Raw genomic sequence first — 57,671 nt, forward strand, 5'->3', positions numbered from 1 at the left:
ACCCGGCGGCGCAGCGCCAGGCGGTCGGAGGCGGGAAGGCCCAAAAGCTCGGTGACGCGCCAGACGGTGTTGTCCTCGAACTCGTGAACTTCACCATCCGCGAACACCATTTCCCACATCATCTCCACCACCTTGCGGCGGCCGTCGATGTCGAGACGGCGTTTCAGCACGCTGGTGAAACCGTAGAGATCCACCGCTTCCTTGTTTCGCTTGCCGGCTTCCTCGATGAGCTCGGACGTACTCTGTTCGTCCAGATCGTAGCTGCTTTGAAGGACCTGACGGAGCTTCTTGCGCTCGGAATCATCCACCACACCGTCGACGGAGATGATGTGCACCATCAAGGCCGCCGCGCAAAGGCGGTGATCATCGGCGTCGAATGCCTTGTCCTCGTCTTCGCCGACTGTCACGTCGTGAAGAAATTTCTTCAGTTTTTTCAGCATGTCCGCTGCCATCTCGCATGAGCCGATCATTATTGTAGTGAATGGAAGGATTAAGGCAACGCGCCTTTCCGAATGCTGAATGAACGTCTGTGAAAACCGCAGGTTCCACATGCTCTTAATTAATTATAGTAAATGTTTCTATCGAACAGAATAGTTTCCTCTTAAATCGGTGTAATTTATCGGAACCGGAAGAATATTCACATTCGTACCCAGAATTGGCTGTTCTTTTTCAGTTTTTAGTCGTTCTAAATTGAGCTTTGCATTCAAGTTTTTATTGACACCCACGTGACCATAGGCAATGTAGGCAAGGCTGAAGGCCCTTGGGTCAATCGGTATTCGTCCTTTAATGGCGGGGCCTTGAACCCGGTCGATTGGGGGTAGAGATGTTTGACGTGATCCATTTGCATGGCGCAACGCGCCGTGCCTGTTTAACTCGGCTTTACTGTTCGGTTTCGGACGGTGGCGTCACTTTCTTGTGTCCGGTCGATATTCCCGGGCGAGGGTAGCGGCGTGGCAAACGGCATCCATTCGTCCTCCACCGCAAGGAACGGCTATCTCGACCGCCTGCCTGAGCGGCTCGTGGTGGAGGGGTTCCGCCGCTGGATGGCGGGGTATGACACGGGCGATATCCAGTGCTGGGAAATGGCGTGGAACCTCTATGCCAAGGCGCTGGGGCCCAAGCAGGCCCGTTCCGCAATGGCCGAGCTGTCGTGCTGGGTGCGTGCCATCCGTTCGAATTCCGCACGTTCCGTTTGTCTTTTCCCCTACGGCTGCCGAAAGCTGTGTCGGGACGAGTGCATGGCGGTGTCCATGGTTGCCTGTGTACAGCACCGCGATAACGACGCGCTGGAAGCTGCGGCGACGCAACTGATCGGCTGCGAGCATATCGCGGAAGCCGTCGAGACGGCACGAAGCTTCGGCGAGATGCTCGACAGCATCGGCCAGCACCTGATCCCGGTACCCAGGCCGGTGATCGAGGATATCGCGCTGCGGCCGGGGCGGCAGCATTTCCATTGAATTGAAAATCCGGAATTTGTCCGGCGGCGCACTGCGCGCCGAGGGCCATTCGGGAACCCGTCCAGAGCATCAAAAAGGGGAGACATGCTGGTGAAATTCATGAGGACAACGACGGCGGCCGCGGTATTGGCGTTGAGTGCCACAGCCGCGCTCGCGGAGACAAAACCGTCAGAGGTCATCTCGACCTATGCCGATATCGCGCTTGCCGGCTACGAGGATTCTCTGACGACGGCGAAGGAGCTTGATGCCGCGATCGAAAAGCTGGTCGCCGCGCCGAGCGACGCCAGTCTCAAAGCGGCACGCGAAGCCTGGCTCGCCGCCCGCATACCTTATCAGCAGACCGAGGCCTATCGTTTCGGCAACGCCATCGTCGATGATTGGGAGGGGCGGGTGAACGCCTGGCCGCTCGACGAGGGCCTGATTGACTACGTCGATGCGTCTTCCTATGGCGCGGAATCTGATGAAAACGAGCTCTATACGGCCAACGTGATCGCCAACAAGACGATCACGATCAATGGCGAGGAGGTCGATGCCTCCACGATCACGCCGGAATTTCTGGCAGGTACGTTGCAGGAAGCCGGCGATGTCGAAGCCAACGTGGCCACTGGCTATCACGCCATCGAGTTCCTGCTGTGGGGGCAGGATCTGAACGGCACAAATGCCGGTGCCGGCGCGCGTCCGGCAACCGACTTCGATCCTGCCAATTGCACGGGCGGAAATTGCGAGCGCCGCGCCGCATATCTGTCTTCGGCGTCCGATCTGTTGCTGACCGATCTTGAAGAGATGGTCGGCAATTGGAAGGACGGCGGCGCGGCGCGCACGGCGCTGATGGAAAACGGCGAAGCCGGAGCGCTTCGCACGATCCTGACAGGCATGGGCTCGCTGTCCTACGGCGAACTGGCGGGCGAGCGCATGAAGCTCGGTCTGCTGCTCCACGATCCGGAAGAAGAGCACGACTGCTTCTCCGACAACACCTTCAACTCGCACTACTACGACGCGCTTGGCATCAAGAACGTCTATGAGGGCCGCTACCAGCGTGTGGACGGGTCTATCGTGGAGGGGCCGAGTGTCGCCGATCTCGTCGGGGACGCCGATGCCGGGGTTGCCGAAGAGCTGGGCACCAAGCTTGAAGCCACGCATGCGGCCTTCACCGAGATGAAGAAACGCGGTGAAACGGTCGAGGCCTACGACCAGATGATCGGCGAGGGCAATGACGCGGGAAACGCCGTCGTTCAGGCCGCGATCAATGCGCTGATCGATCAGACCCGGTCAATCGAGCGTGCCGTGGCGGTTCTCGATCTGGAAGCGCTGGAAGTTGAGGGCTCCGATAGCCTAGACAACCCGGACGCCGTTTTTCAATAGGACTGAATTAAGGGACGCGGGCGGTGCCGTTGTGCCGCCCGTCTTCCGTCCGTGAACCTTCGTCACGTCCGCCCGTCGCCGGGCAGCGCCACGAGGGGGTGCGGGCTGTTGCGCGTTTTCAGGGGAGGAGACCTTGTCGGCGCGCTTGTGACCACAGGACCAAGACAAGGAAGCCGACCCACATGATCCCGTTCCGGTCATGCCCAGCCGATCGCTTGTTGCGGGTTGCTCCCGTTCTTGCCGCCACGCTGACCGTCATCGCCTGTGCCGCTCTTGCCGTTTCGTGGCAGCCCGTGCGCGCTGACGGCGTTCTTTCCTGGCGCACCGATCTCACGCCGAAAGACCGTGCGCGCGTCGCCAAAGTGGTCAAGACGACCGGCGACTTTTCAAAGCCCGAACGCTTCGAGACGATGCAGGGCGGGGCAGCGACCTCGCGCAAGCTCGTCAACCGGGATGCCTTTTCCCAGTTTTCAGCCAATCTGACCTTCAAGCAGGAGCGCGACTTCAAGCTCGGCAATGCGCTTTTCCGCAAGCTTTGGGTTTCCTCGCCCTCCTCCACCAAGGCGTCCGACGGTCTCGGCCCTCTCTACAATTCAAGGGCCTGCCAGAACTGTCATCTGAAGGATGGACGCGGTCGTCCGCCGGGAGCCGACGAGATCGCCTCGTCCATGTTCCTGCGTCTTTCGGTGCCACCGCGCACCGATGCAGAGCGCGAGGCGATTGCCACCAAGGCGATGATGCGGATCCCGGAACCGACCTATGGCGGTCAGCTTCAGGAATTCGCCGTTGGCGACCTCACCCCGGAAGGTCACATGCGCATTGCCTACGAGCCGGTCGCGGTCGCGCTCAATGGCGGCGAGACGGTGACGCTTCGCAAGCCAAGCTACACAATCACCGATCTTGGTTACGGCCCGATGGACCCGGAGGCGATGATTTCGCCGCGCGTGACGCCGCAGATGATCGGGCTGGGGCTGCTGGAGGCGATCCATCCCGGTGACATCATCGCGGGCGCCGACCTGGATGACGCCGATGGAGACGGCATCTCCGGCAAGGTTTCGTGGAACCGCAACCCGGATACCGGCGAGCCGATGATCGGCCGTTTCGGCTGGAAGGCGACCATGCCGACGGTGCATTCGCAGGCTGCCGACGCTTTCGCCGGCGACATCGGCATCGCGACCCCCTCTCACCCGGATCCGTGGGGCGATTGCACAACGGCACAGGCCGACTGCCGCTCCATGCCCTCGGGCATCCAGGCCAATCTCGGAGACACGGAAGCGCCGGACCCTGTGATGGAGCTTGTCGCGTTCTATTCCCGCAATCTCGCCGTGCCCATGCGCCGTAATGTCGACGACCGCCACGTTCTGGACGGAAAGGAACTCTTCCATGCGGCTGGGTGCGCGTCGTGCCACCGGCCGAAATTCGTCACCAGCCGCGAGGCGGAGCAGAAGCAGTTCCGCTTCCAGCTGATCTGGCCCTACACCGACATGCTGCTGCACGACATGGGGGAGGGGCTTGCGGACGGTCGTCCGGTGGGCGACGCTACGGGACGTGAATGGCGCACCGCGCCGCTTTGGGGCTCCGGCCTGACGGAAACCGTCAACGGTCATACGATGATGCTGCACGACGGGCGGGCTCGCAACGCGCTGGAGGCGATCCTGTGGCACGGCGGCGAAGCGAAAGCCGCCCGCGATGCGGTCGTCGCCATGGAGCCCGACGAGCGGGCCGCGCTTCTGCGTTTTCTGGAGTCGCTTTGATGCCCACCCCCTTGATGCGCACAGGCCTTGCTCTCGCAGCCGCTCTTTGCCTTTGCGGTGCGGCGCGCGCGGACGGGACCGACGACCATCACCGCTTCGTCGAAAACGCGATCGACGGTTACATCCGGCCGGAATTTCGGCGGTTCGCAGACAGCCTGCACGTTCTGGACGAGCGGATCGGCGCCTTCTGCTCGGCACCGGATGTGGCCGGCTATGACAACATGCGGGGCGCCTACAGCGATGCGCTGGCGGGTTTTGCCCGCGTCACCTTCCTGCGCTTTGGCCCGCTTGTCGAAGACCATCGGCTGGAGCGGCTTTTGTTCTGGCCGGATCGCAAATCGATCGGTCGCCGTCAGGCAGAGCAGGCGGTGCGTGAGCGCGACGACAGCGTGCTGACCGTTGAAAGCCTGAAGGGAAAGAGCGTCGCCATGCAGGGTCTGCTGGCTTTGGAACCTGTCCTTTTCGACGATGCGCGCGAAAGTCTTCTTTCCGGCGGCGCGGACGCGGAATTCCGCTGTGGCTATGCGGATGCGATCGGCGACAATCTTGTCTCGATTTCCGATGGGATCGCGACCGAATGGGAAGCTCCTGACGGGTATGCGGCGCTGCTGCTCGCGCCGGGACCCGACAACATCGCCTTTCGTTCGGATCAGGAGGCGGCGAGCCAGGTGCTCGGCGGGCTGACGACCGGCTTGCAGATCGTGCGGGATCAATGGATCGGCCCGATCCTCGGGCAGGGACCCGGGAAGCCGAAGCCACGCATGGCGCTCTTCCGCCGGTCCGGCAATTCGCTGGTGATGATTCGCGCCGGTGTCGAGGGCGTGAAGGACTATCTGGCCGCGCTTGAGGTCGAGCCGATGCTCGACGAGGAATACGCCTGGATGGGATCGTCCCTGCAGTTTGAGCTTTCCAGCGCTCTCAAGACGCTGGGCGAGATGAAAGAGCCGCTGACGAAGACGCTGCGAAAACGCGAAGCCTACGACAAGCTCGCCTTCATTGATGTTGTTTTGGACGGTGTCCGCGATAGCGCAGGCGAGGAACTGGCTGTCGCGTTGAAGATTCAGGTGGGGTTCAATGCGCTCGACGGAGATTGACCGCAGGTTGCTTCTGGCTGGTGCTGGTGCGGCCCTGCTTGCCGGGCTCGCCCCCCGGCAGCTTGCCGCGATGGAAGCGAACGACACGCTGTTCCTGTCAGCCCGGAAGGAGGGTGACAGCGGCTATGCGGTTGTTGTCTTCACGCCGGACGGCAAGGATGTGGTTCGCGTGCCGCTGCCGGGACGCGGGCACGACGTGACCCTGCATGCCGCGAGCGGGCGGGCGGTGGCGTTCGCGCGGCGGCCGGGCACCTTCGCCGCCGCGTTCGACGTTCTTGGCAAGCGTGCGCCGGTGTTCTTTTCCTCGCCGGAGGAACGCCATTTCTATGGCCACGGGGTCTATTCGCCAGACGGCAAGCTGCTTTACGCGACCGAGAACGACTTCGAAAACGGCCAGGGATTCATCGGTGTCTATGACACGAGCGACGGCTATCGGCGGATCGCGGAGTTCGCGTCCGGCGGCGTGGGGCCACATGAGGTGCTGCTGGCTCCCGACGGGCGCACGCTCGTCGTCGCCAATGGCGGCATGGAAACCCATCCCGATTATGGTCGCACCATCCTCAACCTGCCAACGATGAAGCCGACACTCGCGCTCATCGACCGCCTCACCGGCGAGATCATCGCCTGCCATGATCTGGGCGAGAGCGAGCGACTGTCCTCTATCCGTCACATGACGATAGACGGGCATGGCTCGGTCTGGTTCGGTTGCCAGTTCCAGGGCGGCAAGACGGAGCGGCCGCAGCTCGTCGGCCGGCTGAAGCGCGGTGACGAGCCGGAGCTTATGTCCGCGCCGCAGGATATCCTGCGCGGCTTCAACAACTATATCGGCTCGGTCATGACCAGTCGGGACGGGGAAACGATCGCGACCTCCAGCCCACGCGGCGGACAGGTTGTCTACTGGAATGCGGCAAGCGGCGAGATCCTGGGGCGGGATCGTGTTGTGGATGGATGCGGCGTTGCGCCGAGGCCGTCCAACGACTTCCTGATCTCCGACGGGGCGGGCGAGTTGCTGGCCGGTGGGCCGGGCGATGGCGGTAAACCGGCCGTCATCGCGCGCAATTCATCGGTTGCGTGGGACAATCATATGGTGGGCTTTCGGGTTTGAGGTGCCGCAGGGCAGGCCGGCTCTTGATCCTGACCGAGAACCGTAGGACGCTTCGTTTGTCGGGTCGGCGTCAGCGTGCCGCACCGATCGATGAAAACCAACGCCCAAGCGGGGAACCATGTCCGAAAGCAAGAAGATGGAAGTCAAGGAGCGCCTCGCCCTTTTGTCGAAAGCGATCGACGAGAAGGTCAAGCAGCTCGACAAGCGTGGCGAGTTGACGAGCCGGCACGAGGCCTATGCGGGCGATCTGAAGAAACGGCAGTATGAATTGCACGTCAAGCTGGAGAAGTCAGTCCACGACAACAACTTCTGGGAGGCGATGAAGAGCGAACTCGAGCTCGATTCCTCCGCGCTTCTTTCCGAATTCCGCAGCTGGGTGGAAGGACTCGACACCGGGAAGCTCTGAGCGGTTCCTCGCTCAGAGTGCGTCCTGCCGCGTTGTCGCGGCGACCGAGAGCGCAAGCGGTCTATCCTTGGAGACGACCGCTTGCACGTTCTGCCGCGATTTGCGCGAAGCCCAAGCCGATTGCGCCGGGCCTTTCAGTCCTCACAGCTCGTGCAGCACATGCGCGGCGCGCACCGCGGCCGAGGCGCGGTTTTCCACGCCGAGCTTGGCGTAGATCTGTTCCAGATGCTTGTTCACGGTACGTGGCGAAAGTCCCAGGATTTCGCCGATATCCCGGTTCGACTTGCCCTTGGCGATCCACAGCAGCACTTCCGCCTCGCGGCCTGTCAGGGAGAAGTGCTCGCGCAGGGTCCCGGCCTGGTTTGGATGGTCGGCGGTGGTGAGGCGGAAGAGATATTCCTCCACCCCGATCGTGCCCAGGTGATGGAACTGCACCTCTGCCCCATTGCCAAGGCCGATGGTCATCGTCGCCGTCTGACCGGCGGGGCGCTCTGCGCCCGAAGCGATCCACGCCGCCAACTCATGGCCAAGATCGGCGAGCGCCTCCTCGCGGCCCGTCATCGCCTTCAGCACCTGCTGGGCTTGCGGGGTTGACCACACGACCTGACCGGAAGGCGCAACGGCGAGCAGATGACGGCCCGCCGCATCCAGTGCGATGCGGGCATTCTGGACCGAACGCGCATTGGCGAGATGCACCCGGATGCGGGCCTGAAGCTCATCGATATTAATGGGTTTGGTCAGATAGTCCACGCCGCCGGATTCCAACGCGTGAACCACATGCTCGGTTTCCGTTAGCCCGGTCATGAAGATCACCGGCACATGGGCGAGGGCGGCGTCGGTCTTGATGCGGCGGCACGCCTCGAAACCGTCCATGCCGGGCATGACCGCATCCATCAACACGATATCGGGGGTTACCCGGCTGGAGATCGCGAGCGCCGCTTCGCCGCTTGTCGCGACGAGCACGGTAATGCCAGCCTGTTCCAGCGCGCTCGTCAGGAAGCCGAGCGCCTCGGGAGAATCGTCGACGACGAGCACGATGTCGCGCTGGCGGAGCGCATTACTCGGCATGGTCCAGGCTCTCCAGTGTTTGCGTGTAGCGGGCGAAGTCGAAGGCCTGAATGTGCCCGCGCAAGGTTGCGACGATGGCTCCGTTGCCGGGCGTCTCGGCCAGTTCCTCCAGCTTGGCTTCGATCCCGCGCACGTAGCCGATTTCGCCAAGGTTGATAAGCTCGCGTACCGCGCGTGCGCTCAGGGCATGGCCTTCGGTTTCGCGGGGCGCGCCGCCGCGTGTCCCTTCTTGCGAAATGTCGGGGCCGCCGGATCCCGTTTCCGCTGCAAGCTGGTCCGCGTCGAGCCACTCCAGTCCCAGGTGCTTGCCGAGCTTGTCGAGAAGCTGGCGCATGTCGAAAGGCTTGGCGAGCGTGTCGTCGTGGCGTGCATCCTCCTCTATCGCGGAGGCGCCGTCGCCGATATTGGCCGAGAGCATGATGGCGGGAGCCGTGTGGCCGAGGGCGCGCAGGCGGCAGAGCAGGTCCCATCCGCTCATGCCGGGCATGAAGATGTCGAGCAGGAAGGCGTCGGGTCGGATACCGGAGACCAGTTCGAGCGCCCTGGGGCCGTCATCGGCGGTCAGTACAGTGAAACCGAGCGGCTGAAGGATCTCCTGCATCAGGTCGCGGTGATCGGCATTGTCATCGACCACGACAATGGTGCGGCGCGTCCCGGCATAGCCCGCGATCCGCCGATCCGCCGTCTTCGAGGGCGTGGCGATCGAGGAGAGCATCAGCCGTACGCGGAACGTGCTGCCTTCTCCGCGCGCGCTCGTCAGGGAAATCTCACCGCCCAGCGTTTCCGCCAGAAGTTTGGTGATGGTCAGGCCGAGGCCGAGGCCCGGCGTCAGGGACCGGCCGTCTTCTTCGCCGCGGCCGAAGGGTTCGAACACCTTGGCCTGATCGGTGGCGGCGATGCCGCGTCCGGTATCCGAGACGGTGAAGCTTGCGACCTGCGAGCGGTAGTCGACCGCCAGTGCGATCCTGCCCGTTTCCGTGAACTTGATGGCGTTGGAAAGCAGGTTGACCAGGATCTGCCTGAGCCGCTTTTCATCGGTGCGCACGAAGAGGGGAAGGCTGGGGGAGCGCACATAGTCGAAGGCGAGCCTCTTGGCGGCGGCTTGCGGGCGGAACATGTCGACGATCTGATCCAGAAAATCCTGAATGTTGATCTCGTTGGAATAGACCTGCAACCGTCCGGCCTCGATGCGCGAAATATCCAGCAGGCCATCGATCAGCCCGGAAAGATGTTCGGCGGAGCGCCTGATCACCTTGATGCCCGCCTCGGTGGGGGCAGGATTGCCATCGGAGCGCTCCAGCACCTGGGCATAGCCCAGAACCGCGTTGAGCGGCGTTCGCAGCTCGTGGCTGAGGCCGACGACATAGCGGCTTTTGGCGAGGTTCGCGGCCTCCGCCACTTCCTTGGCGCGTTGCAGTTCCGCGTCCGTCCGCTGATGGGCTTCGATTTCCTTCAGCAGCAGGGCGTTCTGGCGCAGCGATTCCTCTTCCGCGACGTGGCGCGTGTCGTGGGCGAGCACCAGAAACCAGGTGGCGATACCGGTGATGATCGCGAAGACGAAGAAGATCAGCGTCACCGTCTCGCCGACGAGCGTCGCCTCGCCCGGCCGTCCCGCCGTCGCCTGCTGGTAGATCACGGCCAGCAGCAGGCCGATGGCGGCGATAGCGAACGTCGAGGTCAGGGCGTAGCGCCCGAGCCGGGTCCCGAGCCGGCTCACCAGCCAGCCGGGCAGCAACCGGTCGGCCGCGGCTCCGATCTGGCGGGCGAGACGCGCATCGGGCTTGCAAAGGTCGTGGCAGCGCGCATCGAGGGAGCAGCACAGCGAGCAGATCGGCCTCTGGTAGGCCGGGCAGTAGGCCATGTCCTCCGGCTCAAACGCGTTCTCGCAGATGGAGCAGGTCAGGGAGGGGAGGGTCTGCCAGTGCGGGCGCGGTTTGCGGGCGAGGTAGTAGCGCCCGCGCGTGGCGAAGGCGATGAGGGGAACCGTGACATAGGCGACGCCCATGGCGATGAAGGTGGAGAGAGCGGCGGCGGCCGCGCCGAAATGACCGGCATGGGCAATCAGCGCGATGGTCGTCGCGAGTGCCACGGCACCGGTGCCCACGGGGTTGATATCGTACAGATGGGCGCGCTTGAACTCGATGCCGGGCGGCGAAAGACCAAGCGGCTTGTTGATGAAGAGATCCGATGAAATGGCGGAAAGCCAGGCCATGGCGATGATGGAGAAGACGCCGAGCGTTTCCTCCAGCACCCGGTAGATGCCGAGCTCCATCAACAAAAGCGCGATGGAAACGTTGAAGACTAGCCAGACCACCCGACCGGGGTGGCTGTGGGTCAGTCGGGAAAAGAAGTTCGACCAGGCGAGCGAGCCCGCATAGGCGTTCATGACGTTTATCTTGAGCTGCGAGACGACGACGAAGCAGGCCATCAGCAGCATCACCGCTGCGGGCCAGGGCAGCATGTAGCCGAAGGCGACCGCATACATGCGCGAGGGCTCTGCGGCATGGTCGGCCGGCACGCCGGCGGAAAGCGCAAGCACGGCGAGGAACGATCCGGCCAGCATCTTCGGTGCGCCAAGGACTACCCAGCCGGCTCCCGCCAGGAAGCGGGCCAGACGGTGTCGGGTCTTGGCGACGTCCTGCGCGGGCAGGAAGCGGAGAAAGTCGACCTGTTCCCCGATCTGCGCCATCAGCGCGAGGATGACGGCGGAGGCGGCGCCGAATTTCAGCAGGTCGAGCCCGGCGAAGATACCGGTGGCCCCGGCTCCTGAAATGGGCGTGGAATGCACGCCCGCGAAATCGAGCCATTGGCCGAACGAACTCCGGTCCGCCCAGGCGATGAACAGGAACGGCGCGATGTTGAGGACGATCCAGAAGGGTTGGGTGATCAGCTGGAAGCGGCTGATCAGCGTGACGCCGTGTGTGACCAGCGGAATGACGGCGACGGCCGAGACGACGTAACCGACCCAAAGCGGCAAGCCGAGCGCATATTCGAGTGCGCTCGACATGATCGACGCCTCGATGGCGAACAGGATGAAGGTGAAACTCGCGTAGATCAGTGAGGTGACCGTCGAGCCGATATAGCCAAAACCGGCGCCGCGGCTGAGCAGATCGATATCGACGCCGTGGCGCGTGGCGTGGCGGGCGATCGGAAGGCCGATGAACAGGATCACCAGGCTGCCGACCAGGATCGCGGCGAAGGCGTTGATCGTGCCGTAGGACAAGGTGATGGCGCCGCCGATCGCCTCCAGCGCGAGGAAGGAAATCGCGCCGATGGCGGTCTGGGAAATGCGCTGGCTGGAAAAGCGCCGAGCCGCCTTGGCGGTGAACCGCAGGGCGTAGTCCTCCAGCGTCTGGTTGGCGACCCACTGATTGTATTTGCGCCGAACCGGCATGATGCGCTGGCGTGCGGTCATCCGCTCGTTTCTGCCTGATATCTGTGCAAATGACGAAAATTACGGCAATCGACTTGCCCCATCGGCTTTCTTTCCTGCGTTCACAGGCCTTTCTGCGGTTTTCGGCTTTGCTCTGCTCTTCACCGTTGCAGGGTTCGTGCCGCCGAATTAATCGCGCCGGAAGACGGCGAGGGGCGGGCTGCGCAAAACACGCAGGGCTCTACGTCAATCGACGTATATGGCGGTGCACAATAACCGCCGACCATTGCGGGTGATGGCAGCCAGGCGTCCCGAGAGGGTGTTCCGGAGGCGGAATTCCGGAGCTGCCGCACACCGACCATGGGGGACTACCAAAATGGCAACAGGCATTGCGACAGGCATGAACAGGCTCCGCCGGACCATCGGCGGTGCGGCGGTCGCCGGCATGATGGCGACATCGATCACGGCGGGCTTCACCACAGGCGCAGCGGCGCAGGAAGAAACGATCAAGGTCGGCATCCTGCATTCGCTTTCCGGCACCATGGCGATTTCGGAGACCACTTTGAAAGACGCCATGCTGATGCTCATCGAGGAGCAGAACAAGAAGGGCGGTCTGCTCGGCAAGAAGCTGGAGCCGGTCGTTGTCGATCCCGCGTCAGACTGGCCGCTTTTCGCCGAAAAGGCGCGTGAGCTGATTTCGGTCGACAAGGTCGCGGCGGTCTTCGGCTGCTGGACATCCGTGTCGCGCAAGTCCGTGCTGCCGGTCTTCGAGGAACTGGATTCGATCCTCTTCTACCCCGTCCAGTACGAGGGTGAGGAGAGCCAGCGTAACGTGTTCTATACGGGTGCCGCGCCGAACCAGCAGGCCATTCCGGCCGTCGACTACCTGATGAACGAGGAAGGCGTGAAGCGCTGGGTTCTGGCCGGCACCGACTACGTCTATCCGCGCACGACCAACAAGATCCTCGAGGCCTACCTGAAGTCCAAGGGCGTCGCGGATGAGGACATCATGATCAACTACACGCCGTTCGGTCATTCCGACTGGCAGACGATCGTGTCCGACATCAAGACCTTCGGTTCCGCCGGCAAGAAGACCGCCGTCGTCTCCACCATCAACGGCGACGCCAACGTGCCCTTCTACAAGGAACTCGCCAACCAGGGCATCAAGGCCGAGGACATCCCGGTCGTGGCCTTCTCCGTGGGTGAGGAAGAACTCGCCGGCCTCGACACCTCGCCGCTCGTCGGCCACCTGGCCGCGTGGAACTACTTCCAGTCCGTCGACACCGATGCCAATGCCGAGTTCATCGACGCCTGGCACGCCTTCACCAAGGACGAGGAGCGCGTGACCAACGACCCGATGGAAGCTCATTACATTGGCTTCAACATGTGGGTGAAGGCGGTCGAGAAAGCCGGCACGACCGATCCCGATGCGGTCATCGACGCGATGGTCGGCGTCTCCGTGCCGAACCTGACCGGCGGCTACTCGACGATGATGCCGAACCACCACATCACCAAGCCCGTTCTGATCGGCGAGATCCAGGACGACGGCCAGTTCCAGACCGTCTACGAGACCTCCGGCCTCGTTCCCGGCGATGCCTGGTCCGACTTTCTGCCCGACTCCAAGGACCTGATCTCCGACTGGCGTGCCCCGATGTCCTGCGGCAACTTCAATGTCGCGACCGGCAAGTGCGGCGGCAAGGGCGAATGATCCCCGCGTGACTTGAATCAGGGTACGGCGGCGCGCTTTCCTGACGTGCGCCGCCGTACCTCCGCTGAACAACGCGCCGCGGTTTGCGTCCGTGCCCGCGTCATCCTCTCATTCGGGGGAGGTGTCCCGGCGGCCGCGACGGCGCCGGGTGAAGGCTTCCGAAAGCGAGGGCGGGCCGCTGCGCCCCGCCAGTTCCAGGAAAAGCCGGGCCGACATGCTCCAGATCAGATCTTTTGTTTTCGCATTGCTCATCGCCGTTTCCGCGCTGGCCGGTCTTTCGGCGCCGGTTCTGGCCCAGAACCAGAGCGATCTGCGCTCGCTCATCAACGAACTCGCCAAGGGCCGCTACGACGATACCGAGCGTCAGATCGAGGCGATCGCCGCGACGGGCGAAGAGGCTGCCGTGCCGGCCCTGCAGGCGCTGGGCTCCAACGATCTGATGGCGCGCAAGTCGGACGGCGCCGTCTTCATCGTGAAGAAGAAGAGCGGCGGCTATCAGCTCATCGATCCGCTCACCGGCGATGTCGCGGGCGAAGCCGGTCGGCGCGACATGGAGCGCATCAAGATCAACAACCGCCTGAGGCGCGCCATCCAGTCCGCGCTCGGTGAACTGACGCTGATGTCGAAGAACCCCGATCGGCGCCGGCAGGCGGCCGAACAGGTCTTCAAGGCGCGCGATACCGAAGCCATCGAAACGATTGACGCGGCACTCGACGCGGAAACCGATCCGGGCATCGCGACGCTGTTGCGCGAGGCGCGTGCCGCCGCTGTCCTCAATTCCGATGCGTCCGAAGCCGACAAGATCGCGGCGGTCGGCGTGATCAAGGCGCGGGGCGACCAGGAAGCCCGTGCGATCCTCGCCGCAACGGCGGATTCCAGCGCGAATTCCGGCCAGACCGCCCTGCACGATGCCGCCACACGCGCGCAAAGCCACGTTGAGCAGATTCTCGCGGCCTGGAATGCGGCGCAGAACGTCTGGTACGGGCTGTCGCTGGGCTCGGTCCTTCTACTCGCTGCCATCGGGCTTGCCATCACTTTCGGCGTGATGGGCGTCATCAACATGGCGCATGGCGAAATGGTGATGATCGGCGCCTACACTACCTTCATGGTGCAGGAGGTCATCCGCAATTCAGCGCCATGGCTATTCGATGCCTCGCTCGCCATCGCTCTGCCGCTGGCCTTCCTGATCGCGGGCGCCGTCGGTGTGGCGCTGGAACGTTTCGTCATCCGCTTTCTCTATGGCCGGCCGCTGGAAACGCTGCTGGCGACCTGGGGTATCTCCCTGATCCTGCAGCAGGCGGTGCGTACGATCTTCGGCGCCAACAACCGCGAGGTCGGCACGCCGTCGTGGATGTCGGGGCTGACCGAGGTCGGCGGGCTCACCATCACCTACAACCGGCTCGCCATCATCATCTTTTCGCTGGTGGTCTTCGGCGTACTCATCACGGTGCTGAAAAGCACGCGCTTCGGGCTCTACACCCGTGCCGTCACCCAGAACCGGCGCATGGCGAGTTCCATGGGCATCCGCACACCCTGGGTCGACGCGATGACCTTCGGTCTCGGTTCCGGCATCGCCGGCATCGCCGGTGTCGCGCTTTCCCAGATCGACAACGTCTCGCCCAATCTCGGCCAGAGCTACATCATCGACAGCTTCATGGTGGTGGTCTTCGGCGGGGTCGGCAATCTGTGGGGCACTCTGGTCGGTGCGATGACGCTCGGCGTCGTCAACAAGTTCCTTGAGCCCTATGCCGGGGCTGTGCTCGCCAAGATCCTGCTCCTCGTCTTCATCATCCTGTTTATCCAGAAGCGTCCCAGGGGCCTCTTCGCCCTCAAGGGCCGGGCGGTCGAAGCATGATCACGGCGTTTCTTCTGCGCGCATTCGACGGCAAGGCTCTCGTCTTCATGGGCGTCCTCGCCGCCTTCGCGATCGCCATCCCGGCGGGCAATCTCCTCTTTCCCCCCGATCACGCCTTGCATGTGCCGGTCTACGTGGTGAGCCTGCTTGGCAAGTACATGTGCTACGCGCTGCTGGCGCTCTCGGTCGATCTGGTGTGGGGCTATTGCGGCATTCTCTCGCTCGGCCACGGCGCGTTCTTTGCGCTCGGCGGTTATGCCATGGGCATGTATCTGATGCGCCAGATCGGCACGCGCGGGGTCTATGGCAATCCCGACCTGCCGGACTTCATGGTCTTCCTCAACTGGAAGGAACTGCCCTGGTACTGGACCGGCTTCGACGTCTTTCCCTTCGCCGCGTTGATGGTGCTGGTGGTGCCGGGGCTGCTCGCCTTCGTCTTCGGCTGGTTCGCCTTCCGCTCAAGGGTCACCGGCGTCTATCTCTCCATCATCACCCAGGCGATGACCTACGCGCTGCTGCTGGCCTTCTTTCGAAACGACATGGGGTTCGGCGGTAACAACGGGCTGACCGACTTCAAGGACATTCTTGGCTATTCTGTGCAGGCGGACGGCACGCGAGCGGCCCTCTTCTTTGCCTCCGTCGCCGCCGTTGCCATCGGTTTCGTCATCGCCCGCGCGGTCACCCGCTCAAAACTCGGCAAGGTGCTGATCGCGGTGCGCGACGCGGAAAGCCGCACGCGGTTCCTCGGCTACCGGGTGGAGCACTACAAGCTTTTCGTCTGGGTGCTGTCGGCGATGATGGCGGGTGTCGCCGGCGCGCTCTACGTGCCGCAGGTCGGTATCATCAATCCCGGCGAGTTCGCGCCGGCCAACTCCATCGAACTCGTCATCTGGGTCGCGGTCGGCGGGCGGGGCACGCTGGTTGGTGCGGTTCTGGGCGCCGTTCTCGTCAACTTCGCGAAGACCTGGTTTACCGGCGTCTTTCCCGAATTCTGGCTGTTCGCGCTGGGCGGTCTGTTCGTTGCGGTAACGCTGTTCCTGCCCAGGGGCATCGTCGGCATGATCGGCCAGCACTGGAGTGCGCTGCGCCAGCGGCGCGTATCGGCGCGCGCCGAGGCCGGGTCGGACGAAGATCCGCGCGAAGGCGAGATCGCGAACGCGATGAACCATCAGGCGGCGGAGTAGGACGATGCTCGAACAGGCTTCCAATTCCGTTCTCTATCTCGACGGAGTCTCCGTCTCCTTCGACGGCTTCAAGGCGCTCAATTCCCTGTCGCTGGTCCTCAAACCGGGGGAGATGCGGGCGATCATCGGGCCGAACGGCGCGGGCAAGACGACGATGATGGACGTCATCACGGGCAAGACCCGGCCCGACGAGGGCGAGATCTACTTCGACGGCGCGGTCGATCTCACCCGGCTCGATGAGGCCGATATCGCGGAACTCGGCATCGGCCGGAAATTCCAGAAGCCGACGGTCTTCGAAAGCCAGACCGTGCTCGACAATCTGGAACTGGCGTTGAAGACCCCGCGCGGCCCCTTCGCCACGCTGTTTCATCGCTCCAGCGCGCAGGAGCGTGCGCGCATCGACACCTTGCTGGAACAGATCCGCCTGACCGGGAGGCGCGATGAGCTCGCCGCCAATCTCAGTCACGGCCAGAAGCAGTGGCTGGAGATCGGCATGCTGCTGGCCCAGGACCCGAAGCTGATGCTGGTGGATGAGCCGGCCGCCGGCATGACCGATGCCGAAACGGCGGAAACGGCGACCATGCTCAAGGAAATCAACAAGACCCGCTCAGTCGTCGTCGTGGAGCACGACATGACTTTCGTGCGCGATCTCGGCGTGAAAGTCACCGTGTTGCACGAAGGCTCTGTGCTGGCCGAAGGCGCGCTCGATCACGTCTCGGCCGATCCGCGCGTGGTCGAAGTCTATCTCGGGCGGTGAAGGAGTACGCAACGTGCTGAGTGTCGAAAACATCGATCTCCACTATGGTGCCGCCCAGGCGCTCAAAGGCGTTTCGCTGACAGCGAAGGCCGGCAAGGTGACGTGCCTGATGGGGCGAAACGGGGTCGGCAAGACCTCCACGCTGCGCGCCATCGTCGGCCAGCATCCCGTCTCCGGCGGCACAATCACGCTCGAAGGCGAGGCGATCACCTCCATGGCGCCGTACCAGCGGGCTCGAAAGGGGATCGCCATCGTGCCCCAGGGGCGCGAGATCTTTCCACTCCTGAGCGTGAAGGAGAACCTGGAGACCGGCTTTGCCGCGACCAGCGAGAGGACCATCCCGGAGAGCGTCTTCGAATTGTTTCCGGTGCTCAAGGACATGCTGAGGCGGCGCGGCGGGGATCTGTCCGGCGGCCAGCAGCAGCAGCTCGCCATCGGCCGGGCGCTGGTGACGCGGCCGAAGCTCCTCGTGCTCGACGAGCCGACCGAGGGTATCCAGCCCTCGATCATCAAGGATATCGGCCGGGCCATCGAATGGCTGCGCGATCAGGGGACAATGGCGATCGTGCTGGTGGAGCAGTATTTCGAATTCGCCCGCGATCTCGCCGATACATTCGCCGTGATGGATCGCGGCGAGGTGGTGATGCAGGGAACGCGCGAAAGCATGGTCGAAAGCGAAATGCGGGCACATTTGACGGTTTGAGGCGGACTTCTCTGGGGCGAGGCGCTCACGTTCGCCCTGGCTGACGGCCTTGATGACGGGCCGTTCGCACAAATATGCCCATTGATAGCGCAACTCTCCCCCGCTGAGGCGAATTCGCCACCATTTCGGCGCGACATTAACGTAAACTCCCGTCAGATTCGTATCCGATGGAGTTTCGTGTGAAACGCATACTCGTCGTTGCTGCTGGTATAGTGGTGCTGGTCGTTGTCGTGGCGTTGGTCGTTCCCTTCTTTCTGCCGAAGGACACGATCAAGCGGCAGATCGTATCCCAGGTCGAAACAGCCACCGGCTGGCGGCTCAGGCTGGATGGTTCTGTCGGGTTGAGCCTGCTGCCGAGCTTTTCGCTGAGCGCGCGCGATGTCGGGCTGTCCGGCGAGGCGGGCGCGGATGGCGTGGAATTCGCCAAGGTCGAGGAGATCGACTTCGGCCTGTCGCTGACCGCGCTTGTCGGCGGCACGGTGCGCATTACCGGCATCACGTTGCACAAGCCGCAGATTCTGCTGGAGACCGACGCGGCGGGACGCACGAGCTGGGCTCCGCGCCGCACGCTGAGCGATCTGATCGAGGAATCGCTCGCCGTGGACGGCGGCGACATGACCTTGCCGCCGGCCCCAGGGCAGCGGACGGACCGACCTGCGGCGCCCGCTTCCTCCGTTGCCGCCGACGAGGCCGGAAGCGATCTGGCCGATCTCATGCGCCGGGTACAGGTCGATGAACTGACCATAGTGGACGGCACCGTGTCCTTCGCCGACAAGCGGTCGGGGAGCGCGGTGTCGCTACAGTCGATCAACACGAGTTTCTTTCTGCCATCGGCAGAGGAGGCGGCGACGCTGGAAGGCTCGCTTGTCTGGCAGGGGACGACCTTCGATCTGGAGGCCGAACTGGGGGCGCCTCTGGCGCTGGCCGAGAACAAGCCGAGCGAAGTCACCGCGCAGATTTCGGGCGATTTCGGAACGGCCACGCTCTCCGGCACGATAGCGGCCGAACCTCTGGGCGGGACTTTGCGTGTCGGCCTCTCGGGGGGGGCACTTGACAAGGCACTTGCCGCGTTTGGCGTGTCGGCGCAAGGCGCGGGCGACATTGGCGCCTACAAGATCGCAGCCACCGCCGATCTCTCGCCGCAACGGATCGCCATCGAGGATCTCTCCGCATCGGCCGCCGGCAGCAAGTTGACGGGTCGTCTTGTCGCCGATACGGGCAAGGCGGAACCGGTCGTCGCGGCCAGCCTTGCGATCGATACGATCGCGCTCGATCGCTTCGGTTTTGGGGGCGGCGATCCCGCGACCGACCGGATCGAGGCGATCGATCTGGACCTGTCGCTGGATGGATTGTCCCGGCCGGCGACCGCGAAGGGTGGGCTCACATGGAACGGGGAACGGTTCGCTCTGGTGGCCTCCGCCGCGCCGGAACCGCTTCTTGCCGGAAAACCGGCGGCGATCAATGCCTCTCTTTCCGGCAGTCATCTCAAGCTCGGTGCGAAGGGCACAGCTTCACTTGGCGGAGCGTTTGACGGGCGGTTGTCGTTTGAAACCGCGAACCTGCGCGATCTCCTCGCCTGGACCGGCAATCCGTTACCGCCGGGCGACGGGCTGAAGCGGTTTGCCGCTTCGGGCCGCATCGAGGCGGGGCCACAGCGCATCGGCTTTTCTGACGCCTCCCTCGCACTCGACGGAACATCGGGTACGGGCAAGGGCGAGATCGTGCTGGATGGCGCCGTACCCAGGATCACCGCCACGCTGGCGCTCGATCAGCTCGTGCTCGATCCATACCTGGGTGGTGAAGGTTCCGCGGGCGGCGGGAACGGCGGCAAAGCCGGGTCGGTCAATGGCGGGGCGAAGAGCGCCGGCGGCTGGAGCCGCGAAGCGATCGATTTCTCCGCTCTCAAGGCGGTGGATGCCGACTTGGCGCTTTCGGCGAAATCGATCCGGTGGGACGACCTGAAGATCGACAAGAGCCGGCTGACCGTTGCGATCACGGGCGGCAAGTTGCGCGCCGGTCTCGATCCTCTCAGCCTCTATCAGGGGGTTGCCAATGGCGTCGTGAATATCGACGGCACGCAATCCGTACCCGCCGTCACCGCCTCTCTCGATCTCAATGGCCTGGAGGCGCATCCCTTCCTGACGGATATCGCCGATTTCCGGGCGCTGCACGGCAAGGCCGCCATTACCTTCGATCTGGCTGCCTCCGGCGCCAGTCAGGCGGCGCTTGCCTCGTCATTGTCGGGCAAGGCGCTCGTGAAGTTCACCAAGGGCTCCATCCGGGGTATCAACATTCCGCAAATGGTGCGCAATCTCTCCGTCGCGACCTTGCTCGGCTGGGGCAAGAACGATGACGCCCAGGCGACCGATTTCAACGAGTTGTCCGCAAACTTCGTCGTGGACAAGGGGGTTGCCACCACTTCCGATCTCAACCTGGTCGGGCCACTGGTGCGGGTGAGCGGCGGCGGCAAGACCGATATCGGCCAGCGCACGCTCGACTGGCGCGTCGAGCCGAAGATCGTCGCCTCGCTGGAAGGAAAGGAGGCATCGGACGACATGGTCGGTCTCGGCGTTCCCGTCGTCATCCGCGGGCCCTGGGACAAGCCGCAGATCTATCCCGATATTGCCGGCATCCTGGAGAACCCCGGCGACGCCTACAAGAAGCTCCAATCTGTGAGCGGCGGGCTGCTCGATCTGGTGAAGAAAAACCCCGGAAAGGCGGTTCAGGAAACCGTCAAGCAGCTCGGCGGCGGTATCGACATTAACAAGGTGATGGATGGCGAAGTGGACGACGAGGCGGTCCTGAAGACCATCGAGCAGGGCTTCAAGGTTGCGCCGAACCTCTTCGGTCTGGGCAAGAAAAAGAAGAAAGACTAGAGCATATCCTTATCGATCAGATTGAAGCAATCTGATCGATAAGAAACCGCCCCAGGGGGCGCACCGCACGAGGCGGACGGCTTCAGTTCTCCGCCTCGATCGCCTCCATATCCTCGTCGGACAGGCCGAAATGGTGGCCTATCTCGTGGATCAGCACGTGCGTGACGATCGCACCGAGGCTGTCATCGTATTCGGCCCAGTAGTCGAGAATCGGGCGGCGGAAGAGCCAGATGCGGTTGGGCTGCTGGCCGGTGAATGCACTGTCGCCGGTCTGGGCGAGGCCAAGTCCCTGGAACAGGCCGAGCAGGTCGAATGGTCCCTCGGCGCCGACGCTTTTGAGCATCTCGTCGCTCGGAAAATCGTCAATGGCGATGACGATGCCCTCGCAACGGTCTCGAAATTCCTGCGGCAGAGCGGCGAAGGCCGCGTGAGCGATGTCGCGGAACGTCGCGAGATCGGGGGCGTTTGCGGATGACCAGTCGGAAACGTTCTTCATGGGGCGGCCCGTCGGTTTCGAAAAGGGAGGCCCCTCACAGGTAGGCGAGCGCCAGGTAGATCACCAGAGCCACGGTGAAGATCAGGCCGGCCGCCCGGCCGATACGACTGCCCCAGACCTCGATGCGATCGCTTTCCCCCTGCTTGTCATGAGCTGCGAAATGATCTCGGGTTTGTCTGGCGACCCGGGCGAAGGAGGACGAGCCGACGGTTTCGCTGTCGCTTTCAACGCGGCCGAGCGCGCTTTGCGCCTCGCGCCTTCGTTCCTCATCCCGTTCCTCGCGCCTGTTCATGGCTACCCCGATGATTGCCGGACTTCCTCAGCCGCGCTTCGCGATGGCTCCCCACAGCGCCACGATGGCAAGACCTGCCGAGGCGACCACGTTCCAGCCGGCGAAGCTCAGGCCGAACATGCGCCAGCTTGCCTCGGTGCAGCTCACCACATGCAGGTTCTGCAACGAGTTGAGCAGGTTTCCGGCATTGTTGGCAAGAGAACCGCCGCCGCCGCAATCGGTCGGCCCGGGCCAGAACGTCCATTCCGCTCCGGCCTGATACACGCCGATACCGCCGCCATAAATCATGAGCAAGGCGAAGACGACGAGGGCGAGCCTGGCTATGCCTGTTCTGGCCGGCGCGAAGCGGGCGATGATGAACGCGAGCAAGGCGATGGGCAGGCCGACATAGTAGGGTACGCGCTGTTCCAGGCACAGCTTGCAGGGCACGTAGCCACCGATGAGCTGGAAGCCCCATGCCCCGCAGACCACCGCAGCGCCTCCGAGAAAAACGAGGCCGGCGGCGAGTGCCGTGCGGTACGTGGTGAGAATGGTGGACAGGGCGGATTGCGACGCCATGAGAGATTCCGTTTTGTTCAGAGCAGCTTGATTGCCGCGAAACCGGCAAGGAGCATGACCACGAAGACGGTGAAAACGAGGCCGAGACGCTTTTCGATGAAGGTGCGGATCGGTGGGCCGAACGCGTAGAGCAGCCCGGCCACGGCGAAGAAGCGTATGCCGCGCGCAACGATGCTGGCGATCACGAACACAACGAGATCGAGCCCTGTCGCTCCGCTGGCGATGGTGATCACCTTGAACGGAAAGGGCGTCACACCGGCGACCAGCACCGCCCAGGCGCCCCAGGCGTTGTATTTCACCTGAAAGGCTTGGAACGCGTCAAGATAGCCGTAAAAAGCTAGGATCGGTTCGGCGATCTGGGTGAACAGAAGCGCGCCGATGGCGTAGCCCGCCAGCCCTCCCATAACCGACATCACCGTACACAGAAGCGCCAGTCCCCAGGCGCGGGCCCTGTCGGCCAGCACCATCGGAATCAGCAGGAGATCGGGCGGGATCGGGAATATCGAGCTTTCGGCAAAGGAAACCGCTCCCAGCGCGAGAGAGGCGCGAGGTCCGGCAGCTAGCGACATGGTCCAGTCGTAGAGGCGGCGCAACATGGTCTGCTCTTTAGCGGGGGTGCGCGGGCGAGTCCATTGTCATCATCGTGAGCGCGATCAACAGTCCTGTTGAGCGAGGTGCGTCTGACCGATTGACGCGCGCGATGCCGCCGTTATAGTCGCGCTCGCTTTCAAGCCGCGCACAAAGCCCCCGTGGCGGAATTGGTAGACGCGACGGATTCAAAATCCGTTGTCTTAACGGACGTGCCCGTTCGAGTCGGGCCGGGGGCACCACAAGCGCGATCGTCGGTTCATCTCCCGACGCATTTCGGTCCGGCGGTTTACCCGTCGCGCCGCTGCCCTAATTCCCTCTCCTGCATTACTGTTCGCCGTGCCCGCAGATGCGGAGCGTCGTGGCCCATCCGGGCGATTCGATTTCAGATCAGGAGACACTCCATGGAAACTCTCTCCACCCGGGGACTTGAGATGCCGCGCCTCGGCCTTGGCACCTACCGCATGGCGGGCGAAGCCTGTGCCCAGGCTGTGGAACACGCGCTTTCGCTCGGCTATCGCCATATCGACACAGCGGAAATGTACGAGAACGAGGAAGGCGTGGGAGCGGGACTGGCGGTCTCGTCGGTGCCGCGCGCGGACATTTTCCTCACGACCAAGGTGTGGCACGACCATCTGACGCGGGACGGTATCCGCCGCGCGCTCGATGGCAGCCTGGAAAAACTCAAGACGGACCATGTCGATCTCTATCTCGTCCACTGGCCCGCGCCCGACATGGACATGGGAGAAATCTTCGAGACGATGGCGGCCTTGAAGGAGGAAGGGCTCATCAAGGCGATGGGCGCCGCCAATTTCACGGTCGATCTCATGAAGAGCGCGGTGGAGGAAATCGGCGCCCCGATCGCCTGCAATCAGGTCGAGTACCATGTGAAACTCGACCAGTCGAAACTGCTGGGTTACCTGCGCGCGAAGGATATTCCGCTCGTCGCCTATGTGCCGCTCGGCCAGGGACGGCTGGCGGATGAGGACGGCCTTGTCGCGGTCGCAGAAAAGCACGGGGCGAGCCCGGCCCAGATCGCGCTCGCCTGGCTCATGGATCAGGACGGCGTCGCCGCGATCCCGAAGGCGGGCCGGCTCGAGAGCCAGCAGGCGAACCTCGATGCCCTGAAGATCACGCTCGATGACGAGGACCGCAAGGTCATCGCGGCGCTGCCGAAGGACCAGCGTTACGTCGACCCATCCTTCGCGCCCGACTGTGACTGAGACAACAGGCCGCGCGCGAAACGGCAGGGCAAGCCCCTGCCGTCTTTTTTGATCGGCTAAAGTTCAGCCGAGCCCTTTTTTCATCACTCGGGCCAGACGACCTGCGAAAGCGGCCGGGTCGTTCGGGTGTTCGCCGTCGAGAATGCGGGCCTGATCATAGAGCAGCCAGGCGGCATCCTTCGTGAAGTCCTTTGCGGCATCGTCACCCAGATGGGAGGCGAGCGATTTCACCAGCGCGTGACGCGGGTTGATCTCCAGTACGGGCTTTGATCCGGCGCCGCCCGGCGCGCCGTCGCGGCGGCTCATCAGCTTTTCGAACTGGCGGTCGGGGCCATGTTCGGGCGCCACCAGACAGACCGGGCTTTCGGCGAGACGCGAGGAGATGCGCACGTCCGTAACGGCGTCGCCGAGTGTCTCCTTGACGTAGGTGACCAGGGTCGCAACGTCCGCCGTGGCGCCCTTGCCCGCTTCGTCTTCCTTTTGTTTTTCGTCGTCAGGCAGCGTGATCGCGTCGAGATCGGCGGCACCCTGCGTCACCGAGCGGAACGGCTTGCCGTCGAAGCCCAGCGCGATCTGCACCCAGAAGGCGTCGACCGGATCGGAGAGAAGCAGAACCTCGACGTCCCGGGCACGGTAGCCTTCGAGCTGCGGGCTTGCTTTCACGGCGTCTGCATTGTCGCCGATGGCGTAGAAGATCTGGGTCTGGTTTTCCTTCAGGTCGGCGACATATTCGGCGAGCGTGCGCCAGCCATCGCCGGACTTCGTTGTCTTGAAGCGCGTAAGCGCCAGCAGCTTGTCGCGGCGCTCGAAGTCCTCGTAGAGGCCTTCCTTGATGACCGGGCCGAAGGTCTCCCAGATCTGGGTGTACTTTTCCGCGTCGTTATCGGCGAGCTTCTGCAACTCCGACAGGACGCGGTTGGTCACGCCCTTGCGGATCGCGTCGAGCACCGGGTTCGACTGCAGCATCTCGCGCGACAGGTTCAGCGGCAGATCCTGCGAATCGATCACGCCGCGCGTAAAACGCAGATAAGCCGGCAGCAGATCCACATCGTCGGCGATGAAGACGCGGCGGACATAGAGCTTCACCCGGCCCTTGCGGTCGGGATCGAACAGGTCGAACGGCGTCATGGAAGGCACGAACAGCAGCACGGAATATTCGTGCCGCCCTTCCGCCCGGTAGTGGAGCGTCAGCGCCGGCTCGTCGAACTGGCGCGAAACGTGACCGTAGAACTCCTTGTATTCTTCTTCCGTGATCTCGGATCTGGAGCGCGTCCAAAGCGCCGAACCGTCGGCGATCTCGCGTTCCTCGATCTTCGCCGCCGTATCCTTGTCTGCCTTCTCCTCGCCGTCGGGCTCGTTTTCTTCGCGCTCGGTCTCGCTCGCGAGCACGATCGGCACAGGCACATGGGCGGAATATTCACGCACGATCCGCTCGATCGTGGAGGCCTGCGCGTAATCCACCGACTCATCGGAAAGGTGCAGCACCACGCGCGTGCCGCGCGCTGGCGCGCTCTCAAGGTCGGCACGCTCGACGGTGAAGCTGCCCTGTCCGTCGGAACGCCAGGTCCAGGCCTCGTTGGAGCCGGCGGCGCGGCTCACCACGTCCACCTCGCCCGCCACCATGAAGGCGGAATAGAAGCCGACACCGAACTGGCCGATCAGCGACTGGCCGTCCTTGGCTTCGCCAAGGCCTTCAAGGAAGGCCCGGGTACCTGAGCGGGCGATGGTGCCGAGATTGTCGATGAGCTCCTCGCGGCTCATGCCGGTGCCGTTGTCGGCAACGCTCAGTGTGCGGGCATTCTTGTCGGTCTCGAGGCGAATGCGGAAGGTCTCATCCCCGGAAATCAGCTCCGGCTCGGTCAGCGCGCGCTGGCGCAGACGCTCGCAGGCGTCGGCGGCGTTCGAAATCAGCTCACGCAGGAAGATGTCCTTGTTGGAATAGACCGAATGCACCATCAGGTGCAGAAGCCGGGCGACTTCCGCCTGAAATTCGTGGGCCTCTTTGGATTCGGAGGTCTGGGGAGACGCATCGGCGGCCTTGTCGGCCGCAGTCCCGGCGGCGGCTTCGTTCGTCTTGCTCGTCATGTTCGCAACCCGTCCTGAGATGAATTCCTGTTCCCGTTCGCGTGAATGCGCATCAGGAGCGGGGCAGATATCGGTGGTTTTGCGGGGAGGTTCAAGCTTTGCGCGGAAGAGGCGCGACAGCGGGAACGAAAAAACCGGGCAAGCGGGCGGGGAAAATGCGGGCAAAGAAAAAGGCCGGCAAAGCCGACCCTGGAATTCAGTCTGGTGGATAATGTTGCCAGGTGGCCCGGTTCTTAGCCAAGTCCCCGGGGGGCTGGGGGGCTGAAAAATCCGAAGTCCCGGCGGAACCGGGCCGTCTGAGGCAACGATTGGAATATGGAAGTCCAAAGTGACGCCGCAAGGGCGGCATTAAGGCGAAAATAAGAATTTTAAGTCTGCGGGGCCCGCGCCGGTGGCACGCCCCGGATTTTCCGAAAAACACCCGGATTTCCGCGCCTGAAGGGCGAGAATGCGCACTGAGCGCATGATCCGGACCCTTCCCGCTTGCCACGTGCCGCCATGGGCGCAATCATGTTGGTGCGACGGCTCAGCTTGAAAGCAGGCTGTAAACGCCGCCGCCTGACACTTTCGCATTGCCTGGAAATGCACGAAACCAGCCAGAGGAGGCGTCATGAGCGAGGCCGAGGAAAGTCTATCGCTGCGCGGCGGAACCCCTTATTCGTCTCTGTCCGCCGCGCCGGTCAAACCCGCCCCGGTTGCCACATCCTTCAACCGGCGCGAACTGGGCCAGATTCTCCGGGTCTACGGACGAATGGTTTCGGAAGGCGAATGGCGCGACTACGCCATGGACTTCCATAAGGACAAGGCGATCTTCTCCATCTTCCGGCGAACCTCGGAAATACCGATTTATCGCATCGAGAAGGAGCCGAAGAACGCCCGCAAGCAAGGCGCCTATGCGGTGGTGGCTGCCGGCGGCATGGTCCTGAAGCGCGGGCATGACCTGGAAAAGGTCCTGCGGGTCTTCGAGAAAAAGCGGCATCTCAGGCTGGTCTGACGCGGTCGCCGGCTTAAGTTGAAGGGCGTTGACCTTTTCTAGAGGGTGCCTGCGGGCGCCGGACCGATCCCGTCTCGAATGCCGGACCAACTTTCCATGTCGCTGCGTCTGCCCCAACGTTTCGCCAAGATTTGTGATCTCGATCCTGTCGAACAGGCGCTGGAATACGAGGTGTTGGCCGAAAAGGCTTCCACGCTCGGCCGGCTGCAGGGAAAGCTGGAACGAGCGCTGGTGCGGCTGGCCGAATTCGAGCAGGCGGGCGGAGGGGCGGCCGAGCGCCGTGAGCGGCTGGTGGAAGAGGCGGGCGAGGCGCTTTGGTATGTCGCCATCCAGCGCGATCTTTGCGGGCTGCGGGTGGATGCGGTCTTCTACCGGACATTCCAGGTGCCGAGGGCGGTAATCAACCGCATGGGACCGGCGCGGCGCGGTGCGCCGTAAGAGGGACGCCGCAAGCCGTCTGTCCGCGCGGTTGCCCTATGTTCGAACCAGCCGTCGCGATCTCAGGCCGCCAGCGGATAGGTTTCCTCGATCACGTATGGTCCGCCGCCGGTGGAGGTCTTCGAGGAAAACAGCACGAAGCGGCCAGCGGTGAAGGCAGGCGCCTGGAAATCTCCGCGCATGGCGAGCCAGTTCGCGACGTCGGCCGGGCTGGTTCCGCCGCGCAGGCGGCAGACGGTCATGTGCGGCGTGAACTTGCGTCGTTCCGCCGGCAGACCCAGTCGCTGGATGATGCGTTCCTGTTCGCCCTGCAATTCGACGAGCGCCGGCGTCGGTTCCACCCGTGCATGGATCGAGTGCGGCTTGTCCTTGCCGAAGGCGCCCAGTCCGTCGAGGTGGATCTCGATGGGATCGCGATGGATACGGCCGAGCGCGTCGACAACCTCGTAGGCCAGCCGGTCATCGATATCGCCGATGAAGCGCAGGGTGATGTGATAATTTTCGGGTTCTATCCAGCGCGCATTACGCAGGCCGCCACGCAGCAATGACAGCCTCATGCCGATTTCGGCCGGGATCTCCAGGCCGGTAAAGAGACGCGGCATGGCTTATCTCCCCCGTTGCTGATTTTTGTTCAGTTTGGAATCGGCAAACCGGATTCGGCAAGGGTGAATAAGAGGCTGACGGGCTCCGGCGCGCGTATTTTTCCGCGACGTGTGCCAACCGGGCCGCGGAAGCGGCCCGGTCGATCATATGCGGTGAGCGGCTTACGGGCAGGTATTGCCGTGGATCTGGTAGGCCGTGTTGATCCGTTCGAGCGCCTCGTGTCCGAGATCGATTTCGGCGGCGTCGATATCCTGGCCGAGCTGATCGAGATTGGTCGCGCCGATGATCATCGAGGTGACGAACGGGCGGGAGTGGACGAAGGCCAATGCCAGTTCGGTCGGCGTCAGGCTCAGCTGTTCCGCCAGATCGAAATAGGCTTCCGCGGCCGCTTCCGCGCCTGGCGTCTGATAGCGCTGTTGACGGTCGAAAAGCGCCCAGCGCGAGCCCGCTGGCCGTGCACCGCCCCGGTATTTCCCCGTCAAGAAGCCCTGCGCCAGCGGCGAATAGGCCAGCAACCCGACCTGCTCGCGCGCATCGATTTCTGCAAGGTTGGTCTCGAAGGTGCGGTTCAGCAGCGAATAGGCGTTCTGGATCGAGGCGACGCGCGGCAGGCCCTTCGTTTCGGATGCCTGCAGATAACGCATCGTGCCCCAGGCGCTTTCGTTGGAAAGGCCGATGTGGCGGAGCTTGCCGGCCTTCACCAGATCGGCGAGGACGGAAAGTGTCTCCTCGATCGGCGTTTCGTCGGGGGCGGGATCCTGCGGCTGCCATATGGTGGGGTTGGTGCCGAACTGCGAGACGACGCGATCGGGCCAGTGGATCTGGTAGAGATCGATGTAGTCGGTCTGGAGTCGCTTGAGGTTCTTGTTGACCGCTTCCTCGATTTGGCTCCGCGTCAGCCGGCCTTCTGATCCATCGTCGCGGAACCAGGTGTTGCCCGTGCGACCGACCACCTTGGAGGCAAGGATCACCTTGTCGCGTGTGCCGCGCGCCTTGAACCAGGTGCCGATGATTTCTTCGGTGCGGCCCTGCGTCTCCGCCTTTGGCGGAATGGGGTAAAGCTCGGCGGTATCGAAGAAGTTGATGCCGCGTTCCAGCGCCAAGTCCATCTGGGCGTGGCCTTCGGCCTCGGTATTCTGCTCGCCCCAGGTCATCGTGCCGAGGCAGACGCTGCTGACCTCGATGTCGGTTCGCCCGAGTTTGCGCATTTCGATCATGTAGGAAGGTCCTGATTTTTTCGGATGGGGTCGGGACTTGCATCCCGTTTGCGTGAAAAGAGGGAGGTCTTTTCGGTCGGAAGAATGAAGAAAGGTTATCAGTCGCCCTTCTTGGCGGTGCTTGCGTCGGCGAGCAGGGCTTCCACGTCCGGGAGGATGCGCTTCACGATGACGGCGACGCCGGCTTCCGTGGGGTGCATGCCGTCGCCGAGATTGAGCGCCGGGTCGCCGGCCACCCCGTCGAGGAAGAAGGGATAGAGGCGAACACCGTATTTTCGGGCGAGATCGGGGTAGATCGTGTTGAAGGCACGACCGTATTCGGGGCCCATGTTGGGTGGAGCCAGCATGCCGGCGAGCAGCACGGGCAGGCCGCGCGCCTTGAGTTTTTCCAGCATGGCGGAAAGGTTCTTGCGGGTCTCTTCGGGTGCGACGCCGCGCAGCGCATCGTTGGCGCCCAGTTCCAGGATCACCGCGTCCGCCTTCTCGCCGACGGACCAGTCGAGCCGCGCCAGACCACCCGAGGTCGTGTCGCCGGAAACGCCCGCGTCGATCACGTTCACGTCATGCCCCTTTGCTTTCAGAGCACGCTGGAGCTGGTCGGGAAAGCCCTCGCCGGGATCGAGGCCATAGCCCGCCGTCAGGCTGTCGCCAAGGGCGACGATGGTGATCTGCCTGGCCCCGGCTTGGGGAATGGCGAGGCCGCAAGTGACAAGCAGGCTGGAAATCATGAGTGCCAGGAAGCGCATGAACCCTCTGGATTGATCGTGCCCCGTCCCCATATTGGGCAGAACGTGTGGTCGATACCAGTAGAGCATGTCCGTTGGAAGACCGCCAACCACGCGGTCTTCCAACGGACACTGTACGCGCGGCCAGTCGCCTGGGCCTGATACCGGTCCTATCATTTGGGTTTGAACAAGCCGAGGACAAGGCCCGTGGATCATACCGTCGACCAGCCGGCTATTTCGCTCCGGAACGTTCATCTCTCGCTGGGAACGGGCGCCGCCCGGGTTCATATCCTCAAGGGCATCGATCTCGACATCGTTCAAGGGCACTCGGTCGGCATCATCGGGCCGTCGGGGTCGGGCAAGTCGACGCTGTTGATGGTCATGGCGGGGCTGGAACGGGCCGACAGCGGAACCGTCCGTGTCGCTGGCACCGATCTTACCGGGCTTTCGGAGGACGATCTCGCCCGCTTTCGCGGCCAGCACGTCGGCATCGTCTTCCAGTCGTTCCACCTTATTCCCAACATGACGGCGCTTGAAAACGTTGCCGTGCCGCTGGAACTGGCCGGCGAGGCACACGCCTTCGAGCGGGCCAAGGATGAACTCGCGGCCGTGGGGCTCGGTGAGCGCGCAACTCATTATCCCGCGCAGCTTTCCGGCGGCGAGCAGCAGCGCGTTGCGATGGCGCGCGCGCTCGTCACGCAGCCGGACATCCTGATCGCCGACGAGCCGACCGGTAATCTCGACGAGAGCACCGGCTCGACGATCATCGATCTGATGTTCGAGGCGCAGGAGCGGCGCGGCACGACGCTTGTGCTCGTCACCCATGATCGCACGCTCGCCGAGCGGTGCACCACCAGCGTGCGTATCCATTCCGGCTTCATCGACGGCGATCCCATCATCCGCGCGCCCCACGCGGCGGCGGGGCACTGACATGGCGGGGTTCGTTGCCGCAAAATCGCCAGGCCGCGCCACCATCGCCACAGCCTTCCGTTTCGCCCTGCGCGAGATGCGCGGTGGCTTGCAGGGGTTCTACGTCTTCATCGCCTGCATCGCGCTGGGCGTGGCCGCGATCGCGGGCGTCGCCTCGCTTTCGCGCGGGCTGACAGAAGGCATTACCGGCGAAGGCCGCGCGATCCTCGGCGGCGACCTCGACTTCTCGCTCGTCCATCGTGAGGTGAGCGGGGCGGAACGCGAGTTCCTCGATGGGCTCGGCAAGGTTTCCGTCATCGCCAACATGCGCGCCATGGCCCGCACGCCATCCGGCGACAAGCAGGCGCTGGTGGAGGTGAAGGCGATCGATGGCGCCTATCCGCTATTCGGCAGTCTGCGGCTTTCCGGCGGCGGCGACGTGCATACGGAGCTCTTGCGCCATGATGATGCCTGGGGCGCGGTCGTCGACCCGGCGCTGCTGGCCAGGCTCGACATTTCGGTCGGCGACGAGATCACGCTTGGCTATGTCCGGCTCAAGGTGGTCGACACCATCGCGGGCGAACCCGACAAACTCAGCGGCGGCATCGATTTCGGCCCCCGGCTGATGATCTCGCGGGCCGCACTTGAGGCTTCGAAACTGCTGCAACCGGGCACGCTCGTGCGCTGGCATCAGCGCGTGGCGCTCGACGGCGCAAGCGCCGGGCCGACCGGGGATGTGGCCGTGAAGGCCGTGCGCGAGGAGGCGGAAACGCGCTTTCCCGATGCCGGCTGGCGTATCCGCAGCCGCGATAACGCAGCGCCCGGCCTGAGCCGCAGCATCGGTCAGTTCACTCAATTCCTGACGCTTGTCGGCCTTACCGCGCTTGTCGTCGGCGGAGTGGGTGTCGCCAACGCCGTGCGTGCCTTCCTCGATTCCAAGCGTCCGGTGATCGCGACCTTCAAGTGCGTCGGCGCGCCGGGCAGCTTCGTCTTCTGGCTCTATCTCATCCAGATCCTGATGCTGGCCGGTTGCGGCATCGCGATCGGGCTTGTTCTTGGCGCCTTGTTGCCGTTCGCGGCCGGGGCGGCGCTCTCGCAGGTGCTACCGGTCCAGGTGATCGCCGGCATCTACCCGGGCGAACTGGCGCTGGGGCTTCTCTACGGCGTGCTCACTGCGCTTGCCTTCGCGCTGTGGCCGCTGGGTCGGGCGCATGATGTGCCGCCGACGGCGCTGTTTCGCGACGAGATCGGCACACGGGCGCGGCTGCCGCGGCGGCGCTACGTGGCGGCGGCTGCGGTCACGGTGCTGGTGTTGGCGGGGCTTGCCGTCGTCCTCGCCTACGAGCCGCGCATCGCGCTCATCTATGTCTGCGCGGCGGCCGCCTCGTTCGTGCTGCTGTTCGCCGTCGGGCGCGGGGTCATGGCGCTGGCGCGACGCATGCCGCGTTTCAACGGTCGCTCGGGCCGGGCCTCCGCGCTTGCAACCGAATGGCGGCTGGCGCTGGGCAACATCCATCGTCCCGGCGCGCTGACGCCCTCGGTCACCCTGTCGCTCGGCCTCGGGTTGACGCTGCTTGTTGCGTTGACGCTGATCGACGGCAATCTGCGCCGCGAACTCACGACGCGGATCGCAGGCGAGGCGCCGAGCTTCTTCTTCCTCGATATCCAGAGCGGACAGATGCCTGCCTTTCGCAAGCTGATCGCGCGCGAGGCGCCGAATGCGGACCTCGTTACCGCGCCCATGCTGCGCGGCCGGCTGGTGAAACTCAACGGCGTGCCAACATCGCAGATCACGCCGGCGCCGGATGCGGCCTGGGTGCTCAGGGGCGATCGCGGCATCACCTATTCCGCCGATCTGCCGAAGAACTCCCAACTCGTCGCCGGAAAATGGTGGCCGAAGGACTATGCGGGCGAACCGCTCGTTTCCTTCGAAGGCAAACTGGCGAAGGGGCTAGGCCTGAAGATCGGCGACCCGGTGACGGTCAACGTTCTGGGGCGCGAGATCACGGCGCGGGTCGCCAACACCCGTGACGTCGAATGGGAAAGCCTGGCGCTGAACTTCGTCATGGTGTTCTCGCCCAACACCTTCGCGGGTGCGCCGCACTCCTATCTCGCCACCGTCACCTGGAAGACGCCGGTCACTGCCGAGCGTGAGATCGCGCTTCTCAAGGCTGTTTCCAACGCCTTGCCGACGGTCACCGGCGTGCGCGTCAAGGATGCGATCCAGCAGGTCAACGATCTCGTCGGCCAGCTTGCCTGGGCGATCCGCGGGGCATCGGCCATCACCCTCATCGCCAGCGTGCTTGTTCTGGCGGGCGCATTGGCTGCCGGTCACCGCAACCGTATTCACGATGCCGTGATCCTGAAAACGCTGGGCGCGACGCGCGCAAGGCTGATCGCGGCTTACGTGATGGAATACGCCATGCTGGGTCTTGCCACCGCCATTTTCGCCGTGTTCGCCGGCACAGTGGCCGCCTGGTATGTGATCGTGAAAATCATGCAGGTGGGCTTCGCCTTCCAGCCGATGACGGCGCTTGTCGCGGCGCTTGTCGCGCTCGCTCTCTCCGTTGGCTTCGGCCTGATCGGGACCTGGCGGGTGCTCGGCGAGCGGCCGGCGCCCGTCCTGCGCAATCTCTAGCTTTTGTGATAGTCTGTCGCCGCTACCGGTTTTTTCGCCGGTGCCGGACCGTAAGCGGCCGTCTCTTCGATTTTCGCTGTTTCTCCAAGTTTTCCGAATTCGTATTCATTTCAAGGCAGTGAGTATGTTTCATGAAGCCGATTTATCTGGAGCAGGTGCTTGATTTCGTTCGCGAAGTCGATCTGAGGTTCGGTGCCCCCGGTTCAGGTGGTGCCCGTGCGAACCTCGAACAGGACGCGGTTTCGCTGCTGTCCTCTCTCAATCAGATCCAGCGCGACCAGCTTGCCGCGGGCATGGCGGAAGTGCGCCGCCTGTTGCGGGCCTCTGCCGTGCGGGTGGACGTCGAGGCACCCGAGAGCGCGGATGCGCGATGGTGCATGCAGGAGTATTTCCAGGAACTCGCCCGCCGCTTTGACGCCGGCTTCGATCCCGCCGTGAGTAATCCGGCCGATGAAGCGACACTGCGTCCGCCAAATGGTGTCTTCGTCATCGCCCGGCTCGACGGGGAGCCGGTTGGCTGCGGCGCGCTCAAGTCGATCCGGCCGGGAATGGGCGAACTCAAGCGCATGTGGGTTGCCGATCGCGCGCGCGGGCTGGGTGTCGGGCGCCGTATCATCGAGGCTCTGGAGGGCAGGGCGCGGGATTTCGCCATTTCCCTCCTCAGGCTCGAGACCAACAGGAACCTCACGGAGGCACTCTCGCTGTACCGTTCGTCGGGCTACCTTGAGGTGCCTGCCTTCAATGACGAACCCTATGCGCACCACTGGTTCGAGAAAGAGATCGGCTGAACAGGCGCTGACGGCCTGCGCCATGTCGTTGCGAGAGAGAAGAGTTTAACCAATTCAAGGGGGAGGGGGATAAAATCACGCAAAATTGCCATCAAGCAGTCTTGTTCGTGGTATTGCATGCCACCATATTCGATACAGCGCCCGGATAGGCGCATTTGTTGTCTTTTCGGGGCGTAATCAAAAGCGAGGATTTCGATGGCGACCTTCGACCGTAATCAGGCGACCCGGTACGCGGGTTCGCGCGCCGAGGCCGGCCTTTATGACGCTGGCCTGCGGGCCTACATGCTGCGCGTGTACAACTACATGGCGCTAGGCCTCGGCATCACCGGGCTTGCCGCTCTTGGCACCTACTCGATGTCAGTGACCGAAAATGCTGCCAATGCCGCCGCGCAGCTTCCCAACGGGATGATGCTGACGAGCCTTGGCGTGGCGCTGTTTGCCAGCCCGCTGAAGTGGGTGGTGATTCTGGCGCCGCTGGCGATGGTGTTCTTCCTCTCCTTCCGCATTCAGAAAATGAGCGTGGGGGCCGCGCAGGGCACTTTCTGGGCCTATGCCGCGCTGGTGGGCATCTCGCTCTCTTCGATCCTCATGGTCTACACGCACGAGTCCGTGGCGCGGGTGTTCTTCATCACCGCAGCCTCCTTCGGCGGTCTGAGCCTCTTCGGCTATACCACCAAGAAGGACCTGTCGGGCTGGGGCTCGTTCCTGTTCATGGGCCTGATCGGCATCGTCATCGCGTCGGTGGTGAACATGTTCATCGGCTCCAGCGCGATGCAGTTCGCCATCTCGGTGATCGGCGTTCTGGTGTTTGCGGGCCTCACCGCCTACGACACGCAGCAGATCAAGGAAATGTACTTCGAGGGCGACAGCGACGTCACCGCCGGCCGCAAGGCCATCATGGGCGCGCTGCGTCTGTATCTCGACTTCATCAACCTGTTCATCATGCTGATGCAGCTCTTCGGCGATCGCCGATAGACGTTCGCTGCGTAACTGAAAACCGAAAACGGGCGCGGAGTGATCCGCGCCCGTTTTGTGTTTTGGAACCGGCCGTTTGCTTCAGGCCGGTTCCTTGTCCTTGAGCTTCGAGATGTTCAGCATCTGCATGACCGCCTTTTCGTAGTAGGGCTCTGTGGAGCCCTTGCGGACCTTGCGCAGGAAGTACTTCTCGAAGGCGACCTTCGCCAGATGCACCCACTTGCCACTCGACGACCAGTTGACGTTGCGCGGCGGGTTCTGCGGCTGGGCGACGAAAACCACGCCGCCATCGCCGAAATCGGCGAGACAGATGGCGTTCCACGAGCCCTGGTGGGTGGGTTCCTTGCCGGCGACGATTTCCTTCAGGTTCTTCGCGATCGCGGTCACCATGCTTTCGATCATGTAGCCGGTCTTGGGCACGCCCACCGGAACCGGGGTCGCCTCCAGCGGGGCGATGGCGATGCACACGCCGGCACCGAAGATGTTTGTGTATTTCGGGTTGCGCTGGTGCTTGTCGACGATGACGAAGCCGCGCGGATTGACCAGACCTTCAAGTCCCGTCAGCGCCGGGATGCCGCGGAAGGCGGGCAGCATCATGGAAAAGTTGAAGGGCAGGTCATGGGTCTTCTTCACCGCGCCGCCATCGTCGTGCTCGGCGACCGTCATCTTGCCCTCTTCCACCTTCTCCACCTTGGCATTGGTGATCCAGCGGATGTGGCGCTCGCGCATTTCCGATTCCAGCAGGCCCTTGGTATCGCCCACGCCGCCAAGGCCGAGATGACCGACATAAGGTTCGGCGGTGACGAAGGTCATCGGCACCTTGTCGCGGATCTTCCGCTTCCTGAGGTCGGTATCCATGATCATGGCGAATTCGTAGGCCGGGCCGTAGCACGAGGCGCCCTGCACCGCACCGACAACGATCGGCCCGGGATTGGCGCAAAACGCCTCCCAGCCGGACTGGGCGCTGGTCGCATGCTCCACGTCGCAGATCGAGTGCGTGAAGCCGTCGGGACCAAGGCCCTCGACCTCGTCGAAGGCGAGTTCCGGGCCCGTCGCGATGACGAGATAGTCGTAGCCCATCGTTTCGCCGTTGGAGAGGCGGACGGCGTTTTCCTCCGGCAGCACCTTTTCCGCCGCCGCATGGACGAATGTCACACCATGGCGCGGCAGGGTCGAGGCGAGGTCCACGGTGATGTCCTCGCGCGTGCGCCATTTCACGGCCACCCAGGGGTTGGAGGGTGTGAACTGGAAGTAGGGCGCCTTGGAGACGACCGTCACCTCGTGTGACTTGCCAAGCGCCTCGCGAATTTCATAGGCCGCCGATACGCCGGCCACACCACCGCCGAGAATGAGAACCCGGGACATTGCATTCCTCCTGTTTCCTCCCGCGGCGTGGGCTTGTTCCTTTTTGATCTTCGATCTGCCGGAGCGGGCTTTCATCGCGACGCAAGGGTAGGTGCATCATGACGAAGGGGCCGCCCGGATCGCATACGTGCGCGGGCGTGTGCTGCATTATATTAATACATTCGTATGTTAGTATATAATAATATTTATGGCAATGACGAAGGCACATGACGCAAGGGCGCTCATCCGCCGGGCCGATGAAATCAATATGCTCCCTGCGTCAAGTCAAGCTCGCGAAACATCCCGGCGGCATTGATAATTTTCCATGCCACCCTCTGGACGAACCGGATAGGCGGGCGCAAAGTCGCCAAGGCTCGCTTTCGAGCCATTTCCACCTCTGCCCCGCCTCATGCGAGACTTTCAGCTTCATGCCCGATCTTACCATCCGTGCCGCTTGCGGGGACGACATTCCCGCGATCACGGCCATCTATGACGAAGCCGTCCGGACCGGAACGGCGTCCTTTGAACTGGTTCCGCCCAATGAGACCGAAATGCACCGGCGGTTCGAGACGCTCGTCGAGGGGGGATATCCCTATCTCGTGTGCCACGGCGAGATCGATGGCGCGGCGCGCCTGCTCGGCTATGCCTATGCCGGAGCCTATCGGCCGCGGCCAGCCTATCGCACAACGGTAGAGAACTCCGTCTACGTGGCGGCCGAGGCGCGGCGGATGGGCGTCGGCAGGCAGCTCCTCACGCGGCTCATCGAGGAAGCGACGGCGCGCGACTTCCGGCAAATGGTGGCGGTGATCGGCGACAGCGCCAATGTCGCCTCCATCGAGCTGCATCGCTCGCTTGGCTTTTCGATGGTGGGCACGCTGAAGAATGTCGGACGCAAGTTCGATCGCTGGCTGGATACCGTGGATATGCAGCGCCCCCTCGGCGAGGGCGCGCAGACGTCGCCGCGCGGATAGAGGCGGTCAATAAATAAGAGAGGCGGTGGCCCCGTCCGCAGGCCGGAGCCATCCGTTCATCCGTGTTGCACGCCCCGTCGAAGGCCAGCGGCAGGTTCACATCCTAGTCGCGGTCTCGCAGCTTGACGATGTTGCCGTCGTCCTTGCCCGTGGTATCACCGGGTGTTCCGCCGCCAGTCTCCTCGGCAGGCGAGAAGATGTCGGCCTCCATGTCCTCATCCGCCGCCAGGACCTTTTCAACCCGCTCCACCGCATCGCCGCCGGTGGCGTGTTCGAAGGAAATGCCGTCCTTTTCCATCGCCATCTGGTAGTTGGCGATGACGGACTTGAGCTGGGCGATCTGATCCACGGCGCTGTCGTACTTGATACGGTAGCGCTGCAGTTTCTTGTTCTCTTCCACCAGCTCTTCGTTGTTGTCGGCGTATTTGAGGTTCTGGCTGCGCTCGTGGTTGAGGTCGGTCAGGATCGCGTTGTAGCGCAGGTTCAGCTCGCGCAGCTTGGCATTGGCGCCGACGAGCTCGTTGCGGTCATGCTCGTGGTTCTTCTGGGCGCCATCGAGCAGGTGTTCGATCTCCTGCATGCGCTTGACCATATCGCGGTTGCGCTCCTTCAGCGAGTTGTTCTCGGTGGCCATTTCCTGCAGAGAATGGGCGCCGATGCGGCGCTGCGAGGAGAGGTTCTCGATCTCTGAATTGAGCGTGTAGATCTCGTTGTCGTGCTTGCGCTTTTCCTCTTCCAGCCGCGACTTGGCGTACTCGATCTCCTGCTCGGAGATATCGAGGCGGGACTTGAGGTCGATCGATTCGTTGCGGAACTGCATGACTTCGCGCTTGGCCGCCTCAAGCTCGGAGGTGAGCTGCTGCGACTTCTTCACCTCCTGCTCCAGCAGGGCGGCGCTTTCGGCGAGGTTCTGCTGCAGTTCCTTCTCGCGCTTGGTGACACCCTCGAGCGCATTCTTCAGGTTCTCGGAATGCTCCTCCTGGGCGGCGAGCTTGGCGCTCGTGTCCTTGAGTTCGCCGGTCAGCTCGGCGATCTGGGCGTTGGCCTCGACGAGCCGGGCGCTCTGGGAGCGATACTCCTCGTTGACCTTCTTGTTGTTGTCGCGGATGGAGACGAGGTCGTTGCGCGCGCCTTCCAGCGCGGTGCGCGTTTCCGTGGCGCGTTTCCGCAGCGAATGGACCTCGGCCTGCGCTTCGTCGAGTTGCGCGGTGAGGGATTTCACCTCGTGGTTGCGGTCTATCAGGTCGGTGGCGAGCTTGGCGTTTTCCGACTTCAGCCGGATCTCGGTCTCGATGTGGGTCCGCGCGGAATCGACGAATTCCGACAGAAGCGAGATGGAATTTGAGCTTTCGGCGGCCAGCGCGTTCATCTGCTCGAAGGTGCGCCCGAGCCCGCCGACGCGGGATTTCAGGTTGTCGAGGCTGCGCAGCTTCTCCTGCATGCGCAAGGCCAGCGGCGAAATTTCCTGAACGTTGGAGTCCTCCATGTCCGCGTTGTCGAGCGCTTCTTCTTCGTCACGCGCGCCATAGGGCGTCGGCCGCGCGCCGCCCTCGCCGGAAGGCGGGTTCTGCCTGCTGGAGAAAATACCCATGTCTGTACTCCTGGATGACGCCATACGGCCCTCTTTCCCGCCGTTGTCCGGTACGCCAAGGGATATAGCGTTAACCGGATGTTAACGATAGTAAGGGCTCTCGCCTACTTATATATGCCGCTAGGGTAGTGGAATGGAAACTTTGGCGCCAACAATAAAAACGGATAATAATTAGATTTGTTAAATATTGACTGTCATAAATCACGTGTAAAGCAATTGATCTGATTGGTTAATATTGATTTTAATACGAAGCGTGCGAAAGCGGTCGTTTCAGAGACTGCTCGCAGCGCACGCACGTTCGGCGCCTGGGCCCGCGGGTCCGGCGTTGGAGGGGAATCGGCAGGGCGCGGCCGGCATTGCCAGGCCTTTATCGGTGTTCAATCGAGTCTTCGGCCATGGCGACGTTACCCTGCCCACGACGTTTTCCCGGAAGTCACGCTCTGGCTCTCGACTTGGCTCACCCACACCACGACTTCGAAGGCATGCCTGCGGCGGTACCCCCTGAGCGATCCGGCGCCTTTCCCGAAGGACTGGTTCCGGTCGTTCCAAAGCCGTGTGCCCTGCATACCCGGGCCCCCAACGACTGTCCGGTCGCGTCAGCCTACTCGGGTCCGTTAGTCCCTTTGAGCCAGACGCCGTCACGATCCCCGGCCAACACGACAGACGGTCTGCCATGGCTTCCCGCTCATGGCCGGGCGATGGGAAAAGGATAAGGGGCGCGAGAAGGGGCGGGGATAAGTTTCTTTGGGCGGGCGTTGGTTTGCCTCGGTGTTGCAGCAAGCACGGTCTGGCTCCCTCTCCCATGGGGAGAGGGCTGGGGTGAGGGGATGGGATGTCACGTGGATACGGATGACCCGACACCCCTCACCCGGAGCTTCGCTCCGACCTCTCCCCGTTGGAGAGGTGATAGGGCCGGCTTCTTTGGGCTGGAAGCTTCGGTCCGGGACATGGAATTTCCTTTTCCGTGGAGACGGGCCCCTACCTCCCCGCACGTCCCGTCTTGCGCGGACGTCCCCTCGGCCCCTTCTTCTCCTCGCTGCCGATGCCGGGTCGGCCGCGCGGGGTGGGGGGCTGGTCGCTTCCCAGCGGGACTTCCGTCCTTCCCACCGTCATCTCGTCCAGCTTGTTCTTGCGCACCTTGGATGAGGCCAGAACGTTCGCGTTGCCGGCGAATTGCCGCTCGCCGCGATAGCCGCCGCTCTTGTCCTCGATCGCGGACTGGCGGGCCAGCGGATCGTCCGAGATCGCCAGTTCCGTCTCACGCAATCTCTTGACCTCGTCGCGCAGGCGGGCCGCTTCCTCGAAATCGAGGTCGGCGGCGGCATCGCGCATGCGTTTTTCCAGCGCCTCGATATGGGCCGAGAGATTGTGGCCGATCATCTCGCCGGCCGCTTCGGCAAAGCCCGAATCCACCGTGACGTGGTCGCGCTCGTAAACGCTGGAGAGAATGTCGCCGATGTTCTTCTTCACCGATTCCGGCGTGATGCCGTGTTCGGCGTTGTAGGCGACCTGCTTGGCACGGCGGCGATCGGTCTCGTCGATGGCGCGCTGCATCGAGCCGGTGATGCGGTCGGCATAAAGCAGCACCCGGCCGTCGACATTGCGCGCCGCGCGGCCGATGGTCTGGATCAGCGAGGTCTCGGAGCGCAGGAACCCCTCCTTGTCCGCATCCAGGATCGCCACCAGGGCGCATTCGGGAATATCGAGGCCCTCGCGCAACAGGTTGATGCCGATCAGCACGTCGAAGGCGCCGAGGCGGAGATCGCGCAGGATCTCGATGCGCTCCAGCGTGTCGATGTCGGAGTGCATGTAGCGCACGCGCACGCCGGACTCGTGCAGGTATTCGGTCAGATCCTCGGCCATGCGCTTGGTCAACACGGTGACGAGCGAGCGGTAGCCCTTCGCCGCCACCTCGCGCACCTCGCCCAGAAGGTCGTCGACCTGGGACTTGGCCGGGCGGATCTCGACGGGGGGATCGATCAGGCCGGTGGGGCGGATGACCTGTTCGGCGAAGACGCCGCCCGCCTGCTCCATCTCCCAATTGCTTGGCGTCGCGGAGACGCAGACGGTCTGCGGCCGCATGGCGTCCCATTCCTCGAAGCGAAGCGGGCGGTTGTCCATGCACGACGGCAGGCGGAAGCCGTATTCGGCCAGCGTCGCCTTGCGGCGGAAGTCGCCCCGGTACATGCCGCCGATCTGCGGAACGGTGACGTGGCTCTCGTCGATGAAGACCAGCGCGTTGTCCGGCAGATATTCGAACAAAGTGGGGGGCGGCTCGCCCGGCGCGCGGCCGGTGAGATAGCGCGAATAGTTCTCGATGCCCGCGCACGAGCCCGTCGCCTCGAGCATTTCCAGGTCGAACAGGGTGCGCTGTTCCAGCCGCTGCGCTTCCAGCAGCCGGCCGTGGTTGTTCAATTCCTCGAGGCGATGGCGCAGCTCCGCCTTGATGGATTTCGCCGCCTGGTTCAGCGTGGGTTTCGGCGTGACGTAGTGCGAATTGGCGTAGACCTTGACCGATTTCATCTCGCCCGACTTCTGGCCGGTCAGAGGGTCGAATTCGGTGATGGAGTCGATCTCGTCGCCGAACAGCGAGATCCGCCAGGCGCGGTCCTCGTAGTGGGCGGGGAAGATCTCGATGGTGTCGCCGCGCACGCGGAAGGCGCCGCGCTGGAAGGCGGCGTCGTTGCGCTTGTACTGAAGCGCGACGAGGTCGGCCAGAAGCTGGCGCTGGTCGATGCGCTCGCCCACTTCCAGAGCGAAGGTCATTGCGGTGTAGGTCTCGACCGATCCGATACCGTAGATGCACGACACCGAGGCGACGATGATGACGTCGTCGCGCTCCAGCAGCGCCCGGGTGGCCGAGTGACGCATCCGGTCGATCTCCTCGTTGATCGAGGATTCCTTCTCGATATAGGTGTCGGTGCGCGGGACGTAGGCCTCCGGCTGGTAGTAGTCGTAGTAGGAGACGAAATATTCCACCGCATTGTTCGGGAAGAAGGATTTGAACTCGCCATAGAGCTGGGCGGCCAGCGTCTTGTTCGGTGCGAGGATAAGGGCGGGGCGCTGGGTGCGGGCGATCACCTGCGCCATGGTGAAGGTCTTGCCCGAGCCGGTGACGCCGAGCAGCACCTGGGTCTGCTCGTTGTCATTGGCGCCGGACACCAGATCGGCGATGGCTGTCGGCTGGTCGCCAGAGGGCTGAAACTCGGTGACAAGCTCGATGGGCACGCCGCCTTCGGACTTTTCGGGCCGCGGCGGGCGGTGCGGCGTCCACAGCTTGCCGTCCTTGTGCAGCGGGTTGCCGCTTTCGATCAGGGCAGATAGCGCGGCGACTGTGGCGGTGGCGCCCTGGTCGCCGGAAAGCTCCGGCAGCGCATTCTTGCCCTTGCGCTTGTTGCGTTTCTTCGTCTCCGCAACCTGTTTGGCGAGCAGCTCCTCGGCGTCTTCCAGCGAAATGTCGAGCCCGGCGATAGGGTTCATGCCGCCGGCCGCCTTGGCCTTGGGGCTGACAGGCTGGCTGGCGGGCGCGTCAGCCCTTTTGGCGCGGGATTTCGCCGGCTTCTTCGCTTCCGACTTCGGGGCCTTGTCCGCCTTCTTCGCGGGCGGCGCCTTCATCGCCTCCTCGGAAATCTCGCGCGCCCAGTTGGAGACGGAACCCGACAGGGGAGCCCCCTCGAACGGAGCTTGCGGGCTTTCGCCGAAGCCGGCGTTGTCGTGTCCGGGCGTCTCGGGAATATCGTCTTCGCGGGGGGAGGATTTCTTCGGTGCCATGCGGCCGAATATGGAGCGACTCCCCGCTCAAGGGAAGAGGCGGGGTTGCGGTTTTGTTCCGGGCAGCCGCACGGCTCAATCCCGGTCGACATGTCCCAGGGCAAGATCGGGATCGATCACGTCGCGCAGCCGTTGCTTGATCACCTTGGGCTGGGGAAAGCCGTTTTCGGCCTTGCGGTCCCACAGCAGGGTCTCATGGCCTTCATGGCGCACGGTGACGTGATAGACGCCACCGGTCGCCGGCACCAGCTTCACCGCTCCCAGTTCTTCCGAAAAGGTCTGCAGAAGCTCCTGTGCCATCCAGCCCGCGCGCAGCAGCCAGTTGCACTGCCGGCAATAGGTGATTGTAACAGTGGGCTTGTCGGGCATGGACGCGTCTTCTTGTGGTGGTGAGAGCGGGCCGCAGATTGGTCTTCCGCCGCGCGTCTGGCAAGGGGCCATGCGTGGCGCGCGCGACCGTGCGCGGTTATTCCTCGGGCTCGGTCGTGAACATGAGCGGGAAACCGAACTTCTTCGCCATGTCGACGGCCCGCGTCGCCTTCGTCTCGGCGATGTCTCTCTGGTAGACGGCGATGACGGCGCTGCCCTTCTGGTGTGCGGTCAGCATCACACGCCCGGCCGTCGCCTCGTTCATGCCGAACTCGGCCTCCAGCACCATCACCACGAATTCGCGCGGCGTGTAGTCGTCATTGATCAGGATGACCTTATGCATCCTCGGCCGTTCGAGCTTCGGCTTCGTTCCGGTTTTCGGCTTGAGGTCGGTATCCGGCATGCGGGTCTCGTGTGTTGGCTATGAGCCTTGGGCGGGGCGGGTTCTCCGTTTCCGGAAATAACCCAGACAATCGCCCCAACCCTCTTCCCGCGGGAGGCGGTGCATTATCCTTGCGGCTTCCGCCTTGCGTCCGAAGGCGCATTGTATCGTCAACTAGTGCGGCCGCTCGATTTCGACAGGGCCGGCCCCGCTTCGCAAACGCGAAAAGGCGCGCCTTGACGGGCGCGCCTTGATACCTGTCCTTGCCGAGTGGCTGCGCGTTCTCAGACGAACCGCACTTCCGTGATCTCGTAGGAATGGGCGCCGCCCGGCGCCGCGACCTCGACGCTGTCGCCGACTTCCTTGCCGATCAGTGCCCGCGAGATCGGCGAGGAGATGGAGACCCGCCCCTCCTTCACGTCGGCCTCTGCGTCGCCGACGATCTGGTAGGTCTTTTCTTCCTCGGTGTCCTCATCGATCAGGGTCACCGTCGCACCGAACTTGATCTTGTCGCCGCTGAGCTTGGAGACGTCGATGATCTCGGCACGCGACAGCTTGTCCTCAAGCTCGTTGATGCGCCCTTCGTTGTGGCTCTGCTGTTCCTTGGCGGCGTGGTATTCGGCGTTTTCGGAAAGGTCGCCATGCGCGCGCGCCTCGGAAATCGCCTGAATGATCCGCGGGCGCTCGACCGAGGTCCGATGCTTCAGCTCCTGTTCGAGCTTGGCGTGGCCGCCAATCGTCATCGGGATCTTTTCCATGCGTTATCGACCTCTCGGTACGGTCGCGCCACCCTTCAGGCGGCGCCGACAGTCAATAAAATACGGCCGGGCGCCGGGGTTTCCCCGAGGCGCCCGCGCCGATCAGTTCAACGAACCGGATAGCCAGGATCCGGTCAACAATCTCTCGCTACGGGCTTTCACACGATCATTCGTGCGGTCCTCCGGGCCGTTCTCCGTCGGTGCCGCGTATGCTGCGCACCCGGATTTCGGACCGTCGAACGCCGTCGCGTCTCTCAGGCAGCCGAGGGGAAGTAATCCTGCAGCGGCCTGACTTCAAGGCTGCCGGTCTTGTATGCCTCAATCGCCAGCACAGCGGCAATCGCACCTGCCAAGGTGGTGTAGTAGGGCACCTTGTGCAGCAGCGCCGCCTGACGGAGGGACCGGCTGTCGGTCAGGGCCTGAGCGCCTTCGGTCGTGTTGAAGACGAGATGGACCTCACCGTTCTTGATAGCATCAACGATGTGCGGCCGCCCTTCAAGCACCTTGTTGATCTTGCGACAGCTAATTCCCTTTTCCTCGAGATATCGCTGTGTTCCGCCGGTGGCGATGATCGAAAAGCCGCAGCGTTCGAGGATGCGTGCGGTCTCCAGGATGCGCGGCTTGTCGGCGTCGCGCAGGGAGATGAAGACGGTCCCTTCGGTCGGCACCTTGACACCCGCGCCAAGCTGCGATTTCGCAAAGGCCACTGGATAGGCGCGGTCGAGACCCATCACCTCGCCGGTGGAGCGCATCTCGGGGCCCAGTACCGTATCGACGCCGGGGAAGCGGGCAAACGGGAACACCGCCTCCTTCACCGCAACATGTCCGAGCTCGCTCCGGCTCAATGCGAAGTCGGCCAGCGCCTCGCCGGCCATGATGCGCGCCGCGATCTTGGCCACCGGAATGCCGATGGTCTTGGCGACGAAGGGCACGGTGCGCGAGGCGCGCGGATTGACCTCGAGCACATAGATCGTGCCGTCCTTGATGGCGTACTGGACGTTCATCAGGCCGCCGACATTGAGGGCCAGCGCCATGGCGCGGGTCTGTTCCTCGAGCTCGTGCAGGATATCGGGCGACAGCGAGTGCGGCGGCAGGGTGCAGGCCGAATCACCGGAATGGATGCCGGCTTCCTCGATGTGCTCCATGATGCCGCAGACGAACACGTCCTTGCCGTCGCACAATGTGTCGACGTCGATCTCGACCGCATCGGAGAGATAGTGGTCGAGCAGAACCGGGCTCTTGCCGGAGACGACGACGGCCTCGTTGATGTAACGCTCGAAGTGCTCGTCGTCGCGCACGATTTCCATGCCGCGGCCGCCGAGCACGTAGGAGGGGCGAATCACCGCCGGGAAGCCGATTTCCTTGATGATCGCGCGGGCTTCATCGACCGAGTGGGCGATGCCGTTGTCCGGCTGCTTGAGGTCGAGCTTGTGCAGGAGCTTCTGGAAGCGGTCGCGGTCCTCGGCCAGATCGATCATGTCGGGCGAGGTGCCGAGGATCGGCACGCCGGCATCCTTCAGCGCCTGGGCGAGCTTCAGCGGCGTCTGGCCACCGAACTGAACGATCACGCCCTTGAGCGTGCCCTTGGACTGCTCGATACGGATGATCTCCATCACGTCCTCGCCCGTCAGCGGCTCGAAGTAGAGCCGGTCGGAGGTGTCGTAGTCGGTGGAGACCGTTTCCGGGTTGCAGTTGACCATGATCGACTCGTAGCCGGCGTCTGCCAGCGCGAAAGCCGCGTGACAGCAGCAGTAGTCGAATTCGATGCCCTGGCCGATGCGGTTCGGTCCGCCGCCGAGGATCATGACCTTGGTCGCCTCCGAGGGCTGGGCTTCGTTGGCGGTCTGGCCGGCGAAGGGGGCTTCGTAGGTGGAATACATGTAGGCGGTCGGCGAGGCGAACTCGGCCGCGCAGGTATCGATGCGCTTGTAGACCGGGTGCACGGCGAGCGCGGTGCGCCGCGCCGTGACGTCCTCTTCCTGGAGCCCGGCGAGCTTCGCCAGCCGGGCATCGGCAAAGCCCATGGCCTTCAGCGTGCGGAAGGCTTGCGCATTTTCCGGCAGACCGTGTTTCGTGACCTTGTTCTCCAGCTCGACGATGTCGCGGAGCTGTTCCAGGAACCAGGGATCGATCTTGCAGGCCTCGTGGATCTGCTCGTTGTCGAGGCCGAGCCGCATGGCCTGGGCAACCTTCAGCAACCGGTCCGGCGTCGGCACGCCGAGGGCGGCGCGGATGGCATTCTTGTCGTCGCCCTGGCCGAGGCCCGGAATGTCGATTTCGTCGAGGCCGGAAAGCCCCGTCTCCAGGCCGCGCAGCGCCTTCTGCAGGCTTTCGGGGAAGGTGCGGCCGATGGCCATGACCTCCCCGACCGACTTCATCGCCGTCGTCAGCACCGGCTGCGCGCCCGGGAACTTCTCGAAGGCGAAGCGCGGGATCTTGGTGACGACGTAGTCGATGGAGGGCTCGAAGGAGGCGGGCGTCGCGCCGCCGGTGATGTCGTTTTCCAGTTCATCCAGCGTGTAGCCGACGGCAAGACGCGCGGCGACCTTGGCGATCGGGAAGCCGGTCGCCTTGGAGGCAAGCGCGGAGGAACGCGACACGCGCGGGTTCATCTCGATGACGATGAGCCGGCCGTCTTCCGGATTGACCGCGAACTGCACGTTGGAGCCGCCGGTTTCCACGCCGATCTCGCGCAGAACCGCCAGCGAGGCGTCGCGCATGATCTGGTATTCCTTGTCGGTCAGCGTCAGCGCCGGGGCGACGGTGATCGAATCACCCGTGTGCACGCCCATCGGGTCGACGTTCTCGATCGAGCAGACGATGATGCAGTTGTCCGCGCGGTCGCGGACCACCTCCATCTCGTATTCCTTCCAGCCGAGCACCGATTCCTCGATCAGCACTTCGCTGGTCGGCGAGGCGTCGAGGCCGCGCTCCAGGATGTCGAGGAACTCTTCCTTGTTGTAGGCGATGCCGCCGCCGGTGCCGCCCATGGTGAAGGAGGGGCGCAGGATCGCCGGCAGCCCGATTTCCTCAAGCGCCGCATAGCCGTCGGCCATGGCGTGGGCGAGCTTGGAGCGCGGCGTATCGAGACCGATCTTGGTCATCGCGTCCTTGAAGCGTTCGCGATCCTCGGCCTTGTCGATGGCGTCGGCGGTCGCGCCGATCATCTCCACGTCCCATTTGTCGAGGACGCCCATCTTGCGCAGGCTGAGCGCGCAGTTGAGCGCGGTCTGGCCGCCCATGGTCGGCAGCAGGACAAGTTTCTCGTCGGGACGCTCCGTGCGTTCCTTCTCGATGATCTTGGCGACGATCTCCGGTGTGATCGGCTCGATATAGGTGGCATCGGCCAATTCCGGATCCGTCATGATCGTGGCGGGGTTCGAGTTGACCAGGATGATCCGGTACCCCTCCGCCTTCAGGGCCTTACAGGCCTGGGTTCCGGAATAGTCGAATTCGCAGGCCTGTCCGATGACGATCGGACCTGCACCGATGATCAGAATGGAGTTGATGTCTGTACGCTTGGGCATTTCGGCTCCCGGGGTCGCGCATCGGGCATGCGTCGCCTGCGACACGCGGCATGTGTCGGTAGGGGAGTCGCATCGCGACAATTGGTGATGTTCGGCTGAGCGGGCCTTATAGGGAAAAAGTAGTGGGGCGGAAACCCCTGTCGACAGCTTCTGGCTCCCGAAAGGCAAAAAAAACGTCGTTGCGAGGGATGGTACGAGACGGGCCGAGAGACTTTTCGAGAGGGCGGTTCAGGCCTCAGTCTCGCGCGGGCGTCGAAGATCCGGGCCCCGATCCGGCCGGCGATATATCCTCGCCGTGCGGCGCGTCTTCGGCGCGTGGGGCCTGCGCGGGCTTGTCCTCCTTGTGGCAGGTCTGCCCGTCGAAATCCGTGATGCCGAGGGAAAGCGCATAGCAGGCGAGGCGCACGGATTTGGGAATGTCGACCTTGCGGCCGTCGCGGTCGCCCTTCTCGTAATACTGGATCATCCGCTTCTTCAGGCCGAGCTTTTCGGCCGCGTCCTTCTGCTTCCAGCCCAGCGACTTGCGCCAGTCGCGGAACTGTTCCGGCGTCATTGCGGAAGAGGTGTTCATGTCAGCGGGTCTCTTTGAAGGGGCGGCGCGGCGGCGAATGTCCGCGTCGGTGCGTTGCAGATCCTGCGCTCGCGCGGTGGCGGGCGGCGCATTCTAGCCGAGTCCCGTTTCGTGCACCAAGTGCGCATTTCTTGACAAGTGTGCACTGTGTGCACATATTCCCGACAGGAGCACTCAGTGCGCTTGCGGCAATGCGCCGACGAAGCCCGGCAGCCATCGTGGAGGGCAGGAGATCTCGTCGCGTGCGGCACGGGCAGGGCATGTGCCTTGTCGGCCGTTTCACTTGAAGGAGTTTTATAAAATGTACTCGGATCTGGTTCTCACCCGGTGTGCGATTGGCCGCGACAGGCTGGACCTGCATCGTCACGCGACGTTTCGCTGTGCCTTGGCGCGGCTGGTGCGCTCGCTGTTTGCGGTCTTCGGATATCGCGACCGGCACTGACGGGGTTGCCACCGGACGGGGCGCGCGCGATTTCTTGCGGCATCCCGGACGGTTACAACCACCGCGGCGTAACGCCGTACTTTCTCGCGGATTGTTACGTTGTCTTAACAAGGAAACGTGTGGAAACAATCGGGGTTAGCCAACGCTGGGGCAGGCGGCAGCGGAGGGCTTTGAATGTGGCGGTTTTGTGCCGTTTTTACACCTTTCGCAGTCGTATTTTCAGCCGACGGGTTCGGCCCCTGAATTGCCACATCGAGCGATTAACTGTATCAACTGATAAACATTAAGCTATTCGGATTTATGCCGAAGTTCGGTGGTTGGCATGCCTTCCAACGTAACGTATCAGATGGATCCATTCAGCGAACTTGTTTACATGCAAAGCGCTGAGTGACGTTATCTCACCGGAGGTGCGGTACGTCACCACCGCGAACAAGTCTGCGGTCTGGCCCATGCGGATCGCTCACTAGGCCTGCTGAAGCTATGCAGCCCCACGTGCACACGGTGTCGCGCGATCCGTTCGCGGGGCGCCTTTTGCTTTCGTGACGTCTATCAAACCCTCCGTCGTCGGCCGCTCGGCCGGGACGGTTTCAAGAAAAGTACAGGAGCGGCCGTCCTCGCCGCTCGAGTTGGTCCGCCGGGTCATGATTCAATCCGAAAATGGTCGCAAGCAGCATGATCTCGCTGCGGAAGACTTGGCGGTGCTGCGTGGCGCAGACATTTCCGCCGATGGCGATACGGGTGATGCCTTTCTCGTGCATTGCCGCAGTCTCAACGGCTTGCCGAATTATCTGTCGATGCGCGGCGTCGACTATTCGAGCCTGGCGAACCAGGTCGGTCTCGGCGATGCCGACACCACGGCCACCGACAGCTACGTTGCGCTTGATGCCTTCGCCCACCTGCTGGAGCTGGCGTGTGAGGCGGCGGACGACGAGTGTCTGGCCCTGCGCTGGACCTCGCAGGATACGGAAGGCAACCACGGCACCCTGCCGCTGTGTTTGCGATACGTGCCGAATCTCAGGGTGGCGCTGGAGACGCTGTCCCGTTTCATGAGCCTTCATATCGACGTTTCGGATGTGTCTGTGCATTTCGACGGCAACGCCACGCTGTCATGGCGTTACTCTCCGCTGATTTCGCGGGTGAACCAGATCACCGATCGCAACGCCTGTCTGTTCGTGTCGTGGCTGACGACGGCTTTGCCGCGCTCCGAATATCCGGTGGAGGTGAAGCTGATGCGCGAACGGCCGAAATCCTCGGCGCTGCATCGCTCGCTGCTCTCCGCCAGTCTGCAATTTTCCTGTGAGCGCAACGAAATCGTCTTTCCCGGCCGGAGCCTCGATCTGCCCAACCCGATGGCCGACGCGCATCTCTTCCAGGCATTGTGCGATCTCAATCTGCGATTGATGCGCGAGCGTCGGCGGCAGGATGACATCGTCCTGAAGGTCCGTGAGGAGATCATGGTCGTCGCGCGGGTGGAGCAGAAGCCGGTCAGCCTGGAATTCGTGGCGCGCCGGCTGGGTCTGAGCGCGCGTGGACTTCAGCGGCGGCTCGCCGCCTGCGGGACGAGTTTCAACGATCTGGCGGACGGTCTGAGACGGGATGCGGCCAAACGATATCTGGAAGAGACGGACCTGATGGTGTCGGAAATCGCATACCGGTTGGGTTTCTCCAGCATCGGAAATTTCACCCGCGCGGCAAAGCGGTGGTTCGGCCGTTCGCCGCGGGACTATCGCAGCACCATGCAATCTGACCGGGAAGGTTCAAAAGGGCTCTCTTGATGGGTTGTGTTGTCGCACGTCCCCTTGAGCTAAAACTTAGGCGCGCCGAGAGAATTACGTAAGGCGAGGCGATGCCATATTCCCACCGTTCCCATGGGACATGTTGTGACTGCCCTGAAGGAACCAAAAGGGGGCAACGATAACAAAAAGAACGCATCGGACGAATACAGTCCCTTCCGCCGTTGCCGGAAGCAAAACGGAGAAGGAAAAACGTCCGGGAATAAAGTGAGTGTCGTTGCGTTCGCGCAGCGGCGAGGCCGATGGGTGGACGGCCAAAACAACCATAATCCACTGGCAAGTAGGCAAAATGAACACAATACCAACAACAATCGCCGCCGTTCCTGACATCGCAGGTCCCATCCCGCACTCGACTGACGACGGCAAACTCCACTCGATCTCGGAAATGGCCGAGATGTTTGACGTAACCCTGCGGACCCTGCGCTTCTATGAAGAGAAGGGCCTGCTCAACCCTGTCCGTCGCGGCTCCCGCCGCTTCTATCGCGAGCAGGAAATCGGTCGCATGCGGGTGATCCTGCAGGCGAAGCGAATCGGTCTGACCCTGGTTGAGATCCGTCAGGTTCTCAAGCTTGTGGAAGGCAAGGGCTCGCGTGCGGATCAGCTCAAGAACCTGCGTTCCATCTGCGCGTCCCAGCTCGACCTGCTCGAAGAGCAGACCGAGACGGTCAAGCAGCAGCTGGCAGAGACCAAGCAGATCGTCAACGATCTCGACACTCTCGTCTCCGCCGAGGTTCTCTAGGGAACCCTCGTTAACCGGACGCCGATGCGCCCGGGTACATGATCAGAATATCTCTGCTGCCTTACGAGGCATGCGCGCCGGGAAGACCCGGGTCGCGCTGTGATCCAGTGAAGTCTCGCGCGGTTGGGTGCCATTTGCGATTGCCTCTGGCAAATCGTTCGGCCCCGACCGTGCGGCAGACTTCCCGCCCGCCGTCTCCCGCGTCGGCGACCGGTCGCCATCTTTCTCCAAACGTCCCGTTCCACTCCCCCTCCGCCGCCGGGTTGCGCATACGCGCGGCGGGCATGAACGCCTGGCGAGCGCCGGTGTCGCCATCATTCCGCCCGGGCAGTCCGAAAGCCGGGAGCATATGAAGTCGACGCCCTGTCTTTCCCCACCGTTCAGGCGCGGAAAGAAAAAAGGCGCCGGAAGGCTGTTCCGGCGCCTGGCAGAAGGGTGTGAGGCGGTGCTCGTCAGGCCGCCGCGCTGCGCTCGGGCAAGGGCTGCTCGCCGTTGCGCTCGCGAATCAGATTGATGAACCGCGTGAAGAGATAGTGGCTGTCGCGCGGGCCGGGCGAGGCTTCGGGATGGTACTGCACGGAGAAGACCGGCTTTTCCTTCAGCCTGAGGCCACAGTTGGAGCCGTCGAAAAGCGAGACGTGGGTTTCCTCGACGCTGTCCGGCAGGCTTTCGGTGTCGACCGCGAAGCCGTGGTTCATCGAGGTGATCTCGACCTTGTCGGTCGTGCGGTCCATGACCGGATGGTTCGCGCCGTGGTGGCCCTGGTGCATCTTCTTCGTCTTGCCGCCCAGCGCCAGGCCGAGCAACTGATGGCCGAGGCAGATGCCGAAGACGGGCACGCCGCTATCGATGGCGGCACGGATCGTCGGCACGGCATATTCACCGGTCGCGGCCGGATCGCCCGGACCGTTGGACAGGAACACGCCATCCGGCTTGAGCGACATCAGGTCCTCGGCGCTCGCGGTCGCGGGCAGAACGGTTACCCGGCAGCCGCCGTCGGCCAGAAGCCGCAGGATGTTGCGCTTGATACCGTAGTCGATGACCACCACATGGTATTTCGGAGTGTCCTGACGTCCGTAGCCTTCGTTCCAGCGCCAGGGCGTCTCGGTCCACTCGAAGCTCTGGCCGGTGGTGACCTCCTTGGCCAGATCCATGCCTTCAAGACCCGGCCAGGCGTTGGCCTGATCCTTCAGGTCGTCGAAGTCGAACCGGCCGTCGGGCGCATGCACGATTACCGCGTTCGGCATACCGCTTTCGCGAATGCGGGCGGTGAGCGCTCGGGTGTCCACCCCGGCGATCGCGATGATGCCGCGCGCCTTCAGCCACGCGTCAAGGGCCCGGGTCGCGCGGTAGTTCGACGGAGTGGTGACATCGGCGCGAAGGACGGCACCGCGCACACCGGAGGCGCCGGCGAGATTGACGGTCTCGACGTCCTCCTCATTGGTTCCGACGTTGCCGATGTGGGGGAAGGTGAAGGTAATGATCTGACCGGCGTAGGAGGGATCGGTAAGGATCTCCTGATAACCGGTGATGGCGGTGTTGAAGCAGACTTCGCCGGGGGCGGAGCCGACCGCACCAAGGCCATGACCCTCGATCACGGTTCCATCGGCAAGGACAAGGGCGGCCGTGGGGGGCGTCGCAGACCAGGCGTCAGCGTTCGTCATGGGTTGCAATCCGGATCGGGTTGGTGACATCATGCGCACAAGCGAGACCGATTTATGGCCGATGATCGATCAGGTGATCAATCGCCGGAAGCCGGTTCGCGACAGGAACCCGATCAGCGTCACGCGTAAGATCGGTCAGGCCGATCGGCGCAGGCTGAAACGGAACACTGCACGAAAACGGCTCGAGCCAGGACGGCTCAAACCAGGCACGGTGCGCGCTCAGCCGCGCAGATTAGGGCAACCAGGACCGCGGGTCAACTCGCCATAGTGCGAAAATACTTGATATAAATCAACACATTAGGATCAGACAGCGAGTCGATGATGCAAATCTGGCTTGAACAGCTTCCCGTCTGCGGGGGCCTGCGCTGACCATGCGCGACCGCCTGAACGCCGCCCTCGCCGATGCGGTGGAAAAGCAGGACAAGCGTCGCGCGGCGACGTTGCGCCTGATATTGGCCGCCATCAACGATCGCGCGGGCGCGGCCCGCACCCAGGGACGCGACGGCGTTGCGCCCGAGGAGATTCTCGACATTCTGCGCAAGATGGTTCAGCAGCGCGAGGTCTCGGCCGTCGAGTACGAGGAGGCCGGCCAGATCGATCTCGCCCAGCAGGAGCGCGACGAAGCCGCCGTCATTCTCGAATTCCTGCCCAAGCAGTTGGACGAGGCCGACACGAAGGCCGCCTGTCTGGCGGTCGTCGATGAACTCGGCTGCAAGGGGCTGCGCGACATGGGCCGCACGATGGCGGTTTTGAAGGAGCGCTATCCCGGCCAGATGGATTTCTCCCGCGCCAGTTGCGTGGTGAAGGCGCTGCTGCATTAGAGCAAAGGTGCTCCCCGTATCCGTCATTCCCGGCTGATCGCGATCCGGTGCCGTTCCGCATCGCGAAACCGCGATTCGCCCGTGCATTCGGTCAAGCGCCGCCGCCTGGCGGCTTCCCGTGTGGTCTGGTCGGGGAAGCCGGCCGGGGGAGATCCGTGCGGGAGAGCAGCCTTGCACGGGAGGCCGCCGTGGCCTTCGGCGAGGCCCGGGGCTCGCGTTCGTGGGCTTCGGTTGCCTTCGTCTTCTCTTTCCCCGCTATCCTTTGTGCTTACATATGTCGGAACGTGCCCACAGGCGCTAAACTGGTTTTTTGCTCCTTCAAGATGAGACTCATGCGCTTTCCGCCTTCGCTCCTGGACGACATTCGCACCCGACTGCCCCTATCGGAGGTGGTGGGCAGGCGCGTGACCTGGGACAGGCGCAAGACGCAGGCCTCGCGGGGGGACTACTGGGCCTGCTGCCCCTTTCATCAGGAAAAGACCCCGAGCTTCCACGTTGACGACAGGCGCGGCCACTACAAGTGTTTCGGTTGCGGCGCCTCCGGCGACCACTTCCGGTTCCTGACCGAGACGGAAGGTCTGAGCTTTCCCGAGGCCGTGGAACAGTTGGCGCAGGCCGCCGGCGTACCGCTGCCCAAGCCCGATCCGCGCGCCGAGGAACGCCAGCAACGTCGCGCCGGGCTGGCGGAAGTCTGCGAGATGGCGGCGCGCTTCTTCGAGCGCGAGCTCTATGGACCCGCCGGGCAGGCCGCACGCACCTATCTGGAGCGGCGCAAGCTTACCAATGACACCTTGCGGGAATTCCGATTCGGCCTGGCGCCCAATGCGCGCGACGGGCTGAAGCGACACCTTCTGGAACGCGGCGTCGACGAGGCGACGATGGTCGAGGCCGGTCTGCTGATCCGGCCCGACAATGGCCGCCCCACTTATGACCGCTTCCGCAACCGCGTCATCATTCCGATCCAGGACGACCGCGGCAACGTGGTCGCTTTCGGCGGGCGGACGCTCGATCCCGATGGCCAGCCGAAATATCTGAACTCGTCCGAGACCCCGCTTTTCCACAAGGGGTCGATGCTGTTCAACCTGCACCGGGCCCGCCAGCCCGCCTTCGAGGCCGGTCAGGCGATCGTCACGGAAGGGTATCTCGACGCCATTGCCGTCTATCAGGCCGGTATCCGCCATGTGGTTGCCTCGCTCGGCACGGCGTTCACCGAAGATCAGATCGCACGCATGTGGCGACTGGCGCCCGAGCCGATCATCTGTTTCGACGGCGATCAGGCGGGCGTTTCGGCCGCCAATCGCGCCGTCGACCGGATTCTGCCGACGTTGAAGAGCGGCTATTCCTTCCAGTTCGCCTTTCTGCCAGATGGCAAGGATCCCGACGACCTGATCCAGAGCGGGGGGCGGGACGCCTTCCTGGCGGAAACGGGCAAGGCGCAGCCGCTTTCGCAAGTGATGTGGCAGCGCGAGGTGACGGACCGCGACATCGCCACGCCGGAACGGAAGGCGGCGCTGGAAAAGAGCCTTTACGACCTGATCGAGACGATTCGCGACGAACGGGTTCGGCGGCGCTATCAACTCGAGATCCGGCTGAAGCTCTCCAATCTGTTCTGGGAGGCGAGCCGTGGACCGCGTGATGGCAAGGGGCGCGAGGGGGCGCGCACCGGTGCGCTGCCGCAGCGAATCGAGACGCCGCACGGCCCGCAATTCTCCACCGAACGCACGGTCTGCGGTCTATGCACGCGCTATCTCGATCTTTTCGAGAAGAACGTGGAGCGAATCGCCCGGCTGCGTTTCAACGACGACCTGCACGAGGGTTTCAAGGCGGAGCTGTGCCGGCTGGCGGTCGATCTGGATGACGAGACGGTAGCCTCCTTCTTCGAGACGCTCGACCCGCGTTTCTACGAAATCCTGAACGAGGTGATGGTCGATCGCGCCCAGGGGGGCGAGGCGGCGCGCTTCCATCCCAACTGGACACGGCTCAGCGAGCGGCTGCAGGTGCTCAATTTCAATCCGTCGAGCGATTTCATCGAGCGCTGTTTCGAGCTTTTCCTCGATGAACTGGAGCTCGGCCAGCTTGAGCGCGAGATGGATCAGGAGCTGGAGGCGTCGCTGGAAGATATCGACGAACAATCCTGGCAGCGGATCCAGGCGCTCAAGCGGGAAGTCATGCGCCGCCGCGAGGAGCTTGGCCGGCGCGATCACGATCTGGCGGAAGAGGCGCGCAGCATCCGCACCGCACACAAGGCGAACGGCATGCGCAAGGCGGGCTGAGAGGGCGGAGCGGTGTCTGTTGTCCGCTCAGGCCATTGTCCGCTCAGGTCATGCAATGGCGGCGCGTAAAAAAGAATCGAGACAGGACTCGCGGTTTCAAGCTGAACGGTCGGGCGCTTTTATGGGGTGGTCTCTTACCTCAAGTCGGCTTTTTCTGCCGTGCAGAACAATCTTTTCGGCTTGACCGTAGAGAATCGCACTTGCGAATCGCGACGGCGAAGTTAAATAACCTCAAGGGACAGCATGAGCGCCGTGACAGGGATCGGCGAAAACACAAGATCTGTCCGATATCCGTGACGATTTTTCCGACGCCGGCAAAGGCAGCCAGCTTCGGTGTTGGCGCGTGTTCGCCATTTGAGAGGTGACGTCGGCGGGATGCACGCGAATGATCACCGGCGGTTACGGTTAAGCGGGGCTTAAGACACCCGGCGTATCACACATATGGGATTGAGCGGGCGGTTTACGGGCGAGCGCGCAGCAGGGACGAGTAGTGCCTTGCGCGAACAACAGCTCCCCGGCGCATGGTCCGGCGGTTTTGGAGTAGGACATGGTAGCCAAAGCGACGCAGGCGGAAGAGCAGACGGAAACGGCGAGCGAGACCTCTGACGGTCCCTTGCTCGACCTTTCTGATGCCGCCGTCAAGAAGATGATCAAGGCCGCCAAGAAGCGTGGCTACGTCACCTATGAGGAACTGAACGCGGTGCTGCCGTCGGAGGAGGTCACTTCCGAGCAGATCGAGGACACCATGTCGATGCTCTCCGACATGGGCATCAATGTGGTCGAATCCGACGAGGAAGCGGAAAGCGACAATTCCGACGACGACGATCACGCCGAGGGCGGCGATCTCGTCGAGGCCTCGACGACGGCAGTCGCCAAGACCACGACCAAGGAGCCGACCGACCGGACCGACGACCCGGTGCGCATGTACCTGCGCGAGATGGGCTCGGTGGAGCTTCTGTCGCGCGAGGGCGAAATCGCCATCGCCAAGCGCATCGAGGCCGGCCGCGAGGCGATGATCGCGGGGCTTTGCGAAAGCCCGCTGACCTTCCAGGCCATCATCATCTGGCGCGACGAACTCAATGACGGCAAGATCCTGCTGCGCGAGATCATCGATCTGGAAGCGACCTATGCCGATCCCGAGGGCAAGGGCGCCAACGCCGAGACGGGCGACGACGAGGACAGCGACGAGGAGGGCGCCGAAGGGGCAGCCGGAACCGTTACGCCCGGCGGCGCACCGCGGCCTGAAGCCAAGTCCGAAGCCAAGGGCGAGGGGGAGGCCGAGGGCGATAGCGAGGGCGACGGGGACGACGACGACGAGTTCGAGTCCAACATGTCGCTCGCCGCGATGGAGGCGGAGCTGAAGCCGAAGGTTCTGGAGACCTTTGACCGCATCGCCGACAGCTACAAGAAGCTGCGCCGCCTGC

The 57,671-nt window shown here is 63.4% G+C and carries 45 protein-coding genes, 1 tRNA gene and 1 pseudogene (2 of these 47 cut by a window edge); 27 read left to right on the top strand and 20 right to left on the bottom strand.

The window, feature by feature from the left end; genetic code table 11:
- Window positions 1–440, bottom strand: partial view of a tellurite resistance TerB family protein gene (locus C8N35_RS18085; RefSeq protein WP_107991231.1) — the 5' portion only. Its footprint begins 61 nt before the window's first position; 440 of the gene's 501 nt are visible here — the first part of the coding sequence; it begins with the start codon at window positions 438–440; the stop codon falls past the left edge of the window.
- A 510-nt stretch (window positions 441–950) separates the two neighbouring features.
- Here C8N35_RS18085 and C8N35_RS18090 point away from each other — a divergent pair.
- From C8N35_RS18090 to C8N35_RS18115, 6 genes are all read left to right on the top strand, one after another.
- Window positions 951–1,457, top strand: coding sequence for a hypothetical protein (locus C8N35_RS18090; protein WP_107991126.1), 507 nt, complete (start codon window positions 951–953; stop codon window positions 1,455–1,457).
- A gap of 99 nt (window positions 1,458–1,556) precedes the next feature.
- On the top strand, window positions 1,557–2,819 hold the full coding sequence (locus C8N35_RS18095) for an imelysin family protein (protein WP_107991232.1): 1,263 nt from the start codon (window positions 1,557–1,559) through the stop codon (window positions 2,817–2,819).
- Between the two features lie 182 nt (window positions 2,820–3,001).
- Window positions 3,002–4,573 carry a di-heme oxidoreductase family protein gene (locus C8N35_RS18100; protein WP_107991127.1) on the top strand — a complete coding sequence of 524 codons (1,572 nt, stop codon included), beginning with the start codon at window positions 3,002–3,004 and terminating at the stop codon, window positions 4,571–4,573.
- A complete protein-coding gene (locus tag C8N35_RS18105; protein WP_107991128.1) occupies window positions 4,573–5,667 on the top strand; it encodes an imelysin family protein in 1,095 nt (364 codons plus the stop codon). Before C8N35_RS18100 ends, C8N35_RS18105 begins: the two co-directional genes overlap by 1 nt.
- Window positions 5,648–6,772 carry a DUF1513 domain-containing protein gene (locus C8N35_RS18110; RefSeq protein WP_107991129.1) on the top strand — a complete coding sequence of 375 codons (1,125 nt, stop codon included), beginning with the start codon at window positions 5,648–5,650 and terminating at the stop codon, window positions 6,770–6,772. Before C8N35_RS18105 ends, C8N35_RS18110 begins: the two co-directional genes overlap by 20 nt.
- A 118-nt stretch (window positions 6,773–6,890) precedes the next feature.
- Window positions 6,891–7,178 carry a hypothetical protein gene (locus C8N35_RS18115; protein WP_107991130.1) on the top strand — a complete coding sequence of 96 codons (288 nt, stop codon included), beginning with the start codon at window positions 6,891–6,893 and terminating at the stop codon, window positions 7,176–7,178.
- Window positions 7,179–7,319: 141 nt separating this feature from the next.
- On the opposite strand, the gene C8N35_RS18120 is transcribed toward C8N35_RS18115, so the two are convergent.
- Window positions 7,320–8,246: a response regulator transcription factor gene (locus tag C8N35_RS18120; RefSeq protein WP_107991131.1), complete on the bottom strand. Its 927-nt coding sequence runs from the start codon at window positions 8,244–8,246 to the stop codon at window positions 7,320–7,322.
- A complete protein-coding gene (locus C8N35_RS18125) occupies window positions 8,236–11,661 on the bottom strand; it encodes a hybrid sensor histidine kinase/response regulator (protein ID WP_107991132.1) in 3,426 nt (1,141 codons plus the stop codon). Before C8N35_RS18125 ends, C8N35_RS18120 begins: the two co-directional genes overlap by 11 nt.
- Before the next feature lie 403 nt (window positions 11,662–12,064).
- Between C8N35_RS18125 and urtA the strand changes: the two genes are divergently transcribed.
- The 6 genes from urtA to C8N35_RS18155 all read left to right on the top strand — a co-directional run bounded on the left by urtA (window position 12,065) and on the right by C8N35_RS18155 (window position 20,702).
- Window positions 12,065–13,327, top strand: a complete 1,263-nt coding sequence (gene urtA, locus C8N35_RS18130) for an urea ABC transporter substrate-binding protein (RefSeq protein WP_428977122.1) — start codon at window positions 12,065–12,067, stop codon at window positions 13,325–13,327.
- A 214-nt stretch (window positions 13,328–13,541) separates the two neighbouring features.
- Window positions 13,542–15,182, top strand: a complete 1,641-nt coding sequence (urtB, locus tag C8N35_RS18135) for an urea ABC transporter permease subunit UrtB (RefSeq protein ID WP_107991134.1) — start codon at window positions 13,542–13,544, stop codon at window positions 15,180–15,182.
- Window positions 15,179–16,366 (top strand): urea ABC transporter permease subunit UrtC, encoded by a 1,188-nt coding sequence (gene urtC / locus C8N35_RS18140; protein ID WP_107991135.1) that lies wholly within the window; start codon window positions 15,179–15,181, stop codon window positions 16,364–16,366. Before urtB ends, urtC begins: the two co-directional genes overlap by 4 nt.
- A gap of 4 nt (window positions 16,367–16,370) precedes the next feature.
- On the top strand, window positions 16,371–17,123 hold the full coding sequence (gene urtD / locus C8N35_RS18145; RefSeq protein ID WP_107991136.1) for an urea ABC transporter ATP-binding protein UrtD: 753 nt from the start codon (window positions 16,371–16,373) through the stop codon (window positions 17,121–17,123).
- 13 nt (window positions 17,124–17,136) lie between these two features.
- Complete coding sequence (urtE, locus tag C8N35_RS18150; protein ID WP_107991137.1) at window positions 17,137–17,826, top strand: urea ABC transporter ATP-binding subunit UrtE; 690 nt, start codon at window positions 17,137–17,139, stop codon at window positions 17,824–17,826.
- 179 nt (window positions 17,827–18,005) lie between these two features.
- The gene (locus C8N35_RS18155) at window positions 18,006–20,702 is read left to right on the top strand and encodes an AsmA family protein (RefSeq protein WP_170122156.1); all 2,697 of its coding nucleotides are present in this window, start codon (window positions 18,006–18,008) and stop codon (window positions 20,700–20,702) included.
- Window positions 20,703–20,784: 82 nt separating this feature from the next.
- Here C8N35_RS18155 and C8N35_RS18160 read toward each other — a convergent pair whose 3' ends face one another.
- Genes C8N35_RS18160 through C8N35_RS18175 form a run of 4 tightly spaced genes read right to left on the bottom strand, consistent with a single transcriptional unit; the run spans window position 20,785 to window position 22,644 of the window.
- Complete coding sequence (locus tag C8N35_RS18160; protein WP_107991139.1) at window positions 20,785–21,198, bottom strand: metallopeptidase family protein; 414 nt, start codon at window positions 21,196–21,198, stop codon at window positions 20,785–20,787.
- 34 nt (window positions 21,199–21,232) lie between these two features.
- Window positions 21,233–21,490 carry a hypothetical protein gene (locus tag C8N35_RS18165; RefSeq protein ID WP_107991140.1) on the bottom strand — a complete coding sequence of 86 codons (258 nt, stop codon included), beginning with the start codon at window positions 21,488–21,490 and terminating at the stop codon, window positions 21,233–21,235.
- A 27-nt stretch (window positions 21,491–21,517) separates the two neighbouring features.
- On the bottom strand, window positions 21,518–22,048 hold the full coding sequence (locus tag C8N35_RS18170; RefSeq protein WP_107991141.1) for a disulfide bond formation protein B: 531 nt from the start codon (window positions 22,046–22,048) through the stop codon (window positions 21,518–21,520).
- Window positions 22,049–22,065: 17 nt separating this feature from the next.
- Window positions 22,066–22,644 carry a YqaA family protein gene (locus C8N35_RS18175; protein WP_107991142.1) on the bottom strand — a complete coding sequence of 193 codons (579 nt, stop codon included), beginning with the start codon at window positions 22,642–22,644 and terminating at the stop codon, window positions 22,066–22,068.
- Window positions 22,645–22,791: 147 nt separating this feature from the next.
- On the opposite strand from C8N35_RS18175, the gene C8N35_RS18180 reads away from it, so the two are divergent.
- Both C8N35_RS18180 and C8N35_RS18185 read left to right on the top strand, forming a co-directional pair.
- A tRNA-Leu gene (locus C8N35_RS18180) sits at window positions 22,792–22,878 on the top strand.
- Window positions 22,879–23,040: 162 nt separating this feature from the next.
- Window positions 23,041–23,859, top strand: coding sequence for an aldo/keto reductase (locus C8N35_RS18185; protein WP_107991143.1), 819 nt, complete (start codon window positions 23,041–23,043; stop codon window positions 23,857–23,859).
- 63 nt (window positions 23,860–23,922) lie between these two features.
- Here the strand turns inward: C8N35_RS18185 and htpG are convergent, their stop codons facing one another.
- Window positions 23,923–25,944 carry a molecular chaperone HtpG gene (gene htpG, locus C8N35_RS18190; RefSeq protein WP_107991144.1) on the bottom strand — a complete coding sequence of 674 codons (2,022 nt, stop codon included), beginning with the start codon at window positions 25,942–25,944 and terminating at the stop codon, window positions 23,923–23,925.
- Window positions 25,945–26,554: 610 nt separating this feature from the next.
- On the opposite strand from htpG, the gene C8N35_RS18195 reads away from it, so the two are divergent.
- Window positions 26,555–26,938: a DUF2794 domain-containing protein gene (locus C8N35_RS18195; protein WP_107991145.1), complete on the top strand. Its 384-nt coding sequence runs from the start codon at window positions 26,555–26,557 to the stop codon at window positions 26,936–26,938.
- A 78-nt stretch (window positions 26,939–27,016) separates the two neighbouring features.
- On the top strand, window positions 27,017–27,376 hold the full coding sequence (locus tag C8N35_RS18200; protein ID WP_210203587.1) for a DUF6665 family protein: 360 nt from the start codon (window positions 27,017–27,019) through the stop codon (window positions 27,374–27,376).
- Between the two features lie 62 nt (window positions 27,377–27,438).
- Here the strand turns inward: C8N35_RS18200 and thpR are convergent, their stop codons facing one another.
- From thpR to C8N35_RS18215, 3 genes are all read right to left on the bottom strand, one after another.
- Window positions 27,439–27,978 (bottom strand): RNA 2',3'-cyclic phosphodiesterase, encoded by a 540-nt coding sequence (gene thpR, locus C8N35_RS18205; protein WP_107991146.1) that lies wholly within the window; start codon window positions 27,976–27,978, stop codon window positions 27,439–27,441.
- Window positions 27,979–28,140: 162 nt separating this feature from the next.
- Complete coding sequence (locus C8N35_RS18210) at window positions 28,141–29,193, bottom strand: aldo/keto reductase (RefSeq protein WP_107991234.1); 1,053 nt, start codon at window positions 29,191–29,193, stop codon at window positions 28,141–28,143.
- Window positions 29,194–29,294: 101 nt separating this feature from the next.
- The gene (locus tag C8N35_RS18215; protein ID WP_170122157.1) at window positions 29,295–29,942 is read right to left on the bottom strand and encodes an arylesterase; all 648 of its coding nucleotides are present in this window, start codon (window positions 29,940–29,942) and stop codon (window positions 29,295–29,297) included.
- Between the two features lie 186 nt (window positions 29,943–30,128).
- Between C8N35_RS18215 and C8N35_RS18220 the strand changes: the two genes are divergently transcribed.
- The 4 genes from C8N35_RS18220 (at window position 30,129) to C8N35_RS18235 (ending at window position 35,231) form a co-directional block, all read left to right on the top strand.
- Entirely contained in the window at window positions 30,129–30,851 is a 723-nt protein-coding gene (locus C8N35_RS18220; RefSeq protein ID WP_107991147.1) for an ABC transporter ATP-binding protein, read from the top strand.
- 1 nt (window position 30,852) lies between these two features.
- The gene (locus C8N35_RS18225; protein WP_107991148.1) at window positions 30,853–33,468 is read left to right on the top strand and encodes an ABC transporter permease; all 2,616 of its coding nucleotides are present in this window, start codon (window positions 30,853–30,855) and stop codon (window positions 33,466–33,468) included.
- Window positions 33,469–33,599: 131 nt separating this feature from the next.
- The gene (locus tag C8N35_RS18230) at window positions 33,600–34,256 is read left to right on the top strand and encodes a GNAT family N-acetyltransferase (RefSeq protein ID WP_107991149.1); all 657 of its coding nucleotides are present in this window, start codon (window positions 33,600–33,602) and stop codon (window positions 34,254–34,256) included.
- A 195-nt stretch (window positions 34,257–34,451) separates the two neighbouring features.
- Window positions 34,452–35,231, top strand: a complete 780-nt coding sequence (locus tag C8N35_RS18235; protein WP_107991150.1) for a Bax inhibitor-1/YccA family protein — start codon at window positions 34,452–34,454, stop codon at window positions 35,229–35,231.
- A gap of 81 nt (window positions 35,232–35,312) precedes the next feature.
- Here C8N35_RS18235 and C8N35_RS18240 read toward each other — a convergent pair whose 3' ends face one another.
- Window positions 35,313–36,596 carry an NAD(P)/FAD-dependent oxidoreductase gene (locus C8N35_RS18240; protein WP_107991151.1) on the bottom strand — a complete coding sequence of 428 codons (1,284 nt, stop codon included), beginning with the start codon at window positions 36,594–36,596 and terminating at the stop codon, window positions 35,313–35,315.
- Window positions 36,597–37,003: 407 nt separating this feature from the next.
- Between C8N35_RS18240 and C8N35_RS18245 the strand changes: the two genes are divergently transcribed.
- Window positions 37,004–37,546: a GNAT family N-acetyltransferase gene (locus C8N35_RS18245; RefSeq protein ID WP_107991152.1), complete on the top strand. Its 543-nt coding sequence runs from the start codon at window positions 37,004–37,006 to the stop codon at window positions 37,544–37,546.
- A gap of 103 nt (window positions 37,547–37,649) precedes the next feature.
- Here the strand turns inward: C8N35_RS18245 and C8N35_RS18250 are convergent, their stop codons facing one another.
- The 7 genes and pseudogenes from C8N35_RS18250 to C8N35_RS18280 all read right to left on the bottom strand — a co-directional run bounded on the left by C8N35_RS18250 (window position 37,650) and on the right by C8N35_RS18280 (window position 48,515).
- Complete coding sequence (locus tag C8N35_RS18250; RefSeq protein ID WP_107991153.1) at window positions 37,650–39,137, bottom strand: coiled-coil domain-containing protein; 1,488 nt, start codon at window positions 39,135–39,137, stop codon at window positions 37,650–37,652.
- A gap of 1,221 nt (window positions 39,138–40,358) precedes the next feature.
- Window positions 40,359–42,752: pseudogene (gene uvrB / locus C8N35_RS18255) on the bottom strand (excinuclease ABC subunit UvrB); the annotation flags it as partial.
- Between the two features lie 231 nt (window positions 42,753–42,983).
- The gene (locus C8N35_RS18260) at window positions 42,984–43,277 is read right to left on the bottom strand and encodes an Rdx family protein (RefSeq protein WP_107991155.1); all 294 of its coding nucleotides are present in this window, start codon (window positions 43,275–43,277) and stop codon (window positions 42,984–42,986) included.
- Window positions 43,278–43,374: 97 nt separating this feature from the next.
- Window positions 43,375–43,680: an ATP-dependent Clp protease adapter ClpS gene (clpS, locus tag C8N35_RS18265; RefSeq protein ID WP_107991156.1), complete on the bottom strand. Its 306-nt coding sequence runs from the start codon at window positions 43,678–43,680 to the stop codon at window positions 43,375–43,377.
- A 263-nt stretch (window positions 43,681–43,943) separates the two neighbouring features.
- On the bottom strand, window positions 43,944–44,417 hold the full coding sequence (gene greA, locus C8N35_RS18270; RefSeq protein WP_107991157.1) for a transcription elongation factor GreA: 474 nt from the start codon (window positions 44,415–44,417) through the stop codon (window positions 43,944–43,946).
- A gap of 254 nt (window positions 44,418–44,671) precedes the next feature.
- Window positions 44,672–47,944 carry a carbamoyl-phosphate synthase large subunit gene (gene carB, locus C8N35_RS18275; RefSeq protein ID WP_107991158.1) on the bottom strand — a complete coding sequence of 1,091 codons (3,273 nt, stop codon included), beginning with the start codon at window positions 47,942–47,944 and terminating at the stop codon, window positions 44,672–44,674.
- Between the two features lie 235 nt (window positions 47,945–48,179).
- Window positions 48,180–48,515: a helix-turn-helix domain-containing protein gene (locus tag C8N35_RS18280; protein ID WP_245926854.1), complete on the bottom strand. Its 336-nt coding sequence runs from the start codon at window positions 48,513–48,515 to the stop codon at window positions 48,180–48,182.
- A 301-nt stretch (window positions 48,516–48,816) separates the two neighbouring features.
- On the opposite strand from C8N35_RS18280, the gene C8N35_RS23915 reads away from it, so the two are divergent.
- The 3 genes from C8N35_RS23915 to C8N35_RS18290 all read left to right on the top strand — a co-directional run bounded on the left by C8N35_RS23915 (window position 48,817) and on the right by C8N35_RS18290 (window position 51,489).
- Entirely contained in the window at window positions 48,817–48,957 is a 141-nt protein-coding gene (locus C8N35_RS23915) for a hypothetical protein (protein WP_170122158.1), read from the top strand.
- A 641-nt stretch (window positions 48,958–49,598) separates the two neighbouring features.
- Window positions 49,599–50,732, top strand: coding sequence for an AraC family transcriptional regulator (locus C8N35_RS18285; protein WP_107991160.1), 1,134 nt, complete (start codon window positions 49,599–49,601; stop codon window positions 50,730–50,732).
- A gap of 307 nt (window positions 50,733–51,039) precedes the next feature.
- Entirely contained in the window at window positions 51,040–51,489 is a 450-nt protein-coding gene (locus C8N35_RS18290; protein WP_107991161.1) for a MerR family transcriptional regulator, read from the top strand.
- A 452-nt stretch (window positions 51,490–51,941) separates the two neighbouring features.
- Here C8N35_RS18290 and carA read toward each other — a convergent pair whose 3' ends face one another.
- Window positions 51,942–53,153: a glutamine-hydrolyzing carbamoyl-phosphate synthase small subunit gene (gene carA / locus C8N35_RS18295; RefSeq protein ID WP_107991162.1), complete on the bottom strand. Its 1,212-nt coding sequence runs from the start codon at window positions 53,151–53,153 to the stop codon at window positions 51,942–51,944.
- 371 nt (window positions 53,154–53,524) lie between these two features.
- Between carA and C8N35_RS18300 the strand changes: the two genes are divergently transcribed.
- From C8N35_RS18300 to rpoD, 3 genes are all read left to right on the top strand, one after another.
- Complete coding sequence (locus C8N35_RS18300) at window positions 53,525–53,974, top strand: GatB/YqeY domain-containing protein (RefSeq protein WP_107991163.1); 450 nt, start codon at window positions 53,525–53,527, stop codon at window positions 53,972–53,974.
- Between the two features lie 332 nt (window positions 53,975–54,306).
- Window positions 54,307–56,247, top strand: a complete 1,941-nt coding sequence (dnaG, locus tag C8N35_RS18305; protein WP_107991164.1) for a DNA primase — start codon at window positions 54,307–54,309, stop codon at window positions 56,245–56,247.
- Between the two features lie 547 nt (window positions 56,248–56,794).
- A protein-coding gene (gene rpoD / locus C8N35_RS18310; RefSeq protein WP_107991165.1) for an RNA polymerase sigma factor RpoD crosses the window boundary here: on the top strand, window positions 56,795–57,671 show its beginning. It continues 1,172 nt past the right edge of the window; only the first 877 of its 2,049 coding nucleotides appear in the window; it begins with the start codon at window positions 56,795–56,797; its stop codon lies off the right edge, out of view.

It is taken from the genome of Breoghania corrubedonensis (assembly GCF_003053845.1).
Taxonomy (GTDB): Bacteria; Pseudomonadota; Alphaproteobacteria; order Rhizobiales; family Stappiaceae; genus Breoghania; species Breoghania corrubedonensis.

Bases quoted from the DNA above. Each gene is read 5' to 3' on its own strand.
- C8N35_RS18280 (WP_245926854.1), bottom strand. From the start codon at position 48,515: ATGAACACCTCTTCCGCAATGACGCCGGAACAGTTCCGCGACTGGCGC.
- C8N35_RS18285 (WP_107991160.1), top strand. From the start codon at position 49,599: ATGATTCAATCCGAAAATGGTCGCAAGCAGCATGATCTCGCTGCGGAA.
- C8N35_RS18200 (WP_210203587.1), top strand. From the start codon at position 27,017: ATGCCGGACCAACTTTCCATGTCGCTGCGTCTGCCCCAACGTTTCGCC.
- C8N35_RS18175 (WP_107991142.1), bottom strand. From the start codon at position 22,644: ATGTTGCGCCGCCTCTACGACTGGACCATGTCGCTAGCTGCCGGACCT.
- C8N35_RS18100 (WP_107991127.1), top strand. From the start codon at position 3,002: ATGATCCCGTTCCGGTCATGCCCAGCCGATCGCTTGTTGCGGGTTGCT.
- C8N35_RS18185 (WP_107991143.1), top strand. From the start codon at position 23,041: ATGGAAACTCTCTCCACCCGGGGACTTGAGATGCCGCGCCTCGGCCTT.
- C8N35_RS18225 (WP_107991148.1), top strand. From the start codon at position 30,853: ATGGCGGGGTTCGTTGCCGCAAAATCGCCAGGCCGCGCCACCATCGCC.
- C8N35_RS18110 (WP_107991129.1), top strand. From the start codon at position 5,648: ATGCGCTCGACGGAGATTGACCGCAGGTTGCTTCTGGCTGGTGCTGGT.
- C8N35_RS18165 (WP_107991140.1), bottom strand. From the start codon at position 21,490: ATGAACAGGCGCGAGGAACGGGATGAGGAACGAAGGCGCGAGGCGCAA.
- C8N35_RS18230 (WP_107991149.1), top strand. From the start codon at position 33,600: ATGAAGCCGATTTATCTGGAGCAGGTGCTTGATTTCGTTCGCGAAGTC.
- urtC (WP_107991135.1), top strand. From the start codon at position 15,179: ATGATCACGGCGTTTCTTCTGCGCGCATTCGACGGCAAGGCTCTCGTC.
- C8N35_RS18105 (WP_107991128.1), top strand. From the start codon at position 4,573: ATGCCCACCCCCTTGATGCGCACAGGCCTTGCTCTCGCAGCCGCTCTT.
- C8N35_RS18300 (WP_107991163.1), top strand. From the start codon at position 53,525: ATGCGCGACCGCCTGAACGCCGCCCTCGCCGATGCGGTGGAAAAGCAG.
- C8N35_RS18245 (WP_107991152.1), top strand. From the start codon at position 37,004: ATGCCCGATCTTACCATCCGTGCCGCTTGCGGGGACGACATTCCCGCG.
- htpG (WP_107991144.1), bottom strand. From the start codon at position 25,944: ATGACGAGCAAGACGAACGAAGCCGCCGCCGGGACTGCGGCCGACAAG.
- urtA (WP_428977122.1), top strand. From the start codon at position 12,065: ATGATGGCGACATCGATCACGGCGGGCTTCACCACAGGCGCAGCGGCG.
- C8N35_RS18290 (WP_107991161.1), top strand. From the start codon at position 51,040: ATGAACACAATACCAACAACAATCGCCGCCGTTCCTGACATCGCAGGT.
- urtD (WP_107991136.1), top strand. From the start codon at position 16,371: ATGCTCGAACAGGCTTCCAATTCCGTTCTCTATCTCGACGGAGTCTCC.
- C8N35_RS18260 (WP_107991155.1), bottom strand. From the start codon at position 43,277: ATGCCCGACAAGCCCACTGTTACAATCACCTATTGCCGGCAGTGCAAC.
- C8N35_RS18125 (WP_107991132.1), bottom strand. From the start codon at position 11,661: ATGACCGCACGCCAGCGCATCATGCCGGTTCGGCGCAAATACAATCAG.
- C8N35_RS18215 (WP_170122157.1), bottom strand. From the start codon at position 29,942: ATGCGCTTCCTGGCACTCATGATTTCCAGCCTGCTTGTCACTTGCGGC.
- C8N35_RS18250 (WP_107991153.1), bottom strand. From the start codon at position 39,137: ATGGGTATTTTCTCCAGCAGGCAGAACCCGCCTTCCGGCGAGGGCGGC.
- thpR (WP_107991146.1), bottom strand. From the start codon at position 27,978: ATGCCGCGTCTCTTTACCGGCCTGGAGATCCCGGCCGAAATCGGCATG.
- C8N35_RS18170 (WP_107991141.1), bottom strand. From the start codon at position 22,048: ATGGCGTCGCAATCCGCCCTGTCCACCATTCTCACCACGTACCGCACG.
- C8N35_RS18235 (WP_107991150.1), top strand. From the start codon at position 34,452: ATGGCGACCTTCGACCGTAATCAGGCGACCCGGTACGCGGGTTCGCGC.
- C8N35_RS18195 (WP_107991145.1), top strand. From the start codon at position 26,555: ATGAGCGAGGCCGAGGAAAGTCTATCGCTGCGCGGCGGAACCCCTTAT.
- carA (WP_107991162.1), bottom strand. From the start codon at position 53,153: ATGACGAACGCTGACGCCTGGTCTGCGACGCCCCCCACGGCCGCCCTT.
- clpS (WP_107991156.1), bottom strand. From the start codon at position 43,680: ATGCCGGATACCGACCTCAAGCCGAAAACCGGAACGAAGCCGAAGCTC.
- C8N35_RS18120 (WP_107991131.1), bottom strand. From the start codon at position 8,246: ATGCCGAGTAATGCGCTCCGCCAGCGCGACATCGTGCTCGTCGTCGAC.
- carB (WP_107991158.1), bottom strand. From the start codon at position 47,944: ATGCCCAAGCGTACAGACATCAACTCCATTCTGATCATCGGTGCAGGT.
- C8N35_RS18240 (WP_107991151.1), bottom strand. From the start codon at position 36,596: ATGTCCCGGGTTCTCATTCTCGGCGGTGGTGTGGCCGGCGTATCGGCG.
- greA (WP_107991157.1), bottom strand. From the start codon at position 44,417: ATGGAAAAGATCCCGATGACGATTGGCGGCCACGCCAAGCTCGAACAG.
- dnaG (WP_107991164.1), top strand. From the start codon at position 54,307: ATGCGCTTTCCGCCTTCGCTCCTGGACGACATTCGCACCCGACTGCCC.
- C8N35_RS23915 (WP_170122158.1), top strand. From the start codon at position 48,817: ATGTACTCGGATCTGGTTCTCACCCGGTGTGCGATTGGCCGCGACAGG.
- C8N35_RS18095 (WP_107991232.1), top strand. From the start codon at position 1,557: ATGAGGACAACGACGGCGGCCGCGGTATTGGCGTTGAGTGCCACAGCC.
- C8N35_RS18115 (WP_107991130.1), top strand. From the start codon at position 6,891: ATGTCCGAAAGCAAGAAGATGGAAGTCAAGGAGCGCCTCGCCCTTTTG.
- urtB (WP_107991134.1), top strand. From the start codon at position 13,542: ATGCTCCAGATCAGATCTTTTGTTTTCGCATTGCTCATCGCCGTTTCC.
- C8N35_RS18160 (WP_107991139.1), bottom strand. From the start codon at position 21,198: ATGAAGAACGTTTCCGACTGGTCATCCGCAAACGCCCCCGATCTCGCG.